The sequence below is a fragment of the Paenibacillus sp. PAMC21692 genome (genome assembly GCF_014303795.1).
In the GTDB taxonomy this organism is placed as follows: Bacteria; Bacillota; Bacilli; order Paenibacillales; family Paenibacillaceae; genus Pristimantibacillus; species Pristimantibacillus agaridevorans.
The window spans coordinates 1,412,501-1,470,171 of the sequence record NZ_CP060293.1; the positions used below are offsets into that span (position 1 = coordinate 1,412,501).

Here is a 57,671-nt window from a genome sequence, read left to right on the forward strand (position 1 = left end):
GGGGATAACAGGCTTATCTCCCCCAAGAGTCCACATCGACGGGGAGGTTTGGCACCTCGATGTCGGCTCATCGCATCCTGGGGCTGAAGTAGGTCCCAAGGGTTGGGCTGTTCGCCCATTAAAGCGGTACGCGAGCTGGGTTCAGAACGTCGTGAGACAGTTCGGTCCCTATCTGTCGCGGGCGTAGGAAATTTGAGAGGAGCTGTCCTTAGTACGAGAGGACCGGGATGGACGTACCGCTGGTGTACCAGTTGTTCCGCCAGGAGCACCGCTGGGTAGCCAAGTACGGACGGGATAAGCGCTGAAAGCATCTAAGCGTGAAGCCCCCCTCAAGATGAGATTTCCCAGTATGTAAGACCCCTTGAAGACGACGAGGTTGATAGGTTCGGGGTGGAAGCACAGCAATGTGTGGAGCTGACGAATACTAATCGGTCGAGGGCTTATCCTAATCGCTTACTTGGTCATACAACCGGTAAGCAAGCTAAAGATTCAGCACACTTTCGTATCCAGTTTTCAGCGTGCAATCCACGCTACGTTTGGTGGCGATGGCGGAGGGGAACCACGCGTTCCCATACCGAACACGACCGTTAAGCCCTCCAGCGCCGATGGTACTTGGACCGCAGGGTCCTGGGAGAGTAGGACGTCGCCAAGCACAAAACGACCTGCCGCAGATTAATGCGGCAGGTTTTTTGTGCGTTCAGGGACGGTTGGATGGAGGCTGTGCCTATCCAACCGTCCCTGGGCGACGTTCCTCTCCCTAGTGGGGAGAGTGTCTGAACCCTCTGATCGAAGCAATTCGATGATGTTGGCCCGGCTTTAGAGGTAGGTTCAGACGCCGACCGGGATGCGATTGCTTCGAAGCTAATTCACTCCCGGTGCGGAATGGACATCGCCAAGCAACGGTTGTCGCTCACGCCGACAACCTGCCAACTGAACAAACCAATTACTGCGACTACGTCGGCGACACCGACATACTGCCTCCAAAATCCATGATTACTCGAAAATAAGTCGGTGAGACCGATTTACTGAGCTCCCAAAGCACCATTTCCCACAAATAAGTCGGCGACAGCGACTTACTGAGCTCCAACCGCACCATTTCTCTTAAATAAGTCGGTGAGACCGACGTATTTCGCACCAACCGCATCATTTTCCGCAAATAAGTCGGCGCCACCGACATACTGAGCACCAACCGCATCATTTTCCGCAAATAAGTCGGCGCCACCGACATACTGAGCACCAACCGCATCATTTTCCGCAAATAAGTCGGCGCCACCGACATACTGAGCACCAACCGCATCATTTTCCGCAAATAAGTCGGCGACAGCGACTTACTGAGCACCAACCGCACCATTTCTCTTAAATAAGTCGGTGAGACCGACGTATTTCGCACCAATCGCATCATTTCCCGAAAATAAGTCGACCACACCGACATACTGAGCACCAACCGCACCAATTTTCGCAAATAAGTCGGCGCTATCGACTTACAAGCTCCGAAGTAACCTCACCATCGGTGCGGAAACGACATCACCAAGCAGAAGTTGCCACTCACGCCGACAATCAGTCAACTAATCACAGTCGTTACTTTATAACCTGTCATGCGCATTCTGCAACAGCCCGCTCCTACTCCAACAGCCGCTTGAGCAGTTGGGTTCGATTGGAGGTGCTGAACTTTTCCATCATGGATTTCAAGTGTTTTTTGACGGTGACCTCGCTCAGATAGAGGGACTTGGCAATCTCCGCGTTGGTGCAGCCCTGCTCCAACAAGAGCGCGACTTCCTTCTCGCGAGGCGTCAGCTCCGGACGGTTCATGATTCGTTCCGCATTGGATAACGGCTTTGTGGCAGCTTCTACCGTCGCCGAAGGCATATTCGGCCCTGAATCTTCGAGCGTTGCTGCTGCGGATGAGGAGTGGAAAGCCGATTCCGGATCCCCGTCCGGCTCGATCAGATGCGCTTGCCCGGTCATGCGGAGCATATGATGTATGTAGCTGATCGCGTTGCCGCCCTGACGGTCCATGACAAAGGTAACGGCTTCCCGTTCCTCGTCGTAGCCGTAATGGTTGGCGTTATCCGCAATGGAGAAGCCCAGACTCTTATGCGACTCCACGAAATAGACGGTTGGCGCCGGCGATTCGATCAGCAGCTCCCCCGTGAAAATAAGATCGTGCAGCAGGTGGCCCATTGCCGTCTGCTGTGAAACGTCGCCTAGATCGGAAGTATCGATCGTCTCGATAAACCATCCCGCCCGCGTATGCGGCGCGGCCTTCAATCGGCTGCGCATTTCCGGGGACAAGCTTCCGAAGTAAGGCTTCGAACGTGGGGCTTGCTCCAGATAGGGGAGCGTATCCTGATTTATCGGGATAATGACGGCGAAGCCGATAATGGACCCGGTGCTGTCCCTCATCAGTCGTACTACGTCGTACCCAAGACCGAACAAGGCGTCAAAATCGATATGTCGTACCGTATAGCGGCTTTCCTTGGCCGTCAGTGGGAAGGAGAAGCGCTGGTTGGAAGAAGGATCGTACATATCGATAAGACTATCCTTGGCTTCCGCGATTCGTAACTCGACATACCTTTTCAATTCGTCCTTATGCTCGGCCTGCGCCGTCTCGAAGTGGGGAGGAGACAGCTCAAACCAGTTCATGAAAGCGCGAATGAGCGCATCCCCGATATAGTTCATGAGCTCGATGGCTTCCCGATGCTCGCCGGCATCCCCTTTGTTCCGGGCATCCAGCCATCTGAGGTAATGATACCGAAGGGCGCTCGCGCGAAGCTGCTCGTAGTGTATGGGCGTACGGGACAGCATCTCGCGGCTCACAAGCTCCCTCATCAAGCTATGTACGGCCCAGCCTTGATCTACCTTGCGGATGAAGGAGAATCGAATAAGCTGATAAAATTCCGTCGCGCTCATCTCCCGATTCAGCACAAAGGACAAGCTCTCCTGATTGAAGCGGCGAAGCACGCACGCTGCTTCGATTAATGGTCGGAGATGTTCGCCCGGCACCTCGCGAAGCCACTCGTTTACGATATAGGCAAGCGTCTCGTAGCCTCCCGGCTCCGCTTCGTCGAAGCTGCCGCTGTTCTCTTGCGAGAGCAGGAGCGCCATTAAGGACATCGTCAGCGGGTGGCCTCGCGAATAGCGCCAGATTTGTTGAATGGCCTGCGGATCGCGCACATGCATGGATTCGGCGAAGCTGGTAACGGCGGATAAATCAAGATCCGACAGGGGCATTCGCGTCACATACCTTCTCCAATAGGAGGAGAGAAGCCATGCCTCCGATAACGCGTATCGTCCCGCCAGCACGACGAGAATACTTCCACTGAGCCTCTTCAGGAAGTAGTCCCTCAGCCACTGATCCATGCTCTCCATACGTTCGTAAGCATCGATAAACAAACAAATTCGTCTCTCGCCGGAAAGCTCTCCAAGCGCTGCGATACAGGACTCCGGCAAGTTGGCATCCGCCCGGTCGTAATGCTGCCGCGGGTCAATGGCGCCCAGTATGCGAAGACAGAACGCCTCCGGGGTTTTCACGAATCCTTCGCTGTCCATCATTAGACAGAGATCGCCATGTGCGGAGGCCACTCGCTGGAATTCGTCCAGCAGGCTGCTCTTGCCGATGCCGGCGGTACCATAGATGCTTATCAATTGTAAGGATGCGGCAGTCGATTCCCGACATTTGACGAACTGCGCAATCTCCCGTTCCCTTCCGACCAGCGTATCGCTGGCCCACTCCCCGTCTTGCTCAATCGTAATCATTCGATCTCACGCTTCCCTATCTCCGAATACTATCTGTTTCTATTCTACTCCACGCAAGGTAACCCATCAATGAGTGAAAGCGATAGAAGTATTATTGCGGCGAAGCGTATCTTTTCGGAAAAATAGCAGCCCCGGATGCCTATTCGCATCCCGGAGCTGCTATTTCGAATGGAGACTATTCCAAATGATCGAGCAGACGGATAATCAACGTCAGAGCTTCCGCTCGAGTAGCCGTAGCGTTAGGGTCGAACCGATTGCCGTCCTTCCCTTGGATCAAGCCGGCCGCGACAGCCGCCGCGACTTCCTTCTGGGCCCATGCCGGTACGGATTCGGCATCGTTGAAGGAGAGCGAAGCGTCTTCTTCCAGCTTAAGTCCCGCCGCGCGGGAGATTATAACCGCTAGCTGAGCGCGAGTTAACTGACCGCCGGATCGGAACGTGGCGTCCTCGAAGCCGCCGATCAGACCGGCGGTGACGACGCGCGCAGCATGCGACTGAGCCCAAGCCGGAATGCTGCCGAAGTCTTGCAGCGCGTCACCATCGCCTTCGCCTTCCAGACCCAGCGCTCGGCTGATCATGACGGCGAATTCGCCGCGCGTCACGATGTTGTCGGGACGGAAGCTGCCGTCGGAGAAACCGTTCACGATGCCGAGCTTAACGGCTTGCTCAATAGTTGATTTGGCCCAATGGTTCGTTGTGTCCGGGAATTTAATAATCGGAGTCCCGTTCCCTTCTTCCTCCGAAGATTCTTCCTCGCCGGGCTCTTCCTCTGGGTCAGGGTCATTCTTGCCGTCGTCAGGCTTAGGTCCGCCGCTGCCAGTACCTGAAGGTTCCAGCCCTGGGGGCAAGCCTCCGTTGCCGCTGCCCCCTGGAGGTGTGGTCTGGTCGCCGGCACTTCTGGCAGAGGATTCATTAAATTTGAAATCTACGTCGTATTGCTCGTCATAGATAAATCCTGGAATCGTGCTGCTTAGATCCCAATAGATGGACACCCATCCGGGAATTTTGCCGGACAGATCCGACAGCGAGAAGGTGACGACGCGCGTATTCGTGCCCGAGTCTGTTCCGGAGCCGCCGCCGCTGCTGCCGTTCAGCGTGAAACCCGTAATTTCCTTACTCTGTTTTAAGGTGAAGGAAACGGTTTTGTTGCCTCCGGCAACCTTGACCAGAGCCGTGGTGAACACGTATTGGTTCATGACCGAGACGCTTTCGCTTCCTTTTTTGAGAACCGTGAAGTCCACTAAGTAATTGCCATCGGCAGGGTATTGAGGGCCCTGGTTGCCCGGATTGCTCGGGTTAGTCGGATTGCCCGGTCCGTTGCCTCCTACATACGAAGCCTGGAATGTTTCATAAGCACGTTGCAAAGTCTGATAGGCGGATAACGTCTGCGCGCTAGACGATGGGATCCGGACGGCCTCTTTACCGGCTACCGCAATCGCCGCCAAGAAGGAAGTTTTGGCGAATTCAGGATATTGTCCCGGAGCAGTGCCGACGACCGCAGCGCCGTGAGCCTTCTTGGCCTCATCTATTAGCGTGTACAATGCGGAGTTATCTACATTGTTGAAGTTCAAGCGGATGGTATGCGTGCGATCATACTGTTGTGCGGGTACGACGGTACGAACCTGAGCTTCGATTAAATTCGACGATTGGGTGAGATCAAACGAAACCGTACGCGTGTTAGCGCTCCTATCTTCGCTGACCAGCTCTGCATCCGCAAAGCTATTGCCAGATTTGATTCTAAATTCAGGCACGGAGGAGCTGTCCTTAATCGTGAGAATCAACTTGCGGGTCGATTCGTCCACGTAAGTGACGACGGCCGGTTTTTGGAAGTAACTCTCCATAATCGAGAATTCCTCTCCCGACGCATGCGCGATGCTGAATTGCAGGCTCTGCGTCTCTCCCGCCCTAAATTGCTCCACAGCCTCGTTTAGCGTGTTCGACGCTGTCAGAATTGCCGGTCTGGGTGCAGCCAACCAACCCCCTGTCTCTTTGGAGAATGCAATGGCGTCGCCCAGTTTGTCAATTAACGACTGGGGATATTGCCCGATGGCATTGCCGGGCGCGGCGCTCTCCAGCAACGATTCGGCCTCGGCAATCTGGGCTAAAAGCGCTTTATGCTGAGCGGCGTTAAAACTAATGAATATTTCCCTCGGCGTGACGCCGGGAACTTCGCTTATCGTGTTGTTGGCGAAGACCATCGGATATTTCAACTTGATAATGCCTTGCCAATGCATATCCGTTTGAGGCGTAGTATTGTTATGGACTCGAATTTTGGCCTGATAAGTAAATTGATTGCCGTTCGTCTCCGCGATAACCTGTTTGGCCGGCGAACTGGAGTAGCTTTTGTTATACAATCCAGTCGTCGCGTTAAGCGACGGTTGCGCGATAACCCGCGGGGTAAAGACGATGTCGTCGTCCGGATTATCGATAAACGTAATATTGGCAAATGATTCATAATATCCTGCCTGCTGAAGAACGGTCGCGGTATCGCCGATCTCCGGAGCATAAATCGATTGAGAGACCGTATCCGGCGTTAGGGCGTCAAGCACATAGATATCAACGTTTGAGGCTGCGAACTGGCGCTTTGCAATTTCGCTCCAGTTGTACGCAGCGAGTTTATTCGCGTACATGGCGCTAACCATGCTCTGCGTAGCCAGAGGGTCGTTAAGCAGGGTGGTAGCCGCCTCTACATTGTTTCGTACTTTCTTGCTTAGGCCGAGCAACTCGCCGTCCTCATATTGAATATCGGGGAAGTCCGTCGGATATTCGTTCACGGAGAACGCTGCGCCGACTGTGCCTGATGCAGGCTTCCCGCCCTCGGCGAATCCAGCGTCCTTCGGGTCGGTGGCCAGCCAAGCCTCCGCTCCGGCGATCCAGGCCGACAACGAAGCCCGGTTAACGACGATACGCGCAGACTCGTAGGTTTTGATTGCCTCATCGGCAATGTTATATGCTGCGATTAGCAGATTGGGGTTACTTGGCGATCCCGACACAATGGACTCGGCAAGTGCCAGGTCCTCGATCAGCTTCTGTCTTGCGGCTGCCGGGTACGTTCCGTCTATTTGTCCTTCAGTCGTACTGTCATGCAGGTTTTTACCGGCAGTTACCCGCGCTTGGAAAAGTTCAAGCGTCACGTCCGGATTACTGCCATCGCCACCGCCGTTATCGCCGCCGCCGGGCAGCGGAGACAAGTCGACGCCGGTAAGATCAAGCTCGAGCTGGGCGTTATACCAATGATTGTAGTTGGTAGGCAGACCATAGATGTTGTTGATATCGTTAATATGCATTAAGATGTCTTGTTTGGTATACACATCCGTGATGTCCAATTGAATGACGATCTTGCCGTCTACGGGTGTTCCCTTGACGACGACCGGCGCGTAACCGTCCGATCCGCTCACCGTCTCTCCTGTACCGCTGTCTGTAATAACGGCCTTTGGGGCACCCTCTTGGCGCGTGCCGAAGAAAGCGAATGTCGAATAGTTGGCCTCCGTGACCTGATGTTCGAATATAGCTTTGCCATTGCGAATAATTAATTTGGCGCCATCCTTCACGACAAAGCTGTCGGCGGCGGATGTGACTGTGGTACCGTCCTTTACATAACGGAATGAAATGGGGAATTCACCGTCCCGAACCGCGGTGGCAGCCGAAACGGGCACAATATGTACTGCCGACAACAGCAAAGCGAATGCGAGAAGCAAAACGAGCGTTTTTCTCATCGATAGTGTCACAACAATATCTCCCTTGGTTTAAATTTAAACAGGAAGCGGCCGCGCGGCCGCTTCCTTCGTTCATGAGGGAACCGTCAAGGCCCCGGCGGAGCTATTAAAGCCAGACGAGCGTAAGGTTGTAGACCATATTGTGAGGTCCGGCAACAACTTTCAGTTCTAGCGGAATGTCGGCCGACGCGCTGCCAGGGAAGACGAATGTCGTCAGATTCGTGCCGGTATCGTAGGAACCGTAATAAACCGTGCTGCCGACTTTGATTTCAGGGAAGTAGTTGCCAGTCAGCTTGATCGTCACTTGCCCCCCCGTCACATCGGCAGGTCCGGAGATATAGGAGCTGGAGTGGGAGTGATAGCTGCCGCCGTAATGGAATTCGTAACTTTCGGTTGCGGCAAAGGCGGACGCCGCCATAGCCAGAACCAGTGCCATTGCCATAAGAGTCAACATCAACGATTTTTTGAACATTTTAGTCATTTTTACAAACACTCCTTCGAATTGGTTTTTTGTTTTTTGACTTGCGTTCTTGCGATCGAATCCGTCATCCTTCTGCCAACCATGGTGTCCCGTTACGTTCTTGTAGGCGTTCGCCCTCCTCTCGACGGGTCTGGCTTTCTGTTACGAATAGAAAACGCCATATGTAGTTAATGATTATCATTCTCAATGATGTCGCAAAAAAATATGGCTTCTTCGGCCAACCCAAATTTTTACTGCATCACGAATATTACTCCTGCATTATGAACGCAGTATGAACTTTAGATTACATTTCTTCCAGGCTCTCCATTGATGGGCCGATGAGTGCATGATTCCCGCCAACTTCGGAGTGAAAAGGGCGCGGAATGTCCTTCCGACAAAACTGTAATCTGAAGTTCACGCTCCGTTCACATTGCGGAAGTAAAATCCTCGTGAAGCGTTAATGATAATCTCTCTCAAAAAGAGGGCGGCGCGGAGGTTGGAGGGTAACTGGCATTGGAAGCAGTCAGAAGAGTTATCGATACAATGAGAAATGCGGGTGCAAAGCGGCAGGAGCGAGAACAGGCTCATACGTGGAGCAGGCCGCTCCTGATCATCGCAGCCTCAATGACGGCAGCCGGATTACTGGCGGGCTGCAGCGCGGGAGCGGCAAGCGGGGGAGAGCAGACGGGGAGAATAGCCGTCACCGACTTCGCCGATCGGAAGGTAACGTTTCAAGCGGCCCCGAGCCGGATCGTCGCGTTGGGCAACGGCGAGGTGGATATCGTCTACGCGCTGGGCGCATCCGTGGTCGGCAGACCGGTAGATAACGGCGGACTGCTAAAGGAGCAAGTAGCGGACGTGCCCGTCGTCGGCTCCGTCCACACGGTCGATCTGGAGAAGATCGCGTCGCTGAAGCCGGATGTCGTGCTCGGCAATTATCCCATTAACAGCAACGACGTCCCCCTGCTGGAGAGCATAGGGTCGAAGATCGTGTTGACGCAAGGCAATTCGATTGCGGATATTAAGCAACAAATACAGCTGTTCGGCAAGCTGCTTGAGCGGGAGGGGAAGGCGGCCGAGCTGATTGCGAAGCTGGACGGAGAGCTGGCGGAACTGAGCGCCGCGACCTCCGAGAACGCTCCGCGCGTGCTGATGGTATACGGCGCGCCGGGTACATACCTGGCCGCGCTGCCGAACTCGCTGGCCGGCAACCTGCTGGAGACGGCGGGGGGACGCAATATGGCAGCGGAATTTCCGCGGCTGCAGAATTACCCGCAGTACGCCCAGCTCAACACGGAGCGAGTGGTGGAAGCAAGTCCCGATGTGATCATGATCATGACGCACGGCAATTCGGAAGAGGTGCAGAAGGGTTTCGTTCGCGAGATGGAAGGGAATCCGGCATGGAACTCGCTCGCAGCCGTTCGGGAAGGACGCATTCACGTGCTTCCGGCGGAGCTGTTCGGTACCAATCCCGGTACGCGGGTGCCGGAAGCCGTTAAGCTGTTGACGGAGCTGCTCGCGCCATGAACGTGAAGGAGAGGAATAATCGAAGGCGCTGGATGGCCATTGGCGCGGGCCCTCTGCTTATTCTATCGATGCTGTACGGCATCGGAAGCGGATCGGCGTCGATCTCGCCGGCGGAGATTTGGCTCACCTTGTTCGGAGCGGGGGATACCGCCCACGAATCGATTATTTGGAATCTGCGCCTTCCGCGCGTGCTGATCGGTTTGCTCGTCGGCGCGTGCCTCGCCGCTTCGGGGGCGCTGTTGCAAGGCGTCATGCGGAATCCGCTCGCGGATCCCGGCATTGTCGGCGTGTCGGCGGGCGGCGGGGTAGCGGCGGTTATCGCGTTAGTTCTCTTCCCGCAGTTCGCTTATCTGCTGCCGGGCTTCGCCTTCGCGGGAGCGCTGGTCTCGTCCCTGATCATCTACTTGTTGGCCTGGGACGGAAGCAGCTCGCCCGTTAAGATCGTGCTGGCCGGCATCGCGGTGAACGCGCTGCTGGGCGGCGTGATGAACGGCATCATGGTGCTGAACAGCGATCGCATTCAGAGCGTCATCCCGTGGCTCTCGGGAAGCTTGAGCGGCAGAAGCTGGCCGCATCTGCAATTCATGCTGCCTTACGCGGCAGTGGGCCTGCTGCTGGTGCCGTTCGCGGCGAAGACGACGAATTTGCTTATGCTTGGCGACCAATCGGCATCGTCATTAGGCCAGCATGTCGAGCGGCAGCGCTTCCTGATCGTCGCATTGGCGTCCTTGCTGGCGGGCGCAGCGGTTAGCGTCGCCGGACTGGTGGGCTTCGTGGGGCTGATCGTGCCGCATGCCGTGCGGCTGCTCATCGGCGAGGACTACCGATTTCTCCTGCCGTATTCCGTCGTCGGCGGCGCCGCGATCATGGTCATTGCCGACACGGCGGCTAGAAGCTGGTTCGATCCGCTGGAGCTGCCGGCTGGTATTTTGCTCGCATGTATAGGAGCGCCGTTTTTCCTGATGCTGCTCAAGAAGAGGAGGCTGATCCGATAGACGACCGTCACTTGGGCGCTGGCCACGGTCGGCATCAGCCATAACTTGCAAGCCGCTAATTTGAAATAATGCCAATACAACAATATAGGGAGGAATTGACAATGGTTATTGTTACGAACGTATCGCAAATTACGAAGGGCAACGGAGTGAAGCTGATCGAACGCTTCAACAAGGTGGGCAAGGTTGAAGGGATGAAGGGTTTCCTGGGTCTCGAAGTCATGCTGACGGAGAACACGAAGGAGTATGACGAGGTGACGGTGAGCACGCGCTGGGAGAGCAAGGAAGACTTCCAGGGATGGACGCGCAGCGAGGCGTTCCGCGAATCCCATTCCCACCGGGAGACTCCGGAATACATCATCTCCAACAAGATTGCCTTCTATGACGTGAAGATCGTGCGGAACCCGCTCCCCGAGGCCGAAGCCCAGGGCGCGTAAGACGATGGCGAATGGGCTTCCGGGAGTCGACTGTCGGCTTCTGAAGCCCTTTTGCATGGAATCGGGGCAAGAAAATAATTAGAGGCAAGGGTTGACAGCGAATTCAAATAATTGGTAGGATATTTAGTGATAATAATTATCATTATCATATATATTATTTTTATATATGGAAGGGACGGGAATGCGTTGACAACAAAGGCAAAGATTAGCGGCCTGCTGGCTGCATTATGGATAACGCTGCTGGCATGGCCGGCAAGCATGATGGCCGCGGGAGATCTGGCGGACGGTACATATACGGCGGATTATCTCATCTTGAAGGCGGAGAACGATTCCGTCTCCATGGCGAACGACTATTGGGAAAAGCCTGCCACGGTCACGATCAAGGACGGCAAAGCGACGGTAAGAGTGACGATCAACCATAGCTTCTGGGTGACGGAGTTCAAGGTACCGGGAAGCGGCGGGGCGTTCGTGAATACGAAGGTCGTCAGCTCCAACAAAAAAGCGGATACGAGGCTGGTGGAATTCCCGGCGGACATTACGAAGCCGATTCTCTCCAAAATCCACGTAACCGTTGAGGAAATCGATTATGACCACGATTATACGATCCGATTCGTGTTCGACCACGACAGCTTCAAGCTGGTAAAAGGCGCAGCTCCGGCGCAGACGGCGGCGACAAAGCCTTCGAATGCGGCGACAACGAAGCCGACTGCAACGGCAGAGCCGGCAACCGTGCCGGCAGCGAAGCCGACTACTACTGAGCCGATTGCAACGGCGGAACCGGCGCAAAGCAACGGGCTTACTGGCAGCGGGTCCGGTTCGAGCGGGCAATCGGCAACGGGCGTCAAGCTTGCGAGCGGGTCTTCCGCCGCGGCACAGCCAGCGGCAGCGCCGACGGATAGCGACTCGGCTGTTGAGCCTCCCCCTTCGGCAACGGCAACAACGGCTGCTGGAGAAGGCGGCACAGAGGAGTCGTCGGCTTCGCCTGCGTCAGGGCGAGACGACACGGATAGCGGCGAGAACGGTGAAGGAGCAGCCGAGCAGGGAGCCGGAGCTGCGGAAGTTGAAGAATCTGCCGCAGAAGGGGACTTACAGTCGAAGGGCGGCGATGCGACGGAAAGCGGCGACAAGGCAGGAGACGGCGACGTGCAGCTGGCCGACGGCGATGTGCCGGGGGGCGAAGCCGTGACGGCGCTTGCGGCCGGAGAGACAACGGAGGCGCCGGTCGAAGAGAAGGGCGGAAGCGGGCTGGTCTGGTGGACGCCGATCGCGGCGGTGCTCGTTCTGGGAGCTGGGGCGTTCTTTATTTGGAAGCGGAAGGTTCGTTAATACAAAAGGGAACGGGAATAAGCCAAATAGGGGGATTGAATACATGTTGAGAAGAAGCGGCAAGCTGGCAGCGGCGGCATGGATCGCGCTGTGCCTGCTTGTAGCGGCAGGCTGCGGCAACGCGCAGGGGCCTGCGGGCGGCGCAGCAACTCAGGCTCCGGGCGTAAAGGAGTCGGCGGCTCCGAGCGCTTCCTCGCCGGAAGCCGCGGAGCCGCCGGCGGAACATCGGATCGTATCGACGACCGTGGCGATTACGCAAATTATGGATCTGCTGGAGATAGATCTGATTGGTATCCCGAAAAGCGTGAAGACGCTGCCGGAGAGGTACGACGAGGTGACGAAGGTCGGCAATCCGATGAGTCCGGACATGGAGCTGGTGAAGTCGCTTAAGCCAACCGAAGTGTTGTCGGTCACGACGCTGCAATACGATCTGGAGCCCGTGTTCGACAATGCGGGCATCGACGCGACCTTCCTGGACTTGACCAGCCTGGAGCGGATGCAGGCGGAAATAGTGATGCTAGGCGAGAAATATGGCAAGCAAGACAAGGCCGCCGCGATCGTGGACGAATACGATGCGACGCTGGAGAAGATCCGCGAGGCGACGAAGGGCAAGGAGAAGCCAAAGGTGCTTATCCTTCTCGGCGTACCGGGAAGTTATCTCGTGGCGACGGAGCATTCCTATATCGGCGACCTGGTCAGACTGCTCGGCGGCGTCAATATCGTGCAGGGCGAGAAGGTGGAGTTTCTGGCCTCCAACACGGAATACCTTCACCAATCCAATCCCGATGTCATTCTGCGCGCCGCGCATGGCATGCCGGAAGAGGTTGTAAAGATGTTCGACGAGGAGTTTAAGAAAAACGATATCTGGCATCACTTCAAGGCGGTGCAAAATGACCGGGTCTATGATCTGCCGGAGCCGCTCTTCGGCACCACGGGGAATTTGGCGGTCGGCGAGGCGCTGGAGGCGCTGCTGCCGATGCTGTATCCCGACGAACCGTAGAGGAACGTGAACATGAATACACCGATAACAAAGACTGATCAGACGGAACGTGCAGACGAAGCGTTGCCAATGGACACGCGCCCGTATGCAGGAGATGTCGCGAAGGCAACCCGCAGGTCGTGGAGAAAGCTTAAACCTTACGGCCTGATTATCTTTACAGTCCTGCTGCTGGCGGGGCTCGCCTTGTTCTCCGCGATGACGGGCAGTATCAAGGTGTCGTTCGGCGAGTTGCTGAGCGGACTCATGAGCGGCACGAACGAGCAGGTGGGGATTATTAAAGATTTGCGCTTTCCGCGCATTATCGTCTCCATGCTGTCGGGAGCCGCGCTGGCCGTATCGGGAGCGCTGTTGCAGGCCGTTATGAAAAATGCGCTCGCGGAGCCGGGCATTATCGGCATTTCGTCAGGTGCGGGGCTTGTGTCGATCACGGTCGTCACGCTGTTCCCGATGCTCTACTTCTGGTCGCCGTTATTCTCCGTGTTGGGCGGCGCCTTGGCCTGTTATCTGGTCTATTCGCTCTCCTGGCGCACGGGATTGAACCCGCTTCGGCTTATCCTGGTCGGCATCGCGATCAACGCGACGTTTACGGGGCTCGGGCAATCCTTTAATTACCGGGGCAGCTACGCCGTAACAAGCGTCAATCAAGCCATCTCTTCCATCTTCACGATGAAGACTTGGGAGGACGTCCATATTCTCGCTATCTTCGGCGGGATCGGATTGATCGTATCGCTGCTGCTGGGAGGCTGGTGCAATATGCTGGCCTTTAATGACGAGACGGCCCGCAATCTTGGGCTTCGCGTCGTGCGCGTCAGGCTGCTCATCTCGGCTGTGGCGGTACTGCTGGCTTCGGTGGCAACGGCCATCGGCGGACTCATCATGTTCGTCGGTCTGCTCGTCCCGCACATCGGCCGGGCATTGGTAGGCTCGAGCTATAAGCTGCTTATTCCGTTCTCGGCGCTCGGAGGGGCGTTGCTGGTGCTGGCGGCGGACACGATCGGAAGAACGGTATTGGCCCCCGCGGAAATACCGGCTTCTATAATAATGGCGGTCATTGGCGGCCCGTTTCTTATCATCATGCTAAAGAGAAGCGATCGACTGAATAAATAAGGAGCGGCGGAGACGGCCGCGAGCACGGGAGGGTTGGAATACGCATGAAGCAGCTGCTTATTACGGACGATGACTATAATAGCCGCGTCCTGCTGGGCCACTATATGACCAAAGAAGGTTTCCGGGTACTGGAAGCGCAAAATGGTCGCGAGGCGATAAACGTTCTGGAAAATCAGGCCGTGGATCTAGTCATTATGGATATTATGATGCCGGAAGTGGACGGACTGACGCTCTGCGAATATACCCGCAAAAACTACGATATTCCCATCATCATCCTGTCCGCGCGCGACCAGCTCAGCGATAAGGAGCAAGGCTACTTAAGCGGCACGGACGATTACGTGACGAAGCCGTTTGAGCTGCCGGAGCTGCTGTTCCGGGTCAAAGCCCTGTTCCGCCGGTACTCCTTCGCGTCAAGCGACAAGATCCGGCTGAGCCGTCTCGTCATCGATCGTAAAAATTACGAGGTGGTCGACGGGGACGAAGTCCTCCTGCTGCCGCTCAAGGAGTTCGAACTGCTGGCTCAGCTGGCGGAATATCCCGGGCGGGTATTTTCGCGCGACGAGCTGATCCATCTCATCTGGGGCTCCGATTACGGCGGCGACGAACGGACGGTGGATGTTCATATCAAACGGCTGCGCAAGCGGTTCTCGGAGGGTGGCGGAGGTTTCCACATCCATACGATTCGCGGCGTCGGCTACAAGCTCGAGGTGCTGGCTTAATGCGTTCGCTTTATTTTCGCGTGTTCCTGATTACGCTCTATACGATACTCATCAGCAGCTTCCTGGGCTTCTATGTCGCCAACGTCTATTATCATTGGTCGCTGAAGCCCTATCAGGACGAGAAGCTGTTCGGCACGCTTTTGCACTTAAAGGGGCATATCGAGGCGCATCCGGAGGCGATGGGCGATACGCTTAGGGCTTCGGCGGAGCTGGGCTATCAGCTGTACGCGTACGACGAAACGGGCAACGATTTGTATTATGGAAGAGATTTTGCAAAGAAGGATCTGGGTAACGGGGTTAAGGAGCGAGTGCTGGAAGGAGGACAGTACCACGGCATTGCCGGATTCCCGAACAAGGCGTTTTCCTCCGGTTACTTCGACAATACGCTCAGCAATACCGTAGGCGTACAGGTGACGGCGGGAGCCGACAGGTACGCTCTTTTCCTGCGTCACGACAGCAATGTCCACTTCGACGAGCTGCGCACGTTTTTTTTCTTCATGTTCATGTTGACGGTCCTGTTCAGCGTACCTTACTTCATGCTCAGCACGCGATATCTGGTTCAACCCATCGTCCAGTTGAAGGAAGCGACCAAGCGGATCGCCCAAGGGCAATACAAGCTTAGGCTGCCGACCAGGCGGAAGGACGAGATCGGCGAGCTGGCGAGCCATTTTCAGACGATGAGTATGGAGCTGGAACGCGCAGACCAGCGCACAAAGGAATTCGTCGCGAACGTGTCGCATGAGATTCATTCGCCGCTCGCTTCGATTCAGGGATATGCGGATTCGCTGCTCGGCAAGGAGAGCGATCCCGCGCGGGTTCGGGAATACGCCGCCATTATCGGACAAGAAACGCGGCATCTCGCGACGCTAAGCCGTCAGCTGCTGCTGCTCTCGACGTTGGATCATGCCGACCAAACGACGGAGAAGAAGAGCTTCCCGCTTCAGCCGCAGCTGCGCCAGACGCTTCAGTTGCTGGAATGGCAGCTGGCCGAGAAGGAGATAGCCGTGCGGCTGCTGGTGCCCTCCGGCATGGAGGTACACGGCGACGAAGTGCTTCTGATGCAGGTATGGTCGAACCTGCTTTCCAACGCGGTCAAGTATATCCCCGCAGGCCGCTCGATCCAGATTCAAGGCCATATCGAGGACGGTTGCTCCGTGATCCGGATATCCGATACGGGCGACGGCATCCCCGAGGAGCATCTGCCGTTCATCTACGATCGTTTCTACCGCGCGGACAAGGCGAGAGAAAGGAAGTCCGGCAGCACGGGGCTTGGTCTATCCATCGTGCAGCGTATTGTCCATCAGCATGGCGGAACGATCGGCGTGGAAAGCCGTTCAGGCGCGGGAACAACGTTTACCGTGAGTCTGCCGCTTGAATCGAGCAAACAAGTCAACATTCTCCCTTTTAATCCATTTTTTAAATTGTAGGAACGTATCGGGAGCGCCTTCGTTATTCTATGCTTGTGATATAATGCAACAAGAGTAAGGAGGCGGATGAGATGGAAAGAAGGTCGTTATGGATCGGCGGTCGGCGGCGAGAGGCTGCAGCTTATAGAGAATTGAGAGCGCCGCATTCGGGAGAGATCATCTCGGAGGTCGCAGTGGCGAGCCGCGCGGAAACTGGCGAAGCGATCGCTGCCGCATACGCGGCACGGCATTCGATGCGAGCGATGCCCGCCTATGAGCGGGCGTCGATTCTGGAGCGGGTAGCCTCGCTGCTGGGAGAGCGCAGGGAGGAAGCCGCCCGGATCATCGCGCTGGAGTCGGCGAAGCCGCTCAAGTACGCGCTTGCCGAGGTAGACAGAACGGTACAAACGTACAAGTTCGCCGCCGAGGAGGCCAAGCGGCTGTACGGAGAGACGATCCCGCTGGACGCGGCGCCGGGCGGCGAAGGAAGGCTGGCCTATACCGTTCGCGAGCCGCTGGGCGTTATCGGCGCCATCACGCCATTTAACTTCCCGTTGAATCTGGTGGCGCACAAGGTCGGACCGGCCGTAGCCGCCGGCAATACGGTCGTGCTGAAGCCAGCGAGCCAGACACCTCTCTCGGCGTATCTGATCGCCGATTTGTTTCATGAGGCTGGCCTGCCGTCTGGAGCGCTTAATGTCGTTACGGGAGCGGGCAGCGTCGTCGGCAATGCCATCGTGGAAGATGACCGCGTGGCGATGGTGACGTTTACGGGCAGTCCGGAGGTGGGCAAAGCGCTGCGTGCGAAGGCCGGACTTAAGCGCGTCACGCTGGAGCTAGGCTCCAACTCGGCGCTTATCATCGACCGCGAAACCGATGTGGAGAAAATAATTCCGAGGTGTGTCATGGGCGCGTTCTCGAATCAAGGACAGGTATGTATTTCGCTGCAACGGATTTATGTGCATGACGATGTGTACGAGAGGTTCGTGGAGGGTATGCGCCTGGCTGTGATGGGACTACAGATCGGCAACCCGCTGGAAAAGGATACGGATGTCTCAGCCATGATTGCTTCGGTTGAGACCGAACGGGCTTTGCTTTGGATCGGGGAAGCCTTGGAGAACGGAGCCAGACTAATTGCCGGTGGCAAACTTCGCGAAGGCGTTCTGGAGCCGACGGTGCTGGTCGACACGGCTGAGGACATGAAGGTCAGCTGCATGGAGTTGTTCGCTCCAGTGGTCAACATCGGCAAGGTTAGCAGCATGGACGAAGCGATCGCCGCGGTCAATGATTCCCGATTCGGACTTCAAGCGGGCATCTTTACAAACGATATCGGCCTTGCGCTGCGAGCGGCGGACGAACTGCATGTCGGAGGCGTCATCATTAACGACATTCCGACGTACCGAGTCGATCATATGCCTTACGGAGGCGTTAAGGAAAGCGGCACGGGCCGCGAAGGCGTGAAGTATGCCGTGCAGGAAATGACGGAGATGAAGCTGATCGTCATGAATCGCCAGATTTGGTGAATTCCATGTCCTCGAAAAACAGGCCGGACAAGGGCCTCATAGTATAAATAAGGCCAGAGCGCACCAAGCTACATATATAGAGGTGTGCTCTGGCTTTGTTTTTTGTATAGAAAAGTATATGATTTCGCCATGCTTTCTCTATATTTCAAGGAATGAAACAAGCCGCTCCGCCAATGGATGGCGGGAGCCATTTCACCTTGGTCAGGAAAATGTCGCATACAGCGAAACCTAACGGACATGAGCGACACTAAAGCTCGATTTTTCGTTAGAGTAACATTTTAACGGACAAGGGAGGCTCTATTACGAAGAAAAGCCGCGAGATACGGCATGTATGGTGCATATGGAGGCCCGCGTGAGGCTGTCGATTCATTGTGAGTAACGGAGCTGAAACGTTTTGCTTTCGCTAACAGACCTCAGAGCCACTATTTGCAACATTTTCGCGATATTGAAAATCTAACGGACTCAGATGGCGCTATTTGGTGCATTTTCGCCATTCTATGGGGTTTTGACGAAAGTAAGGTCGTCTGTGAGGCTGTCGATTCATTGTGTGCAAAACTGGAAATGAAGCTGCAATCGATCATCGCCAACTTGTTAACGGAAGTGAGGGCCCTTATATGGATCTTTTGGCGTGATTTTAAAATCTACCGGAACTCTGCGACGTTATTCGTGAGAAATCCAGGCAAACCGTGGACTTTTGCCCATCATAAGGGCTGTCAGTTCCATTAGATTTGCACAGTACAGCTTTTTGCTGAAATAACGCCTTTCATTTCCGTTATAGTTGCTCTTGTTCATTTCCTAACGGACACTTGCCCGCAATTTCACCTTTGCACAATGAATAGACAGCCTCTCTGTGTCCGTTAGCGGCAGAAACACTGGATTGCGACTGATTAACGTCTATTCTGTCCGTAAGCGGCAGGGCAGGTCATTTGCGATCGCAATGACCCGTAAGGGAGAACATGTTAGTTTGGGTCGTTTAGCGAGATGGTCGGGATGACATATGCAAGTAGTCAGAAAATTTAAACATTCCATCTTGACCCTCGGGATTTTTTGAGTATAATAAAACTAAAGTCAAAGAAAGTCAAAGTCAACGAGTTGACACTTAACTGTCCTGATGCTCTGCAAATGTAAGTATTGGGGGATTTGGCTTTCTGAAGACGATACTCAGGGAGGTTGGTGATTTGCGTAATATTTCCGATCTCATTGAACATCACCTCAAACAAATGCTTGACGGCAGCGACGAAGGCGCGGTGGAGATTCAGCGCAACGATCTTGCCGACCGCTTCTCTTGTGTGCCTTCCCAGATCAATTACGTAATCAGCACGCGATTTACGCTGGAGAAGGGGTACATGGTGGAGAGCAAGCGGGGCGGGGGCGGTTACATCCGCATTCAGCGAGTCGATCTGCCCGCGCTCAAGAACCTTCAGTACCATATTGAACGAACGATTGGCGACAGCGTCGACCAAAGCGCCGCGGAGGGCCTGATTTATCAGCTGCATGAAGCGGGTATGATTACAGTAAGGGAGTCGAATCTGTTGCGGGCGGCGATCCATCGGGACACAATTGCCCTGGTGCTGCCAATGCGGGATGAGATTCGCGCAAGGCTGCTGAGAGCGATGCTCATCTCATTGCTAGCCAAATAGGGAATAGCGGAAGGGAGGGACCGAAGCTTTGTATTGCCAAGAATGCGGCAAGAAGCCGGCTACGCTTCATTTTACGAAAATCGTAAACGGCGAGAAGACGGAATTCCACATCTGCGAAGGCTGCGCCCGCGAACGGGGCGAAGGCATTCCGGGTTCACCGAACAGCTTCTCCATCCACAGCCTGTTATCGGGACTGCTGGACTTTAATGCAATAGGCAACTCGGCATCGGCTTTGTCCGGTGCTCCTCAGCAGCCGATACGCTGCGAGGAATGCGGTCTAACGTATACGCAATTCAGCAAGATCGGCCGATTCGGCTGCAGCTCCTGTTACCAAGCTTTTTCGGAACGTCTGGATCCGCTTTTGAAGCGGGTGCACAGCAGCACGACGCACAACGGTAAAATTCCGAAACGTTCGGGAGGCCTTATCCAATGCAGGCGCGAGATCGAACGATTGCGCAAGGATCTGCATACCCATATCGAGCAAGAGGAATTCGAAAGCGCGGCAACTCTGCGCGACGAAATCCGCGAGCTGGAACGCAAGATCGCTGAGATGTAGATTGAAGCAACATCGTAATGGCAGTCGGAGCTTCTGAACCACCACAAAATGAAAGTTCAAAAGGTTCGATTGGCAGTACCGAGAAGGTTGGACGAAGTCGAGGCCTGAGGATCGGAGCGTAGCAGAGCTACGTGAGAACCGGAAGGACCGGCTGAGTTCAAGATTTGACGTCGAGTAAGCTTCTTGAAAAATCATCGTAATGACGATTGAAGCTTTTGAACCACCTTTAAAGGAAGGGTGTGAAGGGGTTGACAGTACATCGCTTCTCCCAAGACGCTCTGAGCGACTGGATGCGGACATTGGGTCCGGACTCCGACGTCGTGATCAGCAGCCGGGTGCGAGTGGCCCGCAATTTGCGGAAGCAGCCGTTCCCGATGCTCGCTACGAGCGCCCAGGCGAATGAAGTGCTGGAGCAGCTGGCGGATGTCAGCAAGTCGGGCAAGCTGGACGAAGTAGGCTCCTTCGAGACGCTGCTGTTATCCGAGCTTAGCGAGTTGGACAAACGAGTGCTCGTGGAGAAACATCTTATCAGCCCGAATCTGGCGAACGAGTCTCGCGGCGGGGCCGTCGTGCTCAGCGAGAACGAATCCGTCAGCATTATGATTAACGAAGAAGACCATCTGCGCATCCAATGTTTATATCCCGGTTTCCAAATCGGCGAAGCATGGGCGTTGGCAAGCGGAATTGACGATATTTATGAAGAAGTGGCGGATTATGCCTTCGACGAGAAGCGCGGTTATCTGACGACCTGTCCGACCAACGTCGGAACGGGGATTAGGGCATCGGTCATGATGCATCTGCCGGCATTGGTATTGACGCAGCAGATTAACCGAATTTTGACTGCCGTAACGCAAGTCGGTCTTGCCGTTCGCGGCCTCTATGGAGAAGGCAGCGAAGCGTTAGGCAATCTGTTCCAGATCTCGAATCAGATTACGCTCGGTCAGTCCGAAGCGGAAATCATCGATAATCTGCATGATGTAGCCAAACAGATTATCGAGCATGAACGGGCGGCGCGCAAACGTCTTCTGGCGGAGTCCAGACTGCGAACGGAGGATCGCGTCAAGCGTTCCTTCGGCATTCTGTCCCACGCGATCATTATGGACTCCAAGGAAGCCGCGCAGAGGCTGTCGGACGTTCGTCTCGGCGTCGATCTGGAGCTGTTGCCGGACGTAACGCCGCAGGTGCTCAACGAGCTGCTCGTCATGACTCAGCCAGGTTATCTGCAGCAGACTTTTAATGAAAAGATGAGTACCGAGCAACGCGACGTAAGACGCGCCGAGCTCATTCGGGAGAAACTGGTTGCTCAAATCCAAGATTGATCATGGGGGTGCAGGAATATGATGTTTGGAAGATTCACGGAACGTGCGCAGAAGGTGCTGGCACTGGCTCAAGAAGAAGCGGTGCGGCTAGGCCATAACAATATCGGAACGGAGCATATTCTGCTCGGTCTCATTCGCGAAGGCGAAGGCATCGCGGCGAAGGCTCTAATCGGGCTTGGTCTCGGCCTCGAGAAAATTCAGGATGAAGTCGAAGCGCTCATCGGACGCGGACAGGAACAACCGAACAACATCGCTTACACGCCGCGTGCCAAAAAGGTCATCGAGCTGTCGATGGATGAAGCCCGCAAGCTGGGCCATACTTACGTTGGAACGGAGCATATTCTGCTCGGCCTCATCCGCGAAGGCGAAGGCGTGGCGGCACGAGTGCTGAACAACCTCGGCATCAGCCTGAACAAGGCGCGTCAGCAAGTGCTGCAGCTGCTTGGCAGCAGTGAAGCGGTATCCAGCAACCATGGCACGCCTGCCAATGTCAGCACGCCGACGCTGGATGGCCTTGCAAGAGACTTGACCGCTTATGCGAAGGAAGGCAATCTCGATCCGGTCATCGGTCGGAGCAAAGAGATTGAGCGCGTTATCCAAGTTCTTAGCCGCCGGACCAAAAACAATCCGGTTCTCATCGGCGAGCCGGGCGTCGGCAAAACGGCGATCGCGGAAGGACTCGCGCAGAAAATCATCGCCAACGAAATTCCCGAGACGCTGCGCGATAAACGAGTGATGACGCTGGATATGGGCTCCGTTGTCGCGGGTACAAAATACCGCGGCGAATTCGAGGATCGTCTCAAAAAGATCATGGATGAGATCCGCCAAGCGGGTAACATCATCCTGTTCATCGACGAGCTTCATACGCTCATTGGCGCAGGCGGCGCGGAGGGCGCGATCGACGCTTCCAATATTCTGAAGCCGGCGCTTGCCCGCGGCGAGCTGCAGTGCATCGGCGCGACGACGCTGGACGAATACCGCAAATACATCGAGAAGGATGCCGCGCTCGAGCGCCGTTTCCAGCCGATCACGGTCGACCAGCCTTCCGTCGAGGAAGCGATCCAAATTCTTCACGGACTGCGCGACCGCTATGAAGCGCATCACCGCGTAAAAATTACCGACGAGTCCATCGAGCAAGCGGTGAAGCTGTCGGATCGTTACATTACGGACCGCTTCCTGCCGGACAAAGCGATCGACCTCATCGACGAGGCGAGCTCCAAGGTAAGACTGAACTCCTACACCGTACCGCCGAATCTCAAGCAGCTGGAGAACCGTCTGGAGGATATCCGCAAGGAGAAGGACGCCGCCGTCCAAAGCCAGGAGTTCGAGAAAGCGGCCGCGCTTCGCGATACGGAACAGAAGATTCGCGAAGAGCTGGACGTCACGAAAAATCAGTGGAAAGAGAAACAAGGCCGCACCGATTCCGAGGTTACGCCCGAGGATATCGCTCAAGTCGTGGCGAGCTGGACCGGCATCCCGGTCAGCAAGCTGGCGGAAGAAGAGACAGAGCGCCTGCTTAAAATGGAAGAAATTCTTCATGACCGGGTAATCGGTCAAGAGGAAGCCGTGAAGTCGGTATCCCGCGCGATTCGCCGCGCAAGAGCCGGACTCAAGGATCCGAAGCGCCCGATCGGCTCTTTCATCTTCCTTGGTCCTACGGGCGTCGGCAAAACAGAGCTGGCCCGCGCGTTAGCGGAAGCCATGTTCGGCGACGAAAATGCGGTTATCCGCATCGATATGTCGGAGTATATGGAGAAACATTCGACATCCAGACTGGTCGGAGCTCCTCCGGGTTACGTCGGCTACGAAGAGGGCGGACAGCTGACCGAGAAGGTTCGCCGCAAGCCGTATTCCGTCGTGTTGCTTGACGAGATCGAGAAAGCCCATCCGGAAGTATTCAATATTCTGCTTCAAGTGCTCGAGGATGGACGTTTGACGGATTCCAAAGGACGCGTCGTCGATTTCCGCAACACGCTGATCATCCTGACGTCCAACGTTGGAGCGGATCAAATCAAGAAAAACTCGTCGCTCGGATTTACCGCCGTACAAGATGCGGGCCGCGACTTCATCGTGATGAAGGACAAAGTGATGGCGGAGCTTAAGAAGAGCTTCCGTCCGGAGTTCCTGAACCGGATCGACGAATCCATCGTCTTCCATTCTCTCGGCGAAGAGCATATTGCCCGGATCGTGACGCTGATGTCCGACGAGCTGCGCAAACGTCTGAAGGAGCAGCAAGTCGACTTCACGCTGACGGAAACGGCGAAGAACTTCCTCGCGAAGGAAGGCTATGATCCGCAATACGGCGCGCGTCCGCTGCGCCGCGCGATCCAGAAGCATATCGAGGACCGTTTGTCCGAGGATCTGCTGATGGGACTCATCCAGAAGGGCGATACCTTCGTTATCGACGAGAAGGATGGGGCGCTAGTCGTCACGAAGCAGCAGCAGCCGGCTGAAACGCAAGAAGAAGAGCCGACTACGAAATAAAAAATGGCAAGTCGAATCATCGTTGATCGATGACGGCAAATGCAAAAGGAAAGCATCCTCTGCTTACGAGGATGCTTTTTTATTTATTTTTAAAATTTCGAGATGGAGTATGTCTACCGTCTCGTTTTTTTATTTTTCTCTCATTCGTCATGTGTCGTAGACGTCGATTTTGAACTTTTTGGTTAGGTTGTAGAGAAAATGTTTAGTTACGTAAATTATTTTAGATTATGCATGTTAAGCAACTGGGAAATTACAGAAATAGGAATTGGATCAACAACTTGTTTAGCGCAGGAGTGGTGCAATGATCTGATAACTTAAGTCAATAACGGAGAAGAGAACGAACGAAGTACAAAAAGTACAATACGATTGTTAGCGAGAATAGGAGTGACAACGTTGAAGAGGTTTAAATCAGGAATAGCTATCGTTTTATCCTTTGTTTTATTGTTCGGAATAGGGTTGCCTGGAATGAAAGTGGGGGAAGCGGAGGCTGCTCCTCCTACTTTGAATTTGGGCGATGTTTATTACGCGGAGGGTTCTGGTCCAGTTCCACTTTCCACTAATTTGGTGTTGGACGGTGAAGGTATTTATTCAGGTGGTTATATTGAGTATACGCTTCAAGACGCTGAGCCAGGAGAAACCTTGACTTTGCCAACTGTTACGGCTGCGGTTAATACACTGGGAGAAGTGTCCATTGTAGGAACCGAAGTATATCTGGGAACGGGTTCCAGTGCCAAATATATTGGTGATGTGAGACCCATTAATGATGGAACGAAAAAGGGATTTCGCATCGAATTCCCTGACCAAGGTGTATTGATTGATAATGGTGGTTTCGAAGCAATCTATGAAGAAGATTTTAGTAAACCACTAAACTGGACTATTAATAGAAATGCAGTACCATTGGGAGCTCAAGCAACCAAGACACAAGGAAAACCAGTCACCAGTAGTGCAATCGCTGGTACTAGTAAGCATTTAATTAGTGGTAGTGATTATTCCTTTGTCTCCGATTTCAGTTATACAGCTAAAGATGCGAATAACGTTAGTAGAGATATTACTGCATGGGGCACAGAGGGAAAAGAGTATCCATTGAAGAGCGGCGCAACGTTTAATGCCGAGGTTGTAAATCAAGCTGCAGATGGTACTCCATTTGATTCGAATGTTCTAAGACTTTGGTTTTCAGGAAATTTAGATAGAACTGCTGGAACGCCATACGGCAGTACTTTCGGTCCTGAAGCATACAGCCCAATCTTCAATGCCAAGGCAGGTGCGGCGCTAGCCTTCAATTGGAGTGCAAAAGACGGCGGTGACCATTATGAAGTTTATGGTTTTCTAGTTAATAAAGATACCGGCGCTGTAACCGAACTGATGTACGGACGTGGAGCATCTCAGGAGTTCATTACTTCTTTCGGCAGAGTTCCGGCAGATGGAGAATATCAATTCCGCTTCGTTGCAGGTTCTTACGATAAAACCGGTGGATTGGCAGTAGGTGCTTCTCTATATATTGACGATATTAAGGTCTATGAAGATTTTCCCGATGATGCGGTATTGGAGAAGCTAGGTGCGCTCGTTAATTATGAAAATAGCGACGACGCAGCTACTTGGGCGACCGAGTATAGTGATTTGAATCGGACTGTAACAGTTGAAGTCCAAAACATCAACGGCCCGACCGAGAAAGACAGCAAAAACTTCAACATACAATTGGAACCCCAATTGAGGCTGGAAAAAGTATCTGTAGATGCAAGCAAACCAACCGAAGCTATTTTGGAGTTTAACTTGCCCGTGAATGGAGCTTTAGACGAAGATGATTTTATTGGATTTACAGTGAATGGGTACGAAGTTATTGATGTAATTGCCCCCATTAACGGCAATCTCGTAACTGTAGTCCTCGAAGGACCTATTGGGCCTGGAGAGATCAAAGTTCTGTACGATGGTTTGGGCAATATTCCGTCCAATAATGCACCAGCTAATTTACTCAAGCCAATCGGCGAAGATGATTTTGTAGAAGAGCCTTCTGATAACGGAGTCACCCAGCTTGTGCTGGAAGATGTTATCGTGGACGGCAATGGTTCAGCCAACACGGCTGTCCTGGACTTTAACAAGTCGGTAGCTGGAGCCGGTTTGGTAGAAGGCAGCAAGATTCCTGGGTTCACAATCGGCGGCAAGGAAGTAACGGTGATCGCTATCGGCGTTGGTGATGGCGATGATGAGGACTTGAGCAAGGTTGTCGTTCAAATCGATGGGGCGTTCGTGTCTGGCGGTGCCGTAGCATACGAGCCGGAAAGCGGCGCGGGCATCGAGGAAAACATCAACTCCAACAATAAGCTGGGCCCAATCGATGGCGATTCACAACCCGGCCTGATTGTTGAGGAAGATGCTCTTGTCTTGGTGAGCGCGGTGGTGGCCGATGCAACGCCAGATCAAGTCACGCTGACGTTTAATCGCCCTGTGGACGATGAAACGATTGATTTCTCCGGATTTACCGTCAATGGGTACGCCATCATAAGCAAACTCTCAGTTAATGACAACGATAACGTCATTGTGCTTCAGCTTGAAGAGAAGCTCGGAGCAGGCGGTCTGAGCGTTCTGTATAATGACGAAGCTGGCAATGTTGGAACCTACTTCAACCCGGATACGAATCTGCTTGGAGAGATCACTGATACGAATCAACCGAATACTGCGGTTAATGGAGTTGTCGCGCTTCAATTGATCAAGGTTACTACAGTGCTGGACGAACCGAATCAATTAAAGCTGAAATTCAATATGCCAATCTCGAACGAAAGTCTGACGGCCGAAGAAGCAATTGCCGGGTTCCTGATCGGTGGGGACAAGCCAGTCAACTTTGTTTCTATCAACGAAACAGGTGATGAAATCATCGTTAGTCTGGAAGCACCGTATGAGGCCGGCGATCAAATTTCGTATGACGATACGACAAGAACGATAGTCGATGCGGACAATGCCAACAATATGCTGGGACCCATTGCAGGCTCAAATATTCCGTTGGTCAGCGGAAAGCTTGATGGCATCGAACTGGCGAATGGCGCCGAAGCAATCGATTTGTCTCCGGCATTCAACCCGAACCGCAACGAAGGTTATATGGCGGTTGTGCCGAACGAGGTGACAAGCGTGTCGGTTGATCCTACTGCGTACAATCCAGATGAAACAATCTCGAAGGTGTACCTGGAAGATCAATTGATTGAACCTGTAGACGGAGCTTGGGACAATGTGGGTGAGCTTAAGGAAGGACCAAATGTCATTACAGTACAAGTGTACGACAATAGCGATCCGGAACTGCCCATCCAGATCGAAGAGTATACGATCACAATCGTACGCGCCACAGGCAAGCTGGCTTCGCTCGTTCCATCCGACGGCACGCTGGATCCGGTATTTGATGCAAATTCCGAGGGTGTATATGAGATCGGAGTGAACTATTACGTTTCAGAGATCCAACTGACGCCGACGGCTATCGACCCTGGCGCGAAGATTACGATGAGTATCAATGATGGCGAAGCGATCGATGTGGAAAGCGGTTTGGCAAGCGAAGACCTGGCGCTTAAGATAGGTCTCAACACGATTCTCGTCACGGTGACGGATTCCAATAATCAAATCAAGACTTATACGGTCGAGGTCAGAAGAGCCGATTACCCTTACGTTCCGACGACTCCTCCCAAGCAAACCATTACCATTGACGTAGTGATTGGCGGAGACAATGCGGCGGATATCGTGAAAGTGGACATTGAACGGACGACGCATCCGAATGGCCGGATTACGGACCAAGTAACCTTTACACCGGAGAAGGCGAAGGAATCCGCGGAGAAAGCCGCAGCAACGGGAGAAACGATTGCGCGGATGATGATTCCGGATCCCGATGACAAAGTAAGTGAAATCAAGGTGGATGTAACGAAAGAAACATTGAAGATCCTGCAAGAAAACGGTCTGGATCTGGAGATCTACAGCGATCACGGCATTATTCGATTGCCACATTCTTCGATAAGCGGATTGGCGGAGTCATTCTACTTCCGTTTCGTACCGGTCAGAGATCCGGCGTTGCGCAGCGAAGTAGAAGAACGCGCCCGCACCGAGAAGATCGTACGCGATATGGCTGGCGATAATACAATCGAGGTCGTAACCCGTCCAATGACGATCGAGACGAATCTTTCGAGCCGTCCGGTTACGCTGGTACTTCCTTTGCGGGATGTAACGCTGCCAAGCGGAGCGAAAGCACGCGAGAAGTTCTTGAACGAATTGTCGATTTTCATTGAACATTCCGATGGGGATAAGGAGCTTGTAAAAGGCCAACCTGTTACTATGCCTAACGGTGAACTTGGCTTGCAGTTCGGCATTACAAAATTCAGTACATTTACAATCGTTCATGCAGATTCGTCTGTCGAAAGCCATGATAAATACATCAACGGTTTCCCAGATGGCACATTCCGTGCGGAACGCGGTCTTACCCGCGCGCAATTGGCAACGATACTTGTTAACCTTGATGCGGCAGGCGACGTGGCTGGAGTGGGTTACCCCGATGTTTCTGCCGATCACTGGGCCTCCGATGCGATAAAGCGGGTGCAAGCTGCCGGCCTGATGGAAGGTTACCCGGATGGCACGTTCCGTCCGGAGCGGATTCTGACTCGCGCAGAGATGGCTACGTTTGCGTTCAACTTCTTGCAACTGACTAAGGCGAACGACAAGCTGTATCCGGATGTAGCGGACTCCCACTGGGCGCATGACATCATTACCGCATTGACTCAGGAAGGATTGATGGGCGGCTACCCGAACGGGACGTTCCAGCCTGAGAAGGATCTTTCCCGCGCCGAGGCGGTTAGTCTGATCAATCGCTTGTTCGATCGCGGCCCGTTATACGGCGTATCCGGCTCCATCTGGTCGGATGTGTCCGAAGGTCATTGGGCATTCCATGACATTATGGAGGCATCCCAAGATCATGACTATGTGATTCGCGCCGAAGGCGGAGAAGAGCTGGCTTCCAACTAAGCGAATGCGATCAAGCATGGTCAGAATAGTCATGAATTGAAGTAACAGCAACAAGAAGATGCAGTCGTCCCGTAATGGGATCGGCTGCATCTTTTTGTTGATGTCCCGGATTGGGCAGCAATGAAGCTCGAAATAAGTTTTCGATAGGATCGGCTTGCGTGCCGGATCGTTATTTCTGCAGGGGCTTTTGATCCCCAAAATGGTTGGTTATAAAGTCGGCGAACAGACGGGCATTATGCGGCAACTGCTCGTCGGCGCGACAGACGAACGAAATATAGCGGCGGTTGAGGTAATTCGGCAATCGGAACTGGATCAGCTCGCCGGCCGCAACCTCTTTAATGACGCTGCGCTCCGGCAGCACCGCAATACCCAAGCTGCATTTGACCGCTTCCTTCATCGTTTCGATGGCGCCGAGCTCCATGGAGTGGTTGAATATAATTTCCGTCTGGTTCATCCATTCCTCCGTCAGCGTGCGGGAGGTAGAGCCGGGTTCATGCAGCAGCAGCCGCTCCCCTTGCAAATCCTCCGCTTCTATCTCCCGCCGGCCCACCAGTCGATGGCCGGGAGCGACAACAAGCCGCAGCTCATCCTCCAACAATGGCTGTATGGACAAGCCGGGTTCCGGCGTATTCGGAAGCGACACAACCGCGGCATCCAGCTCGTAATTGCGCAGCATGGCCATAATGGTGCCCGCCTTTTTGACGGTCAACTGCAGCTGAATACTCGGGTACTCCTCCTGGAAGGCGGAGAAGAAGGCAGGCAGCAGATAGGTGGCCGGCGTATAGCTAGCGCCAAGCTTTAATCGTCCGCCGCCCCTATTATGCAACTGCGCGGCATGCTCCTCCAACTCGCCGCCAAGGAACACGATCCGACGAATATAGGGGAGCAGCTCCAGCGCGGCTTCCGTGGGCCGCAGCTTCCGCGACGTCTTGCGCACCAGCTCGAGTCCCAGTACCTCCTCCAGCTTGCGCAAATGGAAGCTGACCGTAGGTTGGGTGAGTCCCAGCTTCTCCGCAGTTTCCAGCAATGTTTTGCCTTTGCATATTTCCAATAACACTTTTAATTGTTGAATAGTCATATCATCACCTCATCCCCTCCGAATATACATTTTATCTATACATATTTCAATATTTCTATAGTTTATTTAACAATGGTTTAATCTTTCTCTAATCTGTCGTTGATTTTTCGTTGATAAAGTAACCGTGTAAGCAAAAACTGCTGACGAAAAGGTGGAGAAAAACGAATGAACGTTTATCCGATTCAATGGAGAAGAGTAACGACAGGCATAGTGCTGACATCTATGTTGACTGTACTTGCGGCATGCGGAGGCAATAATGGCGCGGAAAACGGCAATAAGTCGGAACCCGGGGCAGCTCCGTCGCCGACTGTTGCGCCAACTACGGAGGCGGTTGCAACGGAAGAGCCGGCTGTTGAAGATGCAGGCAAGCTTGTTGTGTACCTGAACGATTTTGACGCCATCATCGCCGATATGTTCAAGGAAGCAACCGGGTACGATGTAGAGCTCGTAACGGGCAACGGCGCGGAGATCATGTCCAGAATCGAAGCGGAAAAAGGCAATCCTCATTGGGACATCGTCTGGGCGGACATGATGCCGTCCATTCACGGCTTGGGTCTGCAAGGCCAACTGCTGGAAGGCTGGGAGCCGGGAAATCTGTCGCAGGTTGCCGAAGACTTCAAAGCGTACATTCCCGAGAACAAAACATATTTCCCTACCGGCGCTCATGCTTCCGGCATCATTGTATACAACAAAAACTTCTATACCGAAGAGACGGCTCCAAAAACTTGGGCTGACTTCGCCAAAGCGGAATACAAGGACCAAATCGCAACAGCCGACCCTGCCATCGCGGCTCCGGCCTATCCGTTTGTTGCGGCGCTCTTCGACAAAGCCGGCGGAGTAGAAGAAGGCAAGGCGTTTTTCGACAGCTGGTTCACCAACGGCTTGCGCGTTTATCCGAAAAATCCGCAGATCGTACAAGCGTTGTCCGGCGGTGAAGTGAAGCTGGCAGCTTTGCAGGAATCGAATGCGTACAGCATGGTTAACAATAATGAGCCGATCGGCATCATTTGGCCCGAAGAAGGCGCTCCGGCATCCGTGCGCGTAGCCGCTATTCAGAAAAATACGAAAAACCCGAATGCAGCCAAAGCGTTTATCGAATTCCTGCTGGATGCCAAAACGCAACAACAGCTAGTTGATGAAGGCGAAGAAGCTTACTTCGATCCCGCCGCCCAAGGCGTGACGGCGAGACCGGACCGCGCCGCGAACGCCAAGCTGATTGCCGCGGATGCCGCGTGGGCGTCGCAGCATGAAGCGGAAATCAAACAATGGTTTGCCGACAAAGCGGTTAAGTAACGGCCATGTTCAGGCTTACGAATGAACGGCTTGGTTGGCTGGTCAGCATCGCGCTGCTGATTCTGGTCCTGTACCCGCTCCTGGCGGTGGTCATTCAAGTATTGTTGCCCGGCGTCTTCTTCGGGAATTGGGTTATAGGCGATCTTAGTCTGCTTCTTGAAATATTCAAACGTCCGTTATGGCAAAAATCGCTCGAAAACTCGTTGCTGCTGGGTATTGGCACCACTCTGATCGGCACGCTGCTTGGCGGCGTGCTGGCCACGGTTCGATCGACCTGGCGCTTCCCCACTGCCGGCTTGCTTGATGCCGCCGTCTGGTTGCTGCTAATCATGCCTTCATTTATTCTGGCGCAAGGCTGGGTTATGTTTTCGGCGCAGCAAGGGCTAGCCGTAAACCTGTTCGGCTGGGACTGGGTGCCGGGTGCGGTATTCCAGCCCGCCGGGCTGATTGTAATCATGACCTTGAGCAAATTCCCGCTCGCCTACCTCAGTATGAAAGCGGCGATGGAATGGAAGGTGCAGCAGTTGTCGGATGCCGCCAGGCTGGGCGGCGCTTCGCCGATCAAGGTGTGGGCGACGATTCAGGCGCCGCTGCTGCTGCCGGCACTGCTGGCCGGAGCGGCGCTGGTATTTATGGACACGATTGGCGACTTCGGTCTGCCGTCTTCCATTGCGGCTATCTACCGCTTCCCGACGTTGCCGTATTCCATCTATTCGGCTCTGTATACATCGCCCATTCGGTTCGATATGGCGGGCGTATTGTCCTTCTATCTGGTGCTGCTGATCAGCGTCGCGATGCTGTTGCAATTTGCGGCCATGCGCCGTTCCCGCTTCGACTTTATGTCGGGCGGCGCGGTGCCTTCCGTGCCAAAGGAGGCGGGCAAATACCGCTGGCTGCTTGCTGCAGGCAACATCGTTTTCCTGCTTGTCATCATTGGCATTCCGATCGGCTCAAGTCTGATGATGTCGTTTATGCAAGCGCAGGGAGGCGGCGTAAAGGCGGAAAACCTGACGCTGGCCAACTATGCGGCGTTGTTCGACGGCGGCTTCCAGCTGCTGCATGGTCTCGGGCGTTCGCTTATGATCGCGGTATCCGCGGCTGTTATCGGACTTGTTGTTGGTTTGTTGGTTGCCTTTGTGTTGACGTATTCGCAGTTCCGGTTCCGGCGCGGCATTGAGGTGCTGTCGCTTGTCACCCTGGCTGTACCGGGCGTCGTGCTCGGCATCGGATATATTTTTGTATGGAATCAGCGCTGGTTGGAACCGCTGGGCTTGTTGCTGTATGGCAAACCGGCCATCCTGGTGCTTGCGGCGATTGCAGGAGCGATCCCCGTCATTACGCGGATTATGGTAGGGGCGATGGCCAAGGTGCCGCAATCATTTCTTCATGCGGCAGGTTTGCAAGGCGATTCGCTGCTGCGCCGGATCAGGCGCATATTGCTGCCGCTGATGCGGGGAGCGCTGCTGTCCGCGGGGTTGGCGGCATTCGGCGCCAGCGTGTTTGATCTTGCGGTCAATTCGGTATTGTTCCCGCCCAATTACATCACATTCCCTGTAGCGATCAACAAGTCGTTCGAGGATATGCGCTTCGGCTATGCGTCGGCGGCAACGATATTGGGAGGCGGAGTTGTGGTGGCGATTATATTGGTTATTGAACTGTTGTTCAGAAGAAAGGAGGCGCGTTCATGAATATCAAGTCGCGATTGTCAGCGGTGTTCACGGGCGTTGCTGCCCTTCGGACGGGGGCCGTGTCGATACCGGCGGCATCTCTGGCTCCGGTATCGGCCAAAGATGCTGCCCGGGTTTCCGCCGGAAAAGAGAAGGACCAGGCTTCGGTATTGCTGGACATGCAAGACGTATCCAAGCAATATGGCGCATTCCGGGCGCTGGACGGTATTTCGTTCCAGATGAAGGAAGGGGAAATCATAAGCGTGCTGGGGCCCTCAGGCTGCGGCAAGTCGACGCTGCTGCAATTGGTGGCCGGCTTGGCCAAGCCGGACGGAGGCGCAATTCGGCTGGGCGGCAAGGTAATCGCTTCTCCCCAGACGATGATGCCTCCCGAGAAACGCGGCATTAACATGGTGTTTCAGGATTATGCGCTGTGGCCTCATATGAATGTGGAGGACAATATCGCCTACGGCCTGCACCGCTTAAGCAAAGAAGAGAAGCGGGAACGGGTAAGCGAATTGCTGAAGCTGATGCGGCTGGAAGGTCTGGCGCATCGGCTGCCGCCGCAATTGTCGGGCGGGCAGCAGCAACGCGTCGCCATTGCACGCGCGCTTGCGACCCGTCCCAAGCTGATTCTGCTCGACGAGCCGTTGTCCAATCTGGACATGAGGCTGCGAATCGAGATGCGCGCGGAGATGGCGTATTTGTTCCGCCGCTTGGGTACAAGCGTGTTCCATGTCACCCATGATCCGGAAGAGGCGTTCTCGATGGCGGATCGGCTGCTCATCATGCGCAAGGGCAATATCGATCAGATCGGTACGCCGCAGGAATGCTTCAGTCGTCCCGCCAGCCGCCATGCCGCTTCATTGTTGGGCGCGATCAACCGGCTGCAGGGCACGAAGGAAGGCACGTCGGGAGGCACGGCAATCCGTTTACCTTCGGACGGCGCGATATACGGCATATCCGGCGCGGAAGCTGCGGATGCGCAGGTCGGTTCCGCCATGGAGCTGCTATTCCGTCCGGAGGATCTGGTTCTGACGGAGGAAGAAAGTTTTGAAGCCGAAGGCAATAATAAGCTCCGTCTGCGCATCCGTTATTGCACCTTCGAGGGCAATCGCTGGAGATCGGCCGCGGATACGACCGATGGTCAACCGCTGTATTTGTTGACGGACTTTCCGCTCGATGCCGATCAGCAGGTCGTGGCGGCGCTGCCCGCTTCCAAGTCGTTTCTTTATGCCAAAAACGATGATTAGAACGGGTTTACGGGACTGAGAAACGGCTTGCACGCCGTCATGGAACGGCGTCAACCGTTGTTAACCAACTATCGAAGAGGAATGTTCATGATGCAGTTCATGCAGTTTAAGCCTACAACATCGCGACTATTGGTTATATCGGATATTCACGGCCACGAAGAAGGTTTGGCGCAGCTGCTGCACCGCGCGGATTATTGGCCGCAAACGGACAAGTTAATTCTGTTGGGGGATTACGTGGATACGGATCCGTCCACCTGGCGGACATTGAATACGGTTGTCGATCTTGTGTCGCAAGGAGCCGTCGCGCTGCAAGGCAATGCGGAGCGAAGTCTGCTGGCTTCAGGTCCTGACTTGGCGGGCCGGCTGTCGCCTCATATGCTCGACTGGATGGAACGGCTGCCGCTGTATTGGAGCGAAGAGACCTATTTGTTTGTACATGCGGGCATTCGGCATGGGGTGCCGCTTGAGCGGCAGACCGCAGAGGATTTGACCGAAATTCGGGATGACTTCTGGAATCGCGAGCCGGCGGGGGGGCAGACGGTTGTATTTGGCCATACGCCAACCTTCAAGTTAGGCTCCCCGCCGGGAGAGCTGTGGTTTGCGCCTGGCAGAATCGGAATCGATTGCGGAGCCAAACATGGGAAACGGCTGGCGTTGCTCTCTCTTCGGGATGGAATCAGCTACAGCTGTTCGACACATCCGGAACGAATGTATACGGATTGGCGTATCGAGCGCATGAAGATGCATCGCAGCACAAGATAGGCGTGAAACGCCGCCTGACATGGGCCATATCGGCACGCTCGCAAGGCTGTCCGCAACCTAAGCTCGGCTACTCCAGCCGCCAGTTGCGGCAATGGTCCTGCTGCACCGGAGCGATGCCGGATTGCAGCGGGTTATGGTAGATGTTCCGCGCGTAACCGTCTTCGATATGGCTGAGGTACAATAAGCCGCGATCAAGAATGGCGACGTCCGGCTTGTCCTTCCGGAATGTCATTCCATTCATATATAATCCCCGCACATGGGCGGCAACGAATTGATAGGGCTGAGCCGCATAGTTGAACGCATCGGGATCGGCATCGCAGCGGCTGGTACCGGTTGCCTTGGTCATTTGGCTGAAATCTGCTTCTTCACCGGTGATGCAGCTGGTAAAGTTGTTGAAAGTAATATTCTCGATGGGATGCTCGGCCGTCCCTTCGATGAAGATGCGTCCCGGTCCCGTCAATATAATATTGTCAAACACGATATTGCGGATGGAGACGGGTTTGGAAGATTGATAATAACGCGGCGTTATATCGATTAGGAAAGGGAACTTGAACGCGGCATGAATAATCAGGTTGGAGAACACCAGATTCTCGTACGGGCCGCCATCCTTCAAGTAAAGAGATAATCCGATCGTCGAATCGTGCACGACGCAATTGGCGATCGTGACGTTGCGGATCGGCCCTTCGCTTTCGGTGCCGAATTTGATCGCCTGGCAACGCGAACGCAGGACACAGCCCGACACAGTCACATTCTCGCATGCGAAACCGTCAATGCTCTTGAATACAATGCTGTCGTCGCCGGACTCGATATTGCAGTCGCTGATCTGAACGTTGCGGGAACCGTCAATGCCGATGCCGTCCGTGTTAATGCGGTTGCGATTATTGCGAATCGCAACCCGGCTGATCATCACGTCTTCGCTCTGCTGCACATGCAAGGTCCAGCTGTCGGAGTGCCGGATCGTAATGCCGTCGACCCGTACCCCGCTGCAGCCGGTGAACAGCAAAGTGCCGATGCGCATCGGTACCAGACGGTTCTCGGGAAACCATAAATCCTCTGTGCCGCCCCCGTTTATTTCCCCTTCTCCGGTAATTCTGCAATTGCTTACTTCGCGAGCCAGCAACAAAATATAAGTAGCGCGAGGCGGATTGGTATATGCTTCATAACCGACGGGAGGATACAAGCTCATGTCGGACGAAGCGCGAATAACGGCTTGCATGCCCAGATGCAGATGAACGTTGGATTTAAGCATCAGCGTCCCCGTTACGTAAGTCCCCCGGGGCACATACACGGTTCCGCCCCCCGCCTCGGAGCAGGTGTCGATGGCCTGCTGCAACGCGTATTGATCAAGCGTCTCCCCGTCTCCCGCAGCGCCGAATTGTTTGACATTATAATCGTACATGTTCAGTCGTCCTCCTTGCGACGGAAGTCCCCTTTCGATTCCGACAACAGCTTGCGGAATAATGTGGGGCTTGTGCCCGTCGATCTTTTGAACATTCTTTCGAAATGAGCCAGGCTGCCGAACCCCAACATGCCGGCAATCGAAGATACGGAATGCGAGGTTGAGCGCAGCAGCTGCCGAGCTTCCAGCAGCCTGACATGATGGATGTAATCAATAACGGAAAAGCCGGTTGCGCTCTTGAACAAACGGGACAGATGGTAACGGCTGAGCGCGAATCGCTCGGACAACTCCATAATCGTAATGGATCGTCGGTAGTGGGCATTCAAATATTTCATAATTTCGGCAGCCCGATCATGAAGGGCAAGCGTTCGATGGTCTGCGGCCGGCTGATGGCGGAACAACGTAATCATAAGCTCCGTGACCAAAGCCTGCATCATATTGCGGGAGCCAGGCTGCCCGCTCTTCCGCTCTTGAAGCAGCCGGAACAACAAATGTTCGACCGCCGCCTGCTCTTCCCGAGTTAATCGCAGCACGGAGCTCCCCCTATGGAATAGCTCCGCCGCGTCAATCTCGGTAAGCGGCAGCAACTGCAGACTTTGTTCGTTCAACATGACGAGGAAACGTTGATGTTCGTTCACCGATGCGGCTATGGTGCGATGGCGGTCATAGGCATTAATGAGCACAAGATCGCCTTTCTTCAGATGATAGGTCGTCTGATTCAAATAAAGAAAACGTTCTCCCGCGTACAGATAATAAATTTCATACGTATTGTGCGCATGAATGCTGGCCATACTGCCGGACACGGCAAATTCGTCCAGACTGATCCGCAAGTCGTCCTGAATATAAGTAATTTGATTATGGGTACCCATGGATGCATCACCGGCTTGATTATAACCATTGCCTGCCTGAAAAGAAAGCAATCAGCTTCAATCCATGCGCACAATCGGTTGCATGACCGCCGATTTCGCACAATCGGTTGTAAATGAGGAGCGGGGCATTGTCTTGCTATGCGCCAGCATGTACAATAAATTATTCGTTAGGAGGCGATGCCGCTATGAAATATCGATTGCTGATCGTGGATGACGAACGGGAGGTCCGGGAAGTACTGTCGGAGATTGTCGATTGGAGCGGCCTGGGGTTCGAGGTCGTTCAGACGTTGAAGGACGGCAGAGATACGATTGCTTATCTGGAACAACATCGCGTCGATGTTGTATTGTCGGACATTAAGATGACATTCGAGTCGGGAATCGACGTGGCCAGATTTATTAAAGAGCGGCAATTGCCGGTGAAGGTCGTATTGTTAAGCGGTTATCAGGAATTTCAACTGGCGCAAGAGGCGATTCGGTATGATGTAAGCGATTACCTGCTCAAGCCTACCGATTTGGAGGAGTTATACCGCGTGTTTCGGAATCTCAAGCAAGAGTTGGATTCCGGGGCGGCGGCCAAGCAGGCCGAGCGCCAGGATCGGGAGCGATTTGCATCGTATTTGTTATTCCAATCGGACTCGGCGGCCGAAGAGATCGCCCGGCACCTAGAGCAGCTTAACACCGCCGTTAACCCGATGCGGGAGCCTTGCGCCTTGCTGGAAGTAACGGTCGCCAAGGATAACGGGGAATTGTCCAAAGCGGATGTAGCGAGCAGCAAGAAGCTTCTGGCCAATACGGTGGCGGGCCAGTTCCCATCTTGGCTGATGCTGTTGGATAATCGCGAAATGCCTCCGTATTACGCCGTTATATGTATGGCCTCGGAGCATCAGCAGCTTCACGGCCAGATCCAACAGTCCCTGCAGAGGCTCAATGCCATTACGGCGCTTAAAGCACAATTGGTTGATTTCCGGAGATTTGACAACCTCGCGCCGCTGCTGGCAGAATACCGGATCCGCAATTTGCTGGGTGCGCCGCCCGCCGTGAAATCGGAAGCGGAGGCCGGACCACAGCGGCGGGACGGCAATGCGTTCCCAGGTAGCGGCAGTCAGCCTAGCGGCGGCAAATGGGCGATCCGCCAGGCCGTCGCTTATATCGAGGAACATTACAGCCAGAACTTGTCTCTGGAGTTGGTAGCGGGCCAGGTTCATCTCAATCCGGTTTATTTCGGGCAGCTGTTCAAGCAAGAGACGAAAAAGAACTTTTTGGATTACTTAGTCGAAATACGGATGGAGCATGCCAAACAATTATTAAAGACATCTTCGCTGAAAATATACGAAATATGCGAACGTGTGGGCTACAAAGATATTAAATACTTTTACAAGTTGTTCAAGAGGGAAGTTGGAATTACACCAACCGAGTACCGAGACCGTTGCTGATCAGAGGGGGGATGACATGGGAGGCTGGAAGAATGTATGGAACGACATAAAAGCTTATAAATTCAACAGCATCTTATTTCGAAATTTTTTGACGACAGTTTTGTTATTAATGGTGCCGATTGGCGTTGTCCATCTTTTGGTTTACGCTTACAACGACGAAATGTTAAGGGAGGAAATTGAAAGAACGAACATGTCAGAGCTCGAGAATGTGCGCGATGCGATTGATAATTCGCTTCTTGGTCTGGAAAATGTCTCTCTTCAATTGGCAGGACATTCGGACTATTCCTCTATTATGAAAGAGGAGTTTACATATCCAATGTCGACATCGCTTATCCAGAAAATTTATCGGATACAAGAATCAATGCGCACAGTCCAAATGGCGAATACTTATTTTGGATCGATTTTATTATATTTGGAACGCAGCAATTTTGTCATTACAAGCTCGAACGGTGGGCAGATCAATAAATATGATACCAGATGGTGGATGGATTCTTACCAACGGCAAAAAACGTCTGAAAGCGGATGGATCGAGTTTTTGCATGGCGGTACACAAGAGGACACAGAGGTGTCCATCGCGCAATTTCGACAGCTCCCGATCTTTGATGTCAACCGACAGGGAATATTACTTATTTCCATTGATATGAACCGTCTCAAACGATTGTTAGGTCTTCTGTATACGGATCAAAGGTTATATATACTGGATTCCGCAGGCAATATTGTGTACGCTTCGCAGCACGAGAATTTGCACCGCCTCTTTGCCGATACAAATCCGCAAGTTGCCGCCCTTGTTGATCATGTTCCATATTCGGATATCGTTAAAATAGAAGAGTCGGATCAGGTTATTTCGACGGTTTCCTCCGCCTATCGCGACTGGAAGTACGTGTCGATCGTACCGCTAAATCATTATTATCCAAAGCAAGTGAGGTTTAACGAGTTTATGACCCTGTTAGTCACACTGGCTGTTGTGTCCAGCCTTCTGTTCGCCATTGTATTGTCTCTGCAAAGCTACCGCCCGATCAGCGGAATTCTATCTTTGCTCCATTCGGGAGACAAGGCGAGCACGGGAGTGCGACAAGGTAAGTTAAATGAACTCAAATTGATATCGGCCACGATCGCAAATTCCAATGAGAAGCGCAGGGAGCTGGAGCAGGAACTGAAGCATCGTTACGAATTATTGCAGAAGTCCCAGGCGATAGCCCTGCAAGCGCAAATCAAACCCCACTTTTTGTATAACACGCTTGAATCGATCAATTTGAGGGCGATGCGTCTGACAAAAGGCAAAAACGATGTTTCAGAGATGATTCAGACTCTGTCGCGGCTGCTGCGTTTAAGTCTGATGACGGGAGAGGATATGATCTCGCTCCGGACGGAATTAGAGCATGCCCGATTGTATATACAAATTCGCCAGATGCGCTTGGATGAACAACTTGAAGTGACCTGGCTTGTGAATGACGATATTCTAGATTGTGCCATGATTAAATTGACGTTGCAGCCAGTATTGGAAAATGCGATTAATCACGGGATCGGACCGTCACCTAGAAGCGGGGTAATCAGCATCATCGGGTATGCGAAACGGGAAATGATTGTACTCAGGATCAAAGACAACGGAGTAGGAATGTCGCGTACTGTAGTGGATCGTGTCAATCAAGGTTTTCTGCAGTCGCCGATCAATGAAAATGAGAGTATAGGCCTTCGGAATGTCAATCAAAGAATCAAGCTCATGTTCGGCAGTGAATACGGTTTGCGTCTGGTCAGTAAAGCAGGGAAGGGGACAATTGTTGAGCTTCGCTTGCCAAAGAGAAAGCGGACGTGAGTCGTGCGAGGTCGGTTAATCGCAAGACATTGCCTACAATCTATTATTTGCCCTACCTCCAAACAAATGAAAACCTTTACATTCACCCGTTAAACATAACGTTTAACGGATTTTTTGCTTGTCAGCGTTTCTTTATAATTTAGGAAACAGACAGAAAAGGTGTGATACGGTGAATCCCTCAACAACCCACAAACAACAAATAATAGCGGTGTCCAATTCGGAGCGTTTCGTTCGGTACTTGCGGCGGAACCTGTGGCTGTACATTTTTCTGATTCCTGGATTTTTATACTTGCTCATTTTCAAGTATGTCCCGATGGCCGGAATTGTGATCGCTTTCAAGGATCTCAGCTTAACGAAAGGAATTATGGACAGCAACTGGGTAGGATGGGCACATTTCCAAGCCCTGTTTGAATCCAATAATTTTTATCGTATATTACGGAATTCGTTGCTGCTCAGTTTATACCAGATCATTTGGGGATTTCCTGCTCCGATCATACTGGCACTCATGATAAATGAAGTGCGACACATGTTGTTTAAACGATTATCACAAACGGTTCTTTATTTGCCTCATTTTATATCATGGGTTGTGTTGGCCGGCATTGTTATGAATTTCTTGTCTCCTTCGACCGGTATCGTCAACCATGCTTTGAATGCTTTCGGCTTTGATTCGGTGGCGTTTCTGCTTAAGCCCGAATTGTTCCGATCCATTATCGTTAGCGCGGAAATCTGGAAGGAGGTCGGCTGGGGAACGATTATTTATTTTGCGGCAATGGCGGGCATTGATCCGACCCTCTATGAATCGGCGACGATAGACGGAGCTAATCGATTTAAAAAAATGCGCCATATTACGATCCCGGGCATCTCTGCTACGATCGTGATCTTGCTGTTGTTGAAATTGGGAAATATTCTTGATAACGGATTTGAACAAATTTATTTGCTCTACAATCCGACTACGTATGCTACGGGCGATGTATTTGAGACATATACCTTCCGGATTGGTTTGCAGCAGGGGCGGATATCCTACGGTACGGCAGTTGGTTTATTTAAAGCGGTAATCGGTTTTGCGATGATCTTGCTGGCGAATTCCATGGCTCGAAGAATAAGCGGAAAGTCAATTTGGTAGAAAAGAGGAGCGCGAGATGAACAAGAAATCCCGAGTGGACTGGTTCGATGTCGTCAATTACAGCTTGATCGTGTTATGTTGTATGGCTATGATTTACCCGATAATCAATGTACTGGCAGTATCCTTGAGTTCTTACAGCGCCTATATAGAGAATCCAATGCGAATCTGGCCAAAACATATTAATTTTGCTTCCTATCAGGAAATTTTTTCGAAGCCGCTGCTCTGGTCCAGTTATTTGAACACGATTATCGTCACAGCGGCAGGAGTGGTCATAGGCACTTTCTTATATATCATCACCGCTTATCCGCTGTCGAAGGGGCATTTGAAGGGACGCAAAGTTTTTATGATATTTGTTGTGTTTACGATGCTCTTTAACGGCGGTATTATTCCCAACTTCTATTTGATGCGGGCGTTTGGCTTGGTTGATACGCTTGCGGCATTAGTGTTGCCATTGTTATTTTCCGGCTTTAGCTTGATTTTGATGAAAACGTTTATGGAGAACATTCCGGAGGAACTTGAGGAAGCAGCAAAAATCGACGGCGCATCAGAACCCTATTTACTGTTTCGCATCGTTGTACCGTTATCCAAGCCGATTATTGCTACGCTTTGCTTGTTTTCGGCGGTCGCGTACTGGAATAATTATTTCAATGCGGTTCTGTACATTCGTTCTGCCGAGAACTGGCCGCTTATGTTGTTTCTAAAAGAGATGATATCGAACGTTACATCCAACAAACTGAATAACAACGGAAATTTGGCTGAACTTGGGCATTTGCAGGTTACACCCGAAACGTTGCAATATGCAACGATCATGATCGTCATGGTCCCAATTTTAAGTATCTATCCCTTTGTTCAGAAGTACTTTGTCAAAGGCATTATGCTCGGCTCTGTGAAGGGGTAACCCTGTTATATAAAAATAAAGGATCATCCTTTATTTTTCATATAAAATTTTATTTGTGAGAGGGGAAATTGAATGTTTACTGAAAAGCGTAGAACAAAAAAAATGGTCGTTGTTTTGGCGTCGCTTTTGTTGCTGGCCGCATGTTCGTCAAATAACGGGAACAACCAGCAGCCTAGTGCCACCGCACCTGCGACTGACGCCGGTTCGAATTTGAACGAAGTGGCGGAGGAAAGCGGGGATCCGGTCAAAATTCAGATTATGGCCAATGTATTAGCCGCCGATTCGCCGGATAACCAGAAAGCGTTTATTGATGTGATTAATAAGAAGTTGAACGTCGAGCTTGACTTTCTGGCTCCGCCAGCGTCCGGCTACGAGGAACAACTCCAGCTGACTTTAGTCTCGGGAGATTTGCCAGATGTCGTTTTTTTTCCTAGTGAACAAGATGAAATTTTCCTGAATGCGGTCAATGACGGCGCTCTAATCCCGCTTAATGACTATCTTGAGAAATCAAGCAATTTAATGAGTTACAGCTATGAACATTCTTGGGAAGCGTTAAAGACGCTGCGTGACGGTAATGTATACGGAATACCGCGCACCTCGATTACGAGATACGATGGATTTTTTGTACGTAAGGATTGGATGGACAGTCTGGGCATCGAGATGCCAGAAAATAACGAATTCACTGTGGAACAATTTACTGATTTATTGCGCAAGTTTTCATTTGACGATCCGGATGGCAATAAACAGAATGACACCTATGGATACGGAACCTATCTGAATGCGAGCAAGGTTCTGGAGCCTGTCTTGGTATCGGAGCTTGGACATTTGGGCTGGCAGAACTACGGAGCAGGGGAGTATACTTACACGCTTCCAGAATACGATCGCAACAGTGACATCTATCCTAATATATTACAGTATACGAGGGACGCGTACAAAGAGGGAATCATTGACCCGGATTCTCCCATTAATGATATCGATGCTGCATCGGATCGATTCTCAAGAGGTATTACCGGCGTGATTCGCGGCTTTGTAGGTCAAGTAAAATCAAGGCAAGACAAAATGCAGGAAACAAATCCTAATGCTGAATTGGTTTATGTGACGGTTAAAGGGCCAGATGGAGAAGTAAAGGGAGGCGTATACGGTACTGGCATTTGGGGCGTATGGGCCATTACTTCAGAGGCGGAAAATCCCCAGAAAGTGGTAGAAGTGTTTGATTACCTGTTGTCCGATGAGGGTTGGGAGATGGTTTCCAATGGTATTGAGAACATACATTACAAAGTAGAGGGCGGCAAGAAGGTGTACATGGAGGATGCATCACGGGGTTTGTACACATTGCGCTCCATTGTTAGGCGCCACGACGATCCGAGTTTCTTCATGAGTCCGGCCAGCTATTCGCAGGAAGCTATCAAAGAAACGTTGCCAGCAATTCAGAAGTCGGTGGATGCGGCGGTTGCTTCTTTGGACCAGGGTTATACACCACCTGCTGCCAGACAGCCGGATTATATGGATTACAAACTGACATGGGACGAAATGACGACACGTATCATGTTGGGCGAACTACCGCTGGAGCAACTGGATCAAATCCGGGACGATTGGTACAAAAACGGCGGCGAGCAATATATGCAAGAAATGAATGCGTTCATTGAGTCGATTCAATAAAACGTTCTGTCCGCTGCAAGTAAATTGCGGCGGACCGTTCTTTCAACCAAAAGAATTTAGGAGGGGCATGATGAATAAGATGCGGTTATTGACGATGCTTCTGTTTGCATGCGTTTGTCTGATCGGTATGCATGGCATTGTATCGCAGGTAGATGCGAGCGGTGAAGAAGACCAGCACTTCTATATTCCCCCGAATCAATTCAAGACGTTTGGTTCATGGACGCTTAGCGGCGACTTTTTGCTTGGACGCGTTACCGCGCAGTCCATCGAGGATGCGGATGGTTCCGGCGGCGAACCTGCCATTGCGGATGTGAACATTACGGAAGCGGGAAATTATCGGCTGTGGGTGAGAGATCGCGACTTTGCGAATAATTCGCCTGGCATCCGCTCGTTCCATGTATCTGTTGACGGCACGATGGCGGCGGAGACGTTCGGCGATCACGGTCAGGAAGGTTTCCGCTGGTCCGAGGTGGGAGTATTTCATCTGGATGAGGGAATACATGAATTGGCCCTGCATGATACATCCGGCTTTTATGCGCGGAGCGAAGGTTTTTTCCTAAGCAACGATGTAACGCTGGTTCCGCCGGAGGACAAGGAGGAGCTGTTGGAGATCGTCCAGCCGCAAAACCCGTTTGATTCCTTGCCGTCTGCGGTATATCCTGCGTGGGCCAAGGAAGACGTTGCTCCGATCGAGACGGACTCCATCGAAAACGATTCCGTCAAGGTGGTGTTTCATCGGGGAGCGGGCGCTGAAGGCATGTTGGTGCAGAACGAGATATTCATCAAACAAGGAAACGACTGGGTCCCGGTCAAGGCCAAAACCGAGGAGTTTGGCGTATTGATGATGAAGGCGCTCCATAGTGAATTGGGTGTCGTCGACCAGACTTATTCCAGAGTGCTGCAGCGGGTGGAAGTCAACGGGGTAGAGGCGAGTCAGCTTGTTGACGACTATTTCCGCACAGGGTACCCCATTTGGTTTATTCCTTCCGATTACACCATGCTGGATGCCAACAAGGTCGAACTGGTATTTCCGAATACCGAGGCCGATTTGAAGGTTGTTTTTGAGCTGGATTCACTTACCGACGACCCGAAAGTGACGCTTAAGGCTGATTTTGTCGAGGGAGGAGCCTACTCTTTCCTGCTGTTCAGCGGGGACGGAGTAGCTTATGAAGATTATGATACGGTCACGGCTCCGCTGTTGTATGTGAAGAAAGCGGTTCCAGACAGTCCAATTATGATTCCCGAAAGCTTTATGTTTACGCCGATGGCCACTTTGCATTTTACGGACAATCAATCCAAAGTGTCGGGCCATGAGCTGACTTCGGGTATCGTCATGGATCCCGGTAGTGTTCCGCAAGGATATACGCTCCCGGAAACCTCCAATTTTGGACTTGTATTGCGGGACCAGGATGGAAATGTGAGGCCGCAACTGATTGCCCCGATGTTTGGAACGGATAACAGCCTGTTCGAGGATGGGGACAGCTATGAGGTGTCTTTCCGTATTATTAACCGCTTGTCCTCTTGGTACGATACGTTTAAGCATGTTTCGGAAAAGCTGTACAATTTTACGGATTTGCGCACGAATTATTACCATTCCATTAATGAAGCGATCTACAACGCAACCGATCTAATGATGGATGATGCATACGGCGGCTGGGACCCGGTTAATATGGCCCATTACAACATGGAACAACAAGGCATGACAACAGTGGCAAATTCGATGGCGGCCCTGCAGCGCTACTTACTGACTGAGGATGAGGAGTTGCTGGATAAACGAGCCGTCCCGACATTGGCTTACATGCTCAGCAAACAAAATTATCATTTCAAAATGACCACCAGCTCAGGCGGCGCCAATTATAGTAGCTATCCTGCGCCGCTTGGCGGACCGGTAAGCAATTATACGGCCAGTGTATATGGCGGTTTGTATGAGATGACGCAAGGACGCATGCCGTTTCTGTTGAACCAGGCGGTGCATACTGCTTCGGAATCCATCAATTTGAGAGGGATCACTGATCAGGCGGCCATGTATAAATATACCGAAGATGATGCTTATCTGGAGCAGGTTGTTGCATTGGCCGAACAATATTTGCAAGCCCTCCCGTATCACGGGGCTAATCGTGACGTTCCGTATTTCAACAGCTTTGTGTACGCCGAATATTATCCGATGGTGACCGCATTTCTGGCTGCGTATGAAGCAACGGGAGATGCGAAATACCTGGAGGCTGCCGAAGAAGGCGGCAGGCTGTTGGCTACGGAAATATGGACGACCGGTTATCACAATGATTACGCCACGACGGACTACGTCCTGGACCCTGTGGCCACTGCTGAGCGTCCAATCTTCGCCGAACGTTTTGATTTTTGGTGGCATGGAGAGCAGAAGTGGAGACTGGGGAATATAGACGGCGAAGCAAAATCGCCCAAGGAAGCGGGTTTATCCCTGCAGCCGGAAACGGCTCCCGGGTGGCTGCCAGCCAAGGCGGGACAAGGAACGGAGCATTGGCGCACGCCGGGACATGGAAATATTATTTCCATGAATAACTGGGCCGGGATGATGGTCAAATTGTCCGTTTATACAGGTGACCCGTATTTTGAAACAATGGCGCGTAATGCAGTGGTTGGACGATACGGCAATTATCCGGGGTATTACCAGGACCGCTATCTCTTCCATACGATGAAAGAGGACTATCCTTATACAGGACCGGATTATACAACCGTCTATTGGCATCATATCCCGGTGTTTATCTCGATGCTGGAAGATTTTCTCATCAACAGCGCGTGGGCCAAATCGGAGCAGCATATTGAATTCCCTTCGATTTATCAATCCGGTTATGCCTATTTTATTTCCAATCAATACGGACATGCGCCGGGTCGTTTCTATGACGAAGACGATATGTGGCTGTGGCTGGACCGGGGAATTATCGATCCTGGCTCGGTGGAGATCGACTATATCGCCGCACGAAAGGATGGCGTGTTGGGTCTTGCCTTGATGAATGAAAGCAATAATCCGATTGCAAGCACGATCACGCTGGGTGAGAAAGTGCCGGGAGCCGCCGATTATTCGGGCGTTGCTGTTGTGTATGCCGCCGATGGGACCACTTATGAGACGACGGTAGTCAACGGCCAGTTCTCGATTGAAATTCCGGCCAAAGGCATCCGTTCAATCGTGTTGGAAATTGCCGGTGTCGAGACGCCGGGTTTCGCCAAAACGGATTACGAGTTCTCGAACAATCCGCGCGGCACCGTGACGGAGCATACAAGAGGCAAAGGGCATGTGATTCAGGTTGCGCCGGACAGCTATTATGCGTACGTCTACGTATCGGACATGAACGATAAGACGAGCAAAGTGACAATCAACTATCAGATCGGTTCGGAAGCTTATACGGCGGAGAAGAGCGGATATCCCTATGAATTTCTGATTAAAGTGGATGATCCGGCCAAAGATTTTGTGTACACGCTTAAGGCGTTGACAACAACTGGCCAGACAGAAAGCTTGGGCGGAGGAGCCTTGCGACCAACGGACTTTGCAAATCCGGCCATTTCCATACAGGAACAAGGCAAATTTGATCCTGTTCAGTTGGAGGTTACGAGCACAGGAATTCACAACAATATGCTTCGTTTTGTCGTTCGAACGGATGATATTCCGTTTGCCGTCACCGAAAATCTGTTTGAAGGACTGCGTGTAACGGGCGTATTGACCCATCGGACAAACGGCTCTGTGCTGGAGCTCGACAGTATAGTTTCGGGCAATGAAGTGCGGAGCAATGGAACCGCGGTTCTCCTGATCAGTCCAACAGCCGAGGTGCCATATGCAACGTATCCGGATTACGATATCGTCATTACGCTGCATCCGAGAGAAGACTTGAGCTCCTATGAGCCGTTTGCGCTGCCTGTCAGCAGTACAGGCACAGCCAGCGGCATGAATCGAATGGTCGTTTCGGTAGAGGATTTCCCGTTCCGCGTCACGCAAAATATTGTACAGGGACTTCGAGTCACCGGCGTATTGACGCATAAAACGAACGGATCGGCGCTGCTTCTGGACAGTACGATTCAGGCAAACGAAATGAGGGGCAGCAGTCAGACGATTCTGGTTATCAAGCCGACAGCCGAGGTGCCTTATTTCAACTATAAGGATTACAATATTGTGCTGGCTATTCATCCCAATGGTCAGTCTGGGGACAAGATTCCTTCCACGGCCCGGCTTTCGAATAATCAGGGGCATATCAACGGCTTGCTGGACGGCACTTACGAGGTGCGGATGGATTTGTGGTGGGGCAACAACGGCAACGTGTACCGGCTCTATGAAGACGATACGCTGATGGATACCCGAATTCTGGAGGCATCTTCTCCTGATGCGCAATCGGCCACTACTGCTGTGGCAAACAAACCAAACGGCTCGTATCGATATTACGCGATCCTGGCCAATGCGTTCGGGGTGTCCCGCACTGATGAGATGATCGTTGAAGTAACGCAGGCCGCACCCGCTCTTCCGGTGTTGTCGCATAACAATTGGTCTGCAAGCGGGGATTTTAATGTTGTGATGAACGTATGGTGGGGAATCAACGGGAATGAGTATCGTCTGTATGAAAATGATGTGTTGATCGATACGCAATTTCTAACCGAACAATCCCCGCAGTCCCAAACGGCGTTGACCGAAATTCGTTCCAGAGGCCCCGGTACGTATGTCTATCGGGCGGAACTGATCAATTATGCCGGTACGTCGACAAGTCAGGAAATAACGGTGGAGGTCAAGTCTTAGAGTGGAGGTTGTGGGAGCAATGGGGAAATTGAAGTTCGCGATTGTTGGAAGCGGTTGGGTGGCAGGGGAATATGTAAAGGCAGTTCACGCCTCGGAGGACGCCGAGGTTTACGCTGTAGTCAGCCGCAACAAAACGTTTGCCAAAGCCCGGCTGCAAGAGCTTGGTGTAGAAGCTAAAGTTGTGGAACGGTATGAGGATGTTGTCCACGATTCGCAGGTGGATGCGGTCGTATTGTGCTCCACGCCGGATTTGCGGCCGGAATATGCGATTCAGGCGGCTCAGCATGGCAAACATATCGTCATCGAGAAACCGCTGGCGATGAACCGCACGGAGCTGCTGAGGATGGCGGAAGCCTTGGAGCGATATCCGGTTCGTACGGCGGCGAGCTTCGTCTTGCGCTGGAATCCCTCTTTCGACATGACGAAAGCTTTGATTGAGGACGATGCTATCGGTCGGGTTTACATGGCCCAGGTAGACTACTGGCATCACGTGGGGCCGCAGTATCCGCAGTATCGTTGGAGCAAAACAAGCGCGCTCGGAGGAAGCAGTATGTTGTCCGCAGGCTGTCATGCCGTGGATGCGGTGCGTTATTTTGCCGGCGATATTGCCGAGGTGACGGCGTACAGCTGCAGGACATGGGCCGATTCCGAATATGAATTTGATCCCAATGCCATTGCCATATTCAAGCTGCGCAACGGTGGGATCGGCAAGGTTTCTTCCTCGTTGGAGTGCAAGACGCCTTACAAATTTAATGTGAACCTGCTGGGCGAAAAAGGCGCGATTATGAATAATCAGTTATTCAGCCACAAGCTGCCGGGGCAAACGGATTACAGCGTCATTCCGACTATCCTGCCGGACAGCGGAGATGTATCCCATCATCCGTTTGTGGAGGAAATAAATGAATTTATTAAGGCGGTACGGAACAATCTGGACACCCGCTGTGAATTCAAGGACGCATACAAAACGATGGAGGCTTGTTTCGCCATTGACGAGTCAATCGCCAGCGGCAAGCCGGTTGTTCTGCCATCGTCCCATTACTAAAGGAAAGGTCTGACTGCATCAATGAGCATAAAAATTGGAATACTCGGCGCGGGTTCAATCGCACGCAGCCATATCAGGGCTTTGTCCAAAATCGAGGAAGCGGAAGTTGTCAGCGTCTACGATATAAATGGGGAAGCGGCGGCGTTGGCCGCTGCGGAAGCCGGGGCGACGGTGGCCGAAAGCCCAAACCAACTGCTGAACAATCAACAGATCGACGCCGTCTTTATATGCGTTCCGCAGTTTGCTCGTGGAGATCTGGAGGAAATGGCTGTACAAAGAGGCATTCATCTATTCGTAGAAAAGCCGCTTGGGCTGGATCTGGACATCGCGCTTGGAAAAGCGCGGCTCATTGAGCAATCCGGTTTGATTAACGCGGCAGGTTATTGTTTGCGCTATTACGATACCGTACAGGAAACGCGCCGTTATTTGCAAGGAAGACGTATTCATTTAATTCAGGCGCATCGATTCGGTACATCACATCCGGGGAAATGGTGGTGGCAGCTGAAGCAGTCAGGCGGTCATCTTGTAGATGCCGTCACTCATCAGGTGGATATGATTCGTTTTTTGGCAGGAGAACTAGCGGAGGTGCACGCCCATTTCGGGCGTGCTTCCTTGACGGAGACTGCGCCAGAATCGACGATCTACGACGCAGGCGCCATTTCCTTTGCGACGGCATCCGGAGCAGTGGGCAGCGTGACCGAATCCTGTGTTTCGCCGTATCATCGGGGATCGGAAATCAAGCTGTTCGGAGCGGACTTCTTCGTGCATATCGTAAACAACAAAACGATCACGATTATCGATGCCGAACGCAACGAGACGCTTACTTCGGATCAAAACGCGATGTATATGCAGGATCTGGCGTTTGTGCAGGCGGTGAAGAACGGGCGGCAGGAACTGGTGTGCAGCAGCTATGCGGACGGCGTCAGGACGTTGGCGTTTACTTTGGCGGCCAATCAATCTGCAGTGGAGAAACGCACCATTTCGCTTCAAGCAGGGGAGGTGCAGATGTGAAGCTTGGACTAAGCACATATAGTTTGCTGAAAGCGTTGCGTGCCGGGCAAATGACGATCGAGGAGGTCATTCGCTGGGCTGCGGAGCAGGGGGCTGAGCATATCGAGCTTGTACCGGTCGGCTTCGATTGGGGGAACGACCTTAAATCCGCAGATACGCTGCGGACATTTGCCGAACAAGCTGGCATCGAGTTGTCGAATTATACCGTTTCGGCCAATTTCATTACGGAGACGGAGGAGCAATATAAGGCGGAAATCGAACGTGTCTGCCGGCAGGTCGATATCGCTCATCGGCTGGGCGTCAAACGGATGCGGCATGATGTGGCCAAACGCCCGGTTGCGGAAGCCACGATCATGCGTTTTCAACAAGATTTGGATAAGCTCGCCGCGGCTTGCCGTATTGTAGCCGACTACGCGCAGCAATATGGCATAGTGACCAGCGTGGAAAACCACGGTTATCATATGCAGGCCAGTGAACGGGTGCAAATGCTGCTGCATGCGGTGGATAGGTCCAATTTCCGAGTGACGCTGGATATCGGGAACTTCCTGGTAGTGGATGAGAATCCTGTGGCGGCGGTCAAAAAAATGATCGGTTATGCTTCGGTCATCCATTTAAAAGACTTTTATAAGCGTCCGGAGCATCGCAATCCGGGACAAGGCTGGATGCGGAGCACATCCGGCAATTATTTGCGCGGGGCGATCTTTGGGCAAGGGGATGTCGACACGCGGGAAATTATTCGCTTGATAAAGGCATCCGGCTACGACGGCTATTTGTCCCTCGAATTTGAGGGGATGGAGGAATGCAGGCTTGGAGCGCAGATCGGGCTTGCCAATGCCAGACGATTATGGGATGAGGCGGATGTGAGCATGGATGTATGGAAGAACATGTCTGGCCATTCATCCGCCAACATTTTGGCTGACGATAACAATAAGTTGCAAACTTATAGTGGAGGGAAACAAGGATATGTCCAATATTGATTTTCACAAGCACAAAAACGAAACCGGAGCGCATAAGTCGATGGAAAAACCGATCCATTCGGATCTCTGCATATACGGAGCAAGTTCGGCCGGAATTGCCGCCGCTATCCAAGCCAGAAGAATGGGCTTAAAGGTTGTAATTGTTGAGTCCGGTCTCCATTTGGGCGGATTGACGACAGGCGGTTTGGGGATGACCGATACCGGCAACAAAGCGGCAATTGGCGGCATTGCCCGCGAATTCTACGAAGCGCTGGGGAAACATTACGGAGGTGGGGATGCGGATGGCACACAGTGGACCTTTGAGCCAAGCGTCGCCAAAAGCATTTATGAGGACTGGCTGCAATCGGCCGAGGTGCCTGTTTATTTCGGGAAACAGCTTGATATTGTCGAAAAGAACGGAGAGCGGATTGCGTGTCTGGTCATGAAGGACGGCAGTCAGTTTTGCGCCCGGATTTTTATCGATGCTACCTATGAAGGCGATCTGCTGGCAAGCGCCGGGGTTTCCTATCATGTAGGAAGAGAAGCCAACGAGGTTTACCAGGAGACATTAAACGGCGTACATTACGGGCACCCGAACCATAATTTCAAAACTTGGGTTGATCCCTACATCGTTCCGGGCAAGCCGGACAGCGGATTGATTGCGGGCGTACAGGATGTGCCGGTTCTTCACCAAGGGGCGGGCGATGCCAGTGTTCAGGCTTATAATTTTCGAATCTGTCTAACGAACGTCCCGGACAATCGGCTGCCGATACCGCAGCCGCCGGGATATAATCCAGATGCCTACACGTTGCTTGCAAGATACATTAAGGCCGGCGTATGGGATGCCCTGCGCCTGCACAAGCCAATGCCAAACGGGAAAACCGACCTGAACAATTTCGGGGCGGTGTCAACCGATTACATCGGCGGCTGTGACCAATGGCCCGAGGGAGATGTTCGGACTCGTGAACGATTGTTTCAAGATATTCGCCGACATAATATGGGACTCTTATACTTCCTCGGCCACGACGACCAGATTCCCGAAGCGATTCGTAACGAGGTAGGCCAGTGGGGATTGCCTGCGGATGAATATCCGAATACGGGGCATTGGACGCCGCAGCTTTATGTTCGGGAGGGACGCCGTATGATATCGTCTCTTGTCATGACTGAGCGGCATTGCCGCGGCTATGACCAGGCTCATGATTCTGTAGGTCTCGCATCCTACAAGATGGATTCGCATAATTGCCGGCGCCTTGTCATTGACGGCAGATGTATCAATGAAGGGAATGTTGAAGTGCCTTCCAGCGCGCCTTACCCAATTTCTTACCGTTCGATCGTGCCGAAAGAAGGGGAGTGCGACAATCTCCTCGTACCGATCTGTCTGTCCACATCACATATTGCCTACGGCTCCATCCGGATGGAGCCGGTGTTTATGATCCTTGGCCAGTCGGCTGCTACTGCGGCAGCGCTAGCGATTGAAGCGGATTGCACAGTGCAGGATGTGGAATATGCGAGGCTGCGGCAGAAGCTCTTGGATGATAAGCAGGTTCTGGATTGGCAAAGTTGTTAGGAGTGATATGGCATATGATGCAAGAAACTTCTGTTTAGCACTATGCGTCACCAGGAGAAAGGAATACCACGATCATACTTGACTATGCTGGATTAAATTTTTTGAATCGCGCAGATGATAGCTTATGATGGACGGAGTCCGCTTGTCCATCGTGAGCTTCCATCTGCATTTTTTTTCCAAAGATAGCTACAGCGATGCTGATAAACATCAAATCGTTATGGGCGCATACCACGCAGACTTTTAGCGACATGTCTGCGATTAGCCGTTCTCTCCGCTCGAATACTTCGTTCCCCTTATACGCCGTATCCTCGACACGTTCATTGAAGAAACCGATTCAAAATATTTTTTTGCACATATTAAACTAAAGATAATGACTGATTGGCTTTAAATATAAGGTGTTATTGATTGTTATTTAATTAATTTCACACATTAACAAGGAATTATCCTTCTAAAAACCAGGCGTTTTAACCGATAATAACTTATGAATATGGACTGCGTCCTGAAATCGGATAGGCTAAGTTCACAATGATTTTCGTACACGGTGTGCCTTCCTTGGCGGAGCATATAATGGTAAACTTTGAAGATGAGCAAAAACGGAATTCGTAAGGGAGCTATCCTCGCATGGCCAAAATAAAAACGAAATTCGTATGCACCGAATGCGGCAACGAGTCGGCAAAGTGGCTGGGCAAATGCCCGGGCTGCCAAGCTTGGAACACGATGGTGGAAGAAAAGGAAACCGTCGTGAAGACGAAAGGCATCGGTTTATCGGGAATCCATACGAAAGAAAAACCACAATCGATCATACACATAGAAAGTGGGCAAGAGCCGCGCATCGAAACCCGGATGGTGGAATTAAACCGTGTGCTGGGAGGCGGCGTCGTGCCGGGCTCGCTCATATTGGTTGGCGGAGATCCGGGTATCGGCAAGTCTACGCTCTTGCTGCAGACGTCGCATGCTTTGGCCGTCAAGGGACTGAAGGTGCTGTACATATCCGGGGAGGAATCCGTAAGGCAGACGAAGCTGAGGGCGGATCGGCTCGGAGCGCTGACGGAAACATTATATGTGCTGTGCGAGACGAATATGGAGCATATTAATGATGCGATCGAATCCATAGATCCGGATTTCCTGGTTATCGACTCCATCCAGACGGTCTACGAACCGCGGGTCGAGTCGGCCCCGGGCAGCGTGTCGCAGGTGAGGGAGTGCACGGCGCACTTCATGCGTACGGCGAAGATTAAAGGCATCGCGACCGTACTTGTCGGCCACGTCACAAAGGAAGGCGCCATCGCCGGTCCTCGTCTGCTTGAGCACATGGTGGACTGCGTGCTGTACTTCGAGGGCGAGCGGCATCATACATACCGGTTGTTGCGCGCGGTAAAGAACAGGTTCGGCTCCACGAACGAGATCGGAATCTTCGAGATGAACGAGGACGGCCTGCGCGAAGTATCCAATCCGTCGGAGCTGTTTCTGTCGGAACGGCCGCTCGGCGTATCGGGCTCGACGGTCGTGGCCAGCATGGAAGGCACGAGGCCTGTCCTGGTCGAGTTGCAGGCGCTTGTCGCGACGACGAATTTCCCGTCGCCGAGGCGGATGTCGACAGGCATCGACCATCATCGGATGGCCCTAATCATCGCGGTGCTGGAAAAACGCAACGGGATGTTTCTCCAGACGCAGGATGCCTATCTAAACGTTGCCGGCGGCGTAAAGCTCGACGAGCCTGCCGTCGATCTGGCCGCGGCAGTCAGCCTGGCGTCCAGCTTCCGGGATGCGCCTACGAAGCCGTATGATGTTATTTTTGGAGAAGTGGGGCTGACGGGCGAGGTCCGGGCGGTCTCCAGAGCGGAACAACGGGTAAAGGAAGCCGAGAAGCTCGGCTTCAAGCGGGTCATTATGCCGGAGAAAAGTCTCAAGGGCTGGAAAGCGCCGGACGGAATCGAGATCATCGGCGTAAATACAGTAGCAGAAGCGTTAAAGGCAGCGCTGGGATAGGGGGCAAGAGATAAAATGAAAGAACCGACGCATCAGGAAGTTATGAACCAATTGCTGCAGTTAGTGTCGCCAGGGACCCCGTTCCGCGAAGGGCTGGAAAACGTGCTGCGCGCGAAGACGGGAGCTCTTATCGTCGTGGGCTACAGCCCCGAGGTGATGGAGGTCGTGGACGGAGGTTTCTCCATTAATTGCGATTTCTCGCCGAACTATCTATACGAACTCGCGAAGATGGACGGAGCCATTATTATGAGCGAGGATATGCGCCGCATTCTGTACGCGAATACGCAGTTGATCCCGAACAGCTCCATCCCGTCGATTGAGACGGGCATACGTCACCGGACGGCGGAGCGCGTAGCCAAGCAAACGGGCAGGCTGGTCGTGTCGATCTCGCAGAGGCGCAATATCATCACCTTGTACCAGGGCAATCTAAGGTACTCGCTTAAGGACATCGGCGTCATTCTGACGAAGGCGAATCAGGCGATCCAGACGCTGGAGAAATACAAGGCGGTCCTGTCGCAATCGCTTACGAATTTGTCGGCTCTGGAGTTCGAAGAGCTTGTGACGCTGCAAGAAGTGGCGCATGTCATTCAGCGCGTGGAGATGGTGCTGCGCGTCAAGCTGGAGATTAACCGTTATATAACGGAGCTCGGCACGGAAGGGCGTCTCGTCAGCATGCAGATGGATGAGCTCGTCGGAGGCGTCGAACAAGATGCATGGAACCTCCTCAAGGATTATGCGAAGGACAACTCGGATGACAAAATTCGCGAAATTCGCCTCGCTCTGAGGAAGCTCAGCTCAGACGAGCTTCTGGACGAGTCTCCGATCGTACGCCTGATCGGCTATCCTCACACCAACAACATGGCGGACGAATCCGTGCTGCCGAGAGGCTTTAGACTGCTGAACAAAATTCCGCGACTGCCGCAGATCATCATGAACAATTTGGTAGAACGGTTCGGCCGTCTGCCGCATATTCTCATGGCGACGATCGAGGAGCTCGACGAAGTCGACGGCATCGGAGAGGTGCGCGCGCGCGCGATCAAGGACGGACTCAAGCGGATTCAAGAGCAGATGTTCATTGACAGGCAAATTTAATCTCGAGTACAATGGATAGAATGTGTTCCAATCATTGACGTGCGAATAGGCTTAGTCGTGGGGCATAGTAGAGAAGAGGTGGAATAGATGATCTTAAAGTCGATACCGAGCCTTCTCACGGTTGGTAATTTGTTTCTTGGCGTAATAGCCATCCTTATGGTTTTCAACGAAAAGCCGCAAATGGCGGCCATGATGGTGCTGATCGCCATGCTGCTTGACGGCGTGGACGGCCGGGTAGCACGTGCTCTCAACGCGCAGAGCGAGTTCGGCAAGGAGCTCGACTCCTTATCCGATGTCATCTCCTTCGGAGTGGCGCCTGCCTTTATTATGTATGTCGTTGCATTTCAAGATCTCAGTCCGGCGCTTGCTTGGACCGTGACTGCCATCTTCCCCATATGCGGGGCGCTCCGCCTCGCAAGATTCAATGTCATTACAAGCTCGGCGGGTTACTTTATCGGCCTCCCGATACCGGCTGCCGGCGGCGTGCTCGCCACATTGGCGCTGTTTAAGGACGATATTCCGGTAGGCGTCCTGCTGGGAAGCACCGTCTTATTGTCCTGCCTGATGGTCAGCACCATTCGGTACCCGAACTTCAAGAAGGTCGGCATTCCGCGGAGCGCTGTCTGGCTCGTGCCGATCGTCGTTGTCGTGTCCGTGGCGCTCGGCTTGTTGTTCGAGAGCCAGCTGTCCAAGATTTTGTTCGTTCCTCTCTTGCTGTACGCGCTCTACGGCCTAAAAAAAAACGTTGATCGCAGACTACCGAAGCTGCGCAAGCGCCGCAAGTTAAAGGAAGAGGAAGAAGCGGCGAAATCCGAGAAGCCGGCTTAGCCTGCTGCAAAAACAAACCGTGCATATTCGTATGCACGGTTTTTTGATGTATAAAAAATGATGCAACAATTTAGAATGTGGATACCGCGATGATCAATTGTAGCTCTGATTATCGTCCATAGGCGGTAGTAACGCCTTATGGCTCCAAAAAGTAGGCGAACGAGCAGCTGTAGGCGTTAAAAACGCCGATGGACCGGAGAGTAACTCTGAATAGCGGTGCATAGTCGTTA

The 57,671-nt window shown here is 52.8% G+C and carries 38 protein-coding genes and 2 rRNA genes (1 of these 40 cut by a window edge); 33 read left to right on the forward strand and 7 right to left on the reverse strand.

All coding sequences use genetic code 11. The features are described from left to right. Both H7F31_RS05655 and rrf read left to right on the forward strand, forming a co-directional pair. Nucleotides 1–448: ribosomal RNA gene (locus tag H7F31_RS05655) — 23S ribosomal RNA — on the forward strand (it extends 2,485 nt beyond the left edge of the window). Between the two features lie 87 nt (nucleotides 449–535). Continuing rightward, a 5S ribosomal RNA gene (rrf, locus tag H7F31_RS05660) occupies nucleotides 536–652 on the forward strand. Nucleotides 653–952: 300 nt separating this feature from the next. On the opposite strand, the gene H7F31_RS05665 is transcribed toward rrf, so the two are convergent. The 4 genes from H7F31_RS05665 to H7F31_RS05680 form a co-directional block, all read right to left on the reverse strand. After that, complete coding sequence (locus tag H7F31_RS05665; protein ID WP_187103376.1) at nucleotides 953–1,432, reverse strand: hypothetical protein; 480 nt, start codon at nucleotides 1,430–1,432, stop codon at nucleotides 953–955. Nucleotides 1,433–1,620: 188 nt separating this feature from the next. Next, nucleotides 1,621–3,756 (reverse strand): helix-turn-helix transcriptional regulator, encoded by a 2,136-nt coding sequence (locus H7F31_RS05670; RefSeq protein WP_187103377.1) that lies wholly within the window; start codon nucleotides 3,754–3,756, stop codon nucleotides 1,621–1,623. Nucleotides 3,757–3,931: 175 nt separating this feature from the next. Then, a complete protein-coding gene (locus H7F31_RS05675; RefSeq protein ID WP_187103378.1) occupies nucleotides 3,932–7,483 on the reverse strand; it encodes an NEAT domain-containing protein in 3,552 nt (1,183 codons plus the stop codon). Between the two features lie 94 nt (nucleotides 7,484–7,577). After that, entirely contained in the window at nucleotides 7,578–7,952 is a 375-nt protein-coding gene (locus tag H7F31_RS05680; protein WP_187103379.1) for a hypothetical protein, read from the reverse strand. Between the two features lie 603 nt (nucleotides 7,953–8,555). Between H7F31_RS05680 and H7F31_RS05685 the strand changes: the two genes are divergently transcribed. From H7F31_RS05685 to H7F31_RS05750, 14 genes are all read left to right on the forward strand, one after another. After that, a complete protein-coding gene (locus H7F31_RS05685; RefSeq protein ID WP_397374659.1) occupies nucleotides 8,556–9,458 on the forward strand; it encodes an ABC transporter substrate-binding protein in 903 nt (300 codons plus the stop codon). Further along, a complete protein-coding gene (locus tag H7F31_RS05690) occupies nucleotides 9,455–10,453 on the forward strand; it encodes a FecCD family ABC transporter permease (RefSeq protein WP_187103380.1) in 999 nt (332 codons plus the stop codon). The genes H7F31_RS05685 and H7F31_RS05690 overlap by 4 nt, the downstream gene beginning before the upstream one ends. A 101-nt stretch (nucleotides 10,454–10,554) precedes the next feature. Beyond that, the gene (gene isdG, locus H7F31_RS05695; RefSeq protein ID WP_187103381.1) at nucleotides 10,555–10,887 is read left to right on the forward strand and encodes a heme oxygenase; all 333 of its coding nucleotides are present in this window, start codon (nucleotides 10,555–10,557) and stop codon (nucleotides 10,885–10,887) included. Between the two features lie 186 nt (nucleotides 10,888–11,073). Further along, nucleotides 11,074–12,213, forward strand: coding sequence for a heme uptake protein IsdC (gene isdC, locus H7F31_RS05700; RefSeq protein ID WP_261800319.1), 1,140 nt, complete (start codon nucleotides 11,074–11,076; stop codon nucleotides 12,211–12,213). Nucleotides 12,214–12,256: 43 nt separating this feature from the next. Continuing rightward, the gene (isdE, locus tag H7F31_RS05705; protein ID WP_187103382.1) at nucleotides 12,257–13,213 is read left to right on the forward strand and encodes a heme ABC transporter substrate-binding protein IsdE; all 957 of its coding nucleotides are present in this window, start codon (nucleotides 12,257–12,259) and stop codon (nucleotides 13,211–13,213) included. Nucleotides 13,214–13,219: 6 nt separating this feature from the next. After that, complete coding sequence (locus H7F31_RS05710) at nucleotides 13,220–14,320, forward strand: FecCD family ABC transporter permease (RefSeq protein ID WP_397373931.1); 1,101 nt, start codon at nucleotides 13,220–13,222, stop codon at nucleotides 14,318–14,320. A gap of 38 nt (nucleotides 14,321–14,358) precedes the next feature. Next, nucleotides 14,359–15,039 (forward strand): response regulator transcription factor, encoded by a 681-nt coding sequence (locus H7F31_RS05715; RefSeq protein WP_187105229.1) that lies wholly within the window; start codon nucleotides 14,359–14,361, stop codon nucleotides 15,037–15,039. Continuing rightward, entirely contained in the window at nucleotides 15,039–16,466 is a 1,428-nt protein-coding gene (locus H7F31_RS05720) for a sensor histidine kinase (RefSeq protein ID WP_187103383.1), read from the forward strand. The genes H7F31_RS05715 and H7F31_RS05720 overlap by 1 nt, the downstream gene beginning before the upstream one ends. Before the next feature lie 71 nt (nucleotides 16,467–16,537). Next, a complete protein-coding gene (locus H7F31_RS05725) occupies nucleotides 16,538–17,968 on the forward strand; it encodes an aldehyde dehydrogenase family protein (protein ID WP_187103384.1) in 1,431 nt (476 codons plus the stop codon). A 1,178-nt stretch (nucleotides 17,969–19,146) separates the two neighbouring features. Further along, the gene (locus H7F31_RS05730) at nucleotides 19,147–19,608 is read left to right on the forward strand and encodes a CtsR family transcriptional regulator (RefSeq protein ID WP_087570254.1); all 462 of its coding nucleotides are present in this window, start codon (nucleotides 19,147–19,149) and stop codon (nucleotides 19,606–19,608) included. Nucleotides 19,609–19,636: 28 nt separating this feature from the next. Then, entirely contained in the window at nucleotides 19,637–20,164 is a 528-nt protein-coding gene (locus tag H7F31_RS05735) for a protein-arginine kinase activator protein McsA (RefSeq protein WP_087570255.1), read from the forward strand. Between the two features lie 248 nt (nucleotides 20,165–20,412). Further along, nucleotides 20,413–21,483: a protein-arginine kinase McsB gene (locus H7F31_RS05740; RefSeq protein WP_187103385.1), complete on the forward strand. Its 1,071-nt coding sequence runs from the start codon at nucleotides 20,413–20,415 to the stop codon at nucleotides 21,481–21,483. An 18-nt stretch (nucleotides 21,484–21,501) separates the two neighbouring features. After that, nucleotides 21,502–23,967, forward strand: coding sequence for an ATP-dependent protease ATP-binding subunit ClpC (clpC, locus tag H7F31_RS05745; protein ID WP_187103386.1), 2,466 nt, complete (start codon nucleotides 21,502–21,504; stop codon nucleotides 23,965–23,967). Between the two features lie 366 nt (nucleotides 23,968–24,333). Next, on the forward strand, nucleotides 24,334–28,953 hold the full coding sequence (locus H7F31_RS05750; RefSeq protein ID WP_187103387.1) for an S-layer homology domain-containing protein: 4,620 nt from the start codon (nucleotides 24,334–24,336) through the stop codon (nucleotides 28,951–28,953). Nucleotides 28,954–29,122: 169 nt separating this feature from the next. Here H7F31_RS05750 and H7F31_RS05755 read toward each other — a convergent pair whose 3' ends face one another. Beyond that, the gene (locus H7F31_RS05755) at nucleotides 29,123–30,031 is read right to left on the reverse strand and encodes a LysR family transcriptional regulator (RefSeq protein ID WP_187103388.1); all 909 of its coding nucleotides are present in this window, start codon (nucleotides 30,029–30,031) and stop codon (nucleotides 29,123–29,125) included. A gap of 165 nt (nucleotides 30,032–30,196) precedes the next feature. Here H7F31_RS05755 and H7F31_RS05760 point away from each other — a divergent pair, with 165 nt between their 5' ends. From H7F31_RS05760 to H7F31_RS05775, 4 genes are all read left to right on the forward strand, one after another. Continuing rightward, a complete protein-coding gene (locus tag H7F31_RS05760; protein ID WP_222622740.1) occupies nucleotides 30,197–31,324 on the forward strand; it encodes an extracellular solute-binding protein in 1,128 nt (375 codons plus the stop codon). Nucleotides 31,325–31,329: 5 nt separating this feature from the next. Then, the gene (locus H7F31_RS05765) at nucleotides 31,330–33,012 is read left to right on the forward strand and encodes an ABC transporter permease (protein WP_187103389.1); all 1,683 of its coding nucleotides are present in this window, start codon (nucleotides 31,330–31,332) and stop codon (nucleotides 33,010–33,012) included. Next, nucleotides 33,009–34,244 (forward strand): ABC transporter ATP-binding protein, encoded by a 1,236-nt coding sequence (locus H7F31_RS05770; protein WP_261800321.1) that lies wholly within the window; start codon nucleotides 33,009–33,011, stop codon nucleotides 34,242–34,244. The genes H7F31_RS05765 and H7F31_RS05770 overlap by 4 nt, the downstream gene beginning before the upstream one ends. Nucleotides 34,245–34,331: 87 nt before the next feature. Next, nucleotides 34,332–35,006, forward strand: coding sequence for a metallophosphoesterase (locus H7F31_RS05775; protein ID WP_187103390.1), 675 nt, complete (start codon nucleotides 34,332–34,334; stop codon nucleotides 35,004–35,006). 67 nt (nucleotides 35,007–35,073) lie between these two features. Here H7F31_RS05775 and H7F31_RS05780 read toward each other — a convergent pair whose 3' ends face one another. Together H7F31_RS05780 and H7F31_RS05785 are read right to left on the reverse strand one after the other, a co-directional pair. Further along, complete coding sequence (locus tag H7F31_RS05780; RefSeq protein ID WP_187103391.1) at nucleotides 35,074–36,405, reverse strand: glycoside hydrolase family 28 protein; 1,332 nt, start codon at nucleotides 36,403–36,405, stop codon at nucleotides 35,074–35,076. Between the two features lie 2 nt (nucleotides 36,406–36,407). Beyond that, nucleotides 36,408–37,274 (reverse strand): AraC family transcriptional regulator, encoded by an 867-nt coding sequence (locus H7F31_RS05785; RefSeq protein ID WP_187103392.1) that lies wholly within the window; start codon nucleotides 37,272–37,274, stop codon nucleotides 36,408–36,410. A 185-nt stretch (nucleotides 37,275–37,459) separates the two neighbouring features. Here H7F31_RS05785 and H7F31_RS05790 point away from each other — a divergent pair, with 185 nt between their 5' ends. The 13 genes from H7F31_RS05790 to pssA all read left to right on the forward strand — a co-directional run bounded on the left by H7F31_RS05790 (nucleotide 37,460) and on the right by pssA (nucleotide 57,441). Further along, a complete protein-coding gene (locus H7F31_RS05790) occupies nucleotides 37,460–38,707 on the forward strand; it encodes a response regulator transcription factor (protein ID WP_187103393.1) in 1,248 nt (415 codons plus the stop codon). Nucleotides 38,708–38,723: 16 nt separating this feature from the next. Further along, complete coding sequence (locus H7F31_RS05795; protein WP_187103394.1) at nucleotides 38,724–40,520, forward strand: sensor histidine kinase; 1,797 nt, start codon at nucleotides 38,724–38,726, stop codon at nucleotides 40,518–40,520. Between the two features lie 364 nt (nucleotides 40,521–40,884). Then, the gene (locus H7F31_RS05800; RefSeq protein WP_261800481.1) at nucleotides 40,885–41,643 is read left to right on the forward strand and encodes an ABC transporter permease; all 759 of its coding nucleotides are present in this window, start codon (nucleotides 40,885–40,887) and stop codon (nucleotides 41,641–41,643) included. A 16-nt stretch (nucleotides 41,644–41,659) separates the two neighbouring features. Continuing rightward, on the forward strand, nucleotides 41,660–42,541 hold the full coding sequence (locus H7F31_RS05805; protein WP_187103396.1) for a carbohydrate ABC transporter permease: 882 nt from the start codon (nucleotides 41,660–41,662) through the stop codon (nucleotides 42,539–42,541). 72 nt (nucleotides 42,542–42,613) lie between these two features. Beyond that, on the forward strand, nucleotides 42,614–44,200 hold the full coding sequence (locus H7F31_RS05810; RefSeq protein ID WP_187103397.1) for an extracellular solute-binding protein: 1,587 nt from the start codon (nucleotides 42,614–42,616) through the stop codon (nucleotides 44,198–44,200). Nucleotides 44,201–44,270: 70 nt separating this feature from the next. Next, nucleotides 44,271–48,956, forward strand: coding sequence for a hypothetical protein (locus H7F31_RS05815; RefSeq protein WP_187103398.1), 4,686 nt, complete (start codon nucleotides 44,271–44,273; stop codon nucleotides 48,954–48,956). Nucleotides 48,957–48,975: 19 nt separating this feature from the next. Then, on the forward strand, nucleotides 48,976–49,998 hold the full coding sequence (locus H7F31_RS05820) for a Gfo/Idh/MocA family protein (RefSeq protein WP_187103399.1): 1,023 nt from the start codon (nucleotides 48,976–48,978) through the stop codon (nucleotides 49,996–49,998). Between the two features lie 21 nt (nucleotides 49,999–50,019). Then, nucleotides 50,020–51,009, forward strand: coding sequence for a Gfo/Idh/MocA family protein (locus tag H7F31_RS05825; protein ID WP_187103400.1), 990 nt, complete (start codon nucleotides 50,020–50,022; stop codon nucleotides 51,007–51,009). Beyond that, complete coding sequence (locus H7F31_RS05830) at nucleotides 51,006–51,986, forward strand: sugar phosphate isomerase/epimerase family protein (protein WP_187103401.1); 981 nt, start codon at nucleotides 51,006–51,008, stop codon at nucleotides 51,984–51,986. Before H7F31_RS05825 ends, H7F31_RS05830 begins: the two co-directional genes overlap by 4 nt. After that, nucleotides 51,973–53,532 (forward strand): FAD-dependent oxidoreductase, encoded by a 1,560-nt coding sequence (locus H7F31_RS05835; protein WP_187103402.1) that lies wholly within the window; start codon nucleotides 51,973–51,975, stop codon nucleotides 53,530–53,532. The genes H7F31_RS05830 and H7F31_RS05835 overlap by 14 nt, the downstream gene beginning before the upstream one ends. A 621-nt stretch (nucleotides 53,533–54,153) precedes the next feature. Further along, nucleotides 54,154–55,521, forward strand: coding sequence for a DNA repair protein RadA (gene radA, locus H7F31_RS05840; RefSeq protein ID WP_087570273.1), 1,368 nt, complete (start codon nucleotides 54,154–54,156; stop codon nucleotides 55,519–55,521). A 15-nt stretch (nucleotides 55,522–55,536) separates the two neighbouring features. Further along, entirely contained in the window at nucleotides 55,537–56,613 is a 1,077-nt protein-coding gene (disA, locus tag H7F31_RS05845; protein ID WP_187103403.1) for a DNA integrity scanning diadenylate cyclase DisA, read from the forward strand. Between the two features lie 87 nt (nucleotides 56,614–56,700). Continuing rightward, nucleotides 56,701–57,441, forward strand: coding sequence for a CDP-diacylglycerol--serine O-phosphatidyltransferase (gene pssA / locus H7F31_RS05850; protein ID WP_087570275.1), 741 nt, complete (start codon nucleotides 56,701–56,703; stop codon nucleotides 57,439–57,441). Nucleotides 57,442–57,671: the final 230 nt, after the last annotated feature.

Bases quoted from the DNA above. Each gene is read 5' to 3' on its own strand.
- H7F31_RS05690 (WP_187103380.1), top strand. From the start codon at position 9,455: ATGAACGTGAAGGAGAGGAATAATCGAAGGCGCTGGATGGCCATTGGC.
- H7F31_RS05765 (WP_187103389.1), top strand. From the start codon at position 31,330: ATGTTCAGGCTTACGAATGAACGGCTTGGTTGGCTGGTCAGCATCGCG.
- H7F31_RS05795 (WP_187103394.1), top strand. From the start codon at position 38,724: ATGGGAGGCTGGAAGAATGTATGGAACGACATAAAAGCTTATAAATTC.
- isdE (WP_187103382.1), top strand. From the start codon at position 12,257: ATGTTGAGAAGAAGCGGCAAGCTGGCAGCGGCGGCATGGATCGCGCTG.
- H7F31_RS05760 (WP_222622740.1), top strand. From the start codon at position 30,197: ATGAACGTTTATCCGATTCAATGGAGAAGAGTAACGACAGGCATAGTG.
- isdG (WP_187103381.1), top strand. From the start codon at position 10,555: ATGGTTATTGTTACGAACGTATCGCAAATTACGAAGGGCAACGGAGTG.
- H7F31_RS05720 (WP_187103383.1), top strand. From the start codon at position 15,039: ATGCGTTCGCTTTATTTTCGCGTGTTCCTGATTACGCTCTATACGATA.
- H7F31_RS05800 (WP_261800481.1), top strand. From the start codon at position 40,885: ATGGACAGCAACTGGGTAGGATGGGCACATTTCCAAGCCCTGTTTGAA.
- H7F31_RS05805 (WP_187103396.1), top strand. From the start codon at position 41,660: ATGAACAAGAAATCCCGAGTGGACTGGTTCGATGTCGTCAATTACAGC.
- H7F31_RS05755 (WP_187103388.1), bottom strand. From the start codon at position 30,031: ATGACTATTCAACAATTAAAAGTGTTATTGGAAATATGCAAAGGCAAA.
- H7F31_RS05685 (WP_397374659.1), top strand. From the start codon at position 8,556: ATGACGGCAGCCGGATTACTGGCGGGCTGCAGCGCGGGAGCGGCAAGC.
- H7F31_RS05680 (WP_187103379.1), bottom strand. From the start codon at position 7,952: ATGACTAAAATGTTCAAAAAATCGTTGATGTTGACTCTTATGGCAATG.
- H7F31_RS05825 (WP_187103400.1), top strand. From the start codon at position 50,020: ATGAGCATAAAAATTGGAATACTCGGCGCGGGTTCAATCGCACGCAGC.
- H7F31_RS05770 (WP_261800321.1), top strand. From the start codon at position 33,009: ATGAATATCAAGTCGCGATTGTCAGCGGTGTTCACGGGCGTTGCTGCC.
- H7F31_RS05810 (WP_187103397.1), top strand. From the start codon at position 42,614: ATGTTTACTGAAAAGCGTAGAACAAAAAAAATGGTCGTTGTTTTGGCG.
- H7F31_RS05835 (WP_187103402.1), top strand. From the start codon at position 51,973: ATGTCCAATATTGATTTTCACAAGCACAAAAACGAAACCGGAGCGCAT.
- H7F31_RS05665 (WP_187103376.1), bottom strand. From the start codon at position 1,432: ATGTCGGTGTGGTCGACTTATTTTCGGGAAATGATGCGATTGGTGCGA.
- H7F31_RS05820 (WP_187103399.1), top strand. From the start codon at position 48,976: ATGGGGAAATTGAAGTTCGCGATTGTTGGAAGCGGTTGGGTGGCAGGG.
- H7F31_RS05780 (WP_187103391.1), bottom strand. From the start codon at position 36,405: ATGTACGATTATAATGTCAAACAATTCGGCGCTGCGGGAGACGGGGAG.
- radA (WP_087570273.1), top strand. From the start codon at position 54,154: ATGGCCAAAATAAAAACGAAATTCGTATGCACCGAATGCGGCAACGAG.
- H7F31_RS05815 (WP_187103398.1), top strand. From the start codon at position 44,271: ATGAATAAGATGCGGTTATTGACGATGCTTCTGTTTGCATGCGTTTGT.
- pssA (WP_087570275.1), top strand. From the start codon at position 56,701: ATGATCTTAAAGTCGATACCGAGCCTTCTCACGGTTGGTAATTTGTTT.
- H7F31_RS05670 (WP_187103377.1), bottom strand. From the start codon at position 3,756: ATGATTACGATTGAGCAAGACGGGGAGTGGGCCAGCGATACGCTGGTC.
- H7F31_RS05775 (WP_187103390.1), top strand. From the start codon at position 34,332: ATGATGCAGTTCATGCAGTTTAAGCCTACAACATCGCGACTATTGGTT.
- H7F31_RS05790 (WP_187103393.1), top strand. From the start codon at position 37,460: ATGAAATATCGATTGCTGATCGTGGATGACGAACGGGAGGTCCGGGAA.
- H7F31_RS05725 (WP_187103384.1), top strand. From the start codon at position 16,538: ATGGAAAGAAGGTCGTTATGGATCGGCGGTCGGCGGCGAGAGGCTGCA.
- H7F31_RS05785 (WP_187103392.1), bottom strand. From the start codon at position 37,274: ATGGGTACCCATAATCAAATTACTTATATTCAGGACGACTTGCGGATC.
- disA (WP_187103403.1), top strand. From the start codon at position 55,537: ATGAAAGAACCGACGCATCAGGAAGTTATGAACCAATTGCTGCAGTTA.
- clpC (WP_187103386.1), top strand. From the start codon at position 21,502: ATGATGTTTGGAAGATTCACGGAACGTGCGCAGAAGGTGCTGGCACTG.